31 protein-coding genes are annotated in these 44,161 nt (G+C 59.3%); 16 read left to right on the forward strand and 15 right to left on the reverse strand.

Annotation, left to right across the window (positions count from 1 at the left end; all coding sequences use genetic code 11):
- Positions 1-338: 338 nt before the first annotated feature.
- On the reverse strand, positions 339-1,529 hold the full coding sequence (gene metK / locus KBY08_RS24985) for a methionine adenosyltransferase (protein WP_003372639.1): 1,191 nt from the start codon (positions 1,527-1,529) through the stop codon (positions 339-341).
- 20 nt (positions 1,530-1,549) lie between these two features.
- Complete coding sequence (locus tag KBY08_RS24990) at positions 1,550-2,545, reverse strand: ArsR/SmtB family transcription factor (RefSeq protein ID WP_003316359.1); 996 nt, start codon at positions 2,543-2,545, stop codon at positions 1,550-1,552.
- Positions 2,546-2,803: 258 nt separating this feature from the next.
- On the opposite strand from KBY08_RS24990, the gene tkt reads away from it, so the two are divergent.
- From tkt to fba, 7 genes are all read left to right on the forward strand, one after another.
- Complete coding sequence (gene tkt, locus KBY08_RS24995; protein WP_003405179.1) at positions 2,804-4,801, forward strand: transketolase; 1,998 nt, start codon at positions 2,804-2,806, stop codon at positions 4,799-4,801.
- Between the two features lie 83 nt (positions 4,802-4,884).
- The gene (gene epd / locus KBY08_RS25000) at positions 4,885-5,928 is read left to right on the forward strand and encodes an erythrose-4-phosphate dehydrogenase (protein ID WP_011269230.1); all 1,044 of its coding nucleotides are present in this window, start codon (positions 4,885-4,887) and stop codon (positions 5,926-5,928) included.
- Positions 5,929-5,950: 22 nt separating this feature from the next.
- Positions 5,951-7,114 carry a phosphoglycerate kinase gene (locus KBY08_RS25005; RefSeq protein WP_003405174.1) on the forward strand — a complete coding sequence of 388 codons (1,164 nt, stop codon included), beginning with the start codon at positions 5,951-5,953 and terminating at the stop codon, positions 7,112-7,114.
- Positions 7,115-7,141: 27 nt separating this feature from the next.
- On the forward strand, positions 7,142-7,372 hold the full coding sequence (locus tag KBY08_RS25010) for a lipoprotein (protein ID WP_003316354.1): 231 nt from the start codon (positions 7,142-7,144) through the stop codon (positions 7,370-7,372).
- 84 nt (positions 7,373-7,456) lie between these two features.
- Positions 7,457-7,654 (forward strand): hypothetical protein, encoded by a 198-nt coding sequence (locus tag KBY08_RS25015; RefSeq protein WP_003405172.1) that lies wholly within the window; start codon positions 7,457-7,459, stop codon positions 7,652-7,654.
- A gap of 52 nt (positions 7,655-7,706) precedes the next feature.
- On the forward strand, positions 7,707-8,033 hold the full coding sequence (locus tag KBY08_RS25020; protein WP_003320832.1) for an MliC family protein: 327 nt from the start codon (positions 7,707-7,709) through the stop codon (positions 8,031-8,033).
- Positions 8,034-8,146: 113 nt separating this feature from the next.
- A complete protein-coding gene (gene fba, locus KBY08_RS25025; protein ID WP_003316351.1) occupies positions 8,147-9,211 on the forward strand; it encodes a class II fructose-bisphosphate aldolase in 1,065 nt (354 codons plus the stop codon).
- Positions 9,212-9,530: 319 nt separating this feature from the next.
- Here fba and KBY08_RS25030 read toward each other — a convergent pair whose 3' ends face one another.
- Both KBY08_RS25030 and KBY08_RS25035 read right to left on the reverse strand, forming a co-directional pair.
- Positions 9,531-9,950 carry a DUF3010 family protein gene (locus KBY08_RS25030; protein ID WP_011269228.1) on the reverse strand — a complete coding sequence of 140 codons (420 nt, stop codon included), beginning with the start codon at positions 9,948-9,950 and terminating at the stop codon, positions 9,531-9,533.
- Between the two features lie 55 nt (positions 9,951-10,005).
- Positions 10,006-10,416 (reverse strand): lysozyme inhibitor LprI family protein, encoded by a 411-nt coding sequence (locus KBY08_RS25035; protein ID WP_003405168.1) that lies wholly within the window; start codon positions 10,414-10,416, stop codon positions 10,006-10,008.
- 228 nt (positions 10,417-10,644) lie between these two features.
- Here KBY08_RS25035 and KBY08_RS25040 point away from each other — a divergent pair, with 228 nt between their 5' ends.
- The 6 genes from KBY08_RS25040 (at position 10,645) to KBY08_RS25065 (ending at position 18,391) form a co-directional block, all read left to right on the forward strand.
- Entirely contained in the window at positions 10,645-11,622 is a 978-nt protein-coding gene (locus KBY08_RS25040; RefSeq protein WP_003405167.1) for a dipeptidase, read from the forward strand.
- Between the two features lie 84 nt (positions 11,623-11,706).
- Positions 11,707-12,237 carry a DUF5943 domain-containing protein gene (locus KBY08_RS25045; RefSeq protein WP_003405158.1) on the forward strand — a complete coding sequence of 177 codons (531 nt, stop codon included), beginning with the start codon at positions 11,707-11,709 and terminating at the stop codon, positions 12,235-12,237.
- Between the two features lie 15 nt (positions 12,238-12,252).
- A complete protein-coding gene (gene dgcA / locus KBY08_RS25050) occupies positions 12,253-14,313 on the forward strand; it encodes a dimethylglycine demethylation protein DgcA (RefSeq protein WP_003405157.1) in 2,061 nt (686 codons plus the stop codon).
- 109 nt (positions 14,314-14,422) lie between these two features.
- On the forward strand, positions 14,423-16,384 hold the full coding sequence (gene dgcB, locus KBY08_RS25055; protein WP_058822853.1) for a dimethylglycine demethylation protein DgcB: 1,962 nt from the start codon (positions 14,423-14,425) through the stop codon (positions 16,382-16,384).
- Positions 16,384-17,604, forward strand: coding sequence for an electron transfer flavoprotein subunit alpha/FixB family protein (locus tag KBY08_RS25060; RefSeq protein ID WP_111522647.1), 1,221 nt, complete (start codon positions 16,384-16,386; stop codon positions 17,602-17,604). The genes dgcB and KBY08_RS25060 overlap by 1 nt, the downstream gene beginning before the upstream one ends.
- Complete coding sequence (locus KBY08_RS25065) at positions 17,594-18,391, forward strand: electron transfer flavoprotein subunit beta (RefSeq protein WP_096135708.1); 798 nt, start codon at positions 17,594-17,596, stop codon at positions 18,389-18,391. Before KBY08_RS25060 ends, KBY08_RS25065 begins: the two co-directional genes overlap by 11 nt.
- A 2-nt stretch (positions 18,392-18,393) precedes the next feature.
- On the opposite strand, the gene KBY08_RS25070 is transcribed toward KBY08_RS25065, so the two are convergent.
- The 3 genes from KBY08_RS25070 to gbcA form a co-directional block, all read right to left on the reverse strand.
- Positions 18,394-25,530 carry a PI-PLC domain-containing protein gene (locus tag KBY08_RS25070; protein WP_225651292.1) on the reverse strand — a complete coding sequence of 2,379 codons (7,137 nt, stop codon included), beginning with the start codon at positions 25,528-25,530 and terminating at the stop codon, positions 18,394-18,396.
- 766 nt (positions 25,531-26,296) lie between these two features.
- A complete protein-coding gene (locus KBY08_RS25075) occupies positions 26,297-28,708 on the reverse strand; it encodes a fibronectin type III domain-containing protein (protein WP_024661242.1) in 2,412 nt (803 codons plus the stop codon).
- 181 nt (positions 28,709-28,889) lie between these two features.
- Positions 28,890-30,188 carry a glycine-betaine demethylase subunit GbcA gene (gene gbcA, locus KBY08_RS25080; RefSeq protein WP_011269222.1) on the reverse strand — a complete coding sequence of 433 codons (1,299 nt, stop codon included), beginning with the start codon at positions 30,186-30,188 and terminating at the stop codon, positions 28,890-28,892.
- A gap of 309 nt (positions 30,189-30,497) precedes the next feature.
- On the opposite strand from gbcA, the gene gbcB reads away from it, so the two are divergent.
- Positions 30,498-31,598 carry a glycine-betaine demethylase subunit GbcB gene (gbcB, locus tag KBY08_RS25085; RefSeq protein ID WP_225651293.1) on the forward strand — a complete coding sequence of 367 codons (1,101 nt, stop codon included), beginning with the start codon at positions 30,498-30,500 and terminating at the stop codon, positions 31,596-31,598.
- A 257-nt stretch (positions 31,599-31,855) separates the two neighbouring features.
- On the opposite strand, the gene KBY08_RS25090 is transcribed toward gbcB, so the two are convergent.
- Together KBY08_RS25090 and KBY08_RS25095 are read right to left on the reverse strand one after the other, a co-directional pair.
- Positions 31,856-32,122 (reverse strand): hypothetical protein, encoded by a 267-nt coding sequence (locus KBY08_RS25090; protein WP_011269221.1) that lies wholly within the window; start codon positions 32,120-32,122, stop codon positions 31,856-31,858.
- A 119-nt stretch (positions 32,123-32,241) separates the two neighbouring features.
- Positions 32,242-32,472 carry a DUF6124 family protein gene (locus KBY08_RS25095; protein ID WP_011269220.1) on the reverse strand — a complete coding sequence of 77 codons (231 nt, stop codon included), beginning with the start codon at positions 32,470-32,472 and terminating at the stop codon, positions 32,242-32,244.
- A gap of 379 nt (positions 32,473-32,851) precedes the next feature.
- On the opposite strand from KBY08_RS25095, the gene KBY08_RS25100 reads away from it, so the two are divergent.
- Entirely contained in the window at positions 32,852-33,688 is an 837-nt protein-coding gene (locus KBY08_RS25100) for a 23S rRNA (adenine(2030)-N(6))-methyltransferase RlmJ (protein ID WP_003402281.1), read from the forward strand.
- 258 nt (positions 33,689-33,946) lie between these two features.
- On the opposite strand, the gene msrA is transcribed toward KBY08_RS25100, so the two are convergent.
- From msrA to KBY08_RS25130, 6 genes are all read right to left on the reverse strand, one after another.
- Positions 33,947-34,594: a peptide-methionine (S)-S-oxide reductase MsrA gene (gene msrA / locus KBY08_RS25105; protein ID WP_011269219.1), complete on the reverse strand. Its 648-nt coding sequence runs from the start codon at positions 34,592-34,594 to the stop codon at positions 33,947-33,949.
- A 147-nt stretch (positions 34,595-34,741) separates the two neighbouring features.
- Complete coding sequence (locus KBY08_RS25110) at positions 34,742-37,435, reverse strand: GGDEF and EAL domain-containing protein (RefSeq protein ID WP_003402271.1); 2,694 nt, start codon at positions 37,433-37,435, stop codon at positions 34,742-34,744.
- Positions 37,436-37,685: 250 nt separating this feature from the next.
- Positions 37,686-39,098, reverse strand: a complete 1,413-nt coding sequence (gene mdtD / locus KBY08_RS25115; RefSeq protein WP_011269218.1) for a multidrug transporter subunit MdtD — start codon at positions 39,096-39,098, stop codon at positions 37,686-37,688.
- A gap of 9 nt (positions 39,099-39,107) precedes the next feature.
- Positions 39,108-40,433, reverse strand: a complete 1,326-nt coding sequence (locus tag KBY08_RS25120; protein WP_225651294.1) for a TldD/PmbA family protein — start codon at positions 40,431-40,433, stop codon at positions 39,108-39,110.
- Positions 40,433-41,875, reverse strand: a complete 1,443-nt coding sequence (locus KBY08_RS25125) for a TldD/PmbA family protein (RefSeq protein ID WP_060405816.1) — start codon at positions 41,873-41,875, stop codon at positions 40,433-40,435. Before KBY08_RS25125 ends, KBY08_RS25120 begins: the two co-directional genes overlap by 1 nt.
- Before the next feature lie 123 nt (positions 41,876-41,998).
- Positions 41,999-43,039 (reverse strand): low specificity L-threonine aldolase, encoded by a 1,041-nt coding sequence (locus tag KBY08_RS25130; RefSeq protein ID WP_032655819.1) that lies wholly within the window; start codon positions 43,037-43,039, stop codon positions 41,999-42,001.
- Between the two features lie 99 nt (positions 43,040-43,138).
- Between KBY08_RS25130 and KBY08_RS25135 the strand changes: the two genes are divergently transcribed.
- Positions 43,139-43,885, forward strand: coding sequence for a TraX family protein (locus KBY08_RS25135; RefSeq protein WP_024639830.1), 747 nt, complete (start codon positions 43,139-43,141; stop codon positions 43,883-43,885).
- The last annotated feature ends 276 nt before the right edge of the window (positions 43,886-44,161 follow it).

Here is a 44,161-nt window from a genome sequence, read left to right on the forward strand (position 1 = left end):
CAGTTCTCGACGCTCTGCGTCGTCAAGAGGACGCGGAGCGTCCAGAAAGGCATACGACGCAGAGCGCCGCACGATAGTCGCGCCTGCACCTGCCCCTTCGTGAGCATGCTCACTCCCACAAGATTTGCGTATAACGGTGAGTGCGGAGCATGAGCACGATAGTGTTCTCCCGGCTGGCTCTCGTTCCTCACGCTCCAGCGTGGGAATGCCTTGGGTGACGCTCTGCGTCACAAGTCTGCGGCGCGCCGCATTTTCTTGATCGGACTCGGAGCGTCCATATCTCCAGACGAAAAAAAGCCCCGAAACGACCAGGTCGTCCGGGGCTTTTTTCTGGGTTTTTACAGACCGGCAGCTGCGCGCAGGGCGTCGGCGCGGTCGGTTTTTTCCCAGGTGAAGGCGGTGAAGGTGTCATCGCCAACGGTCATTTCGACCGGGATACGACCGAAGTGACCATAGGCTGCAGTGGCCTGGTACATCGGGTGCAGCAGGTCGAGCATGGTGGTGATTGCGTAAGGACGCAGGTCGAAATTGTCGCGGACCAGCTTGATGATCTTGTCATCGGACAGCTTGCCGGTGCCGAACGTGTTCAGCGAGATCGAAGTCGGTTGAGCGACGCCGATGGCGTAGGACACCTGAATCTCGCAACGCTCGGCCAGGCCGGCAGCGACGATGTTCTTGGCGACGTAGCGACCGGCGTAGGCAGCCGAACGGTCAACCTTCGATGGGTCCTTGCCGGAGAAAGCACCGCCGCCGTGACGGGCCATGCCGCCGTAGGTGTCGACGATGATCTTGCGGCCGGTCAGACCGCAGTCGCCTACCGGGCCACCGATGATGAAGTTGCCGGTCGGGTTGATGTGGAACTGGGTGTCCTTGTGCAGCAGGTGCGCAGGGATGACGTGCTTGACGATCAGCTCCATCACGCCTTCGCGCAGGTCCTTGTACGACACATCCGGGTTGTGCTGGGTCGACAGTACGATAGCGTCGACGCCGACCACCTTGCCGTTTTCGTAACGGCAGGTGACCTGGGATTTGGCATCCGGGCGCAGCCACGGCAGCAGGCCGGATTTACGCGCTTCGGCCTGACGCTGCACCAACTGATGGGAGAAGGTGATCGGCGCTGGCATCAGCACGTCAGTCTCGTTGCTGGCATAGCCGAACATCAGGCCCTGGTCGCCAGCGCCCTGATCTTCTGGCTTGCTGCGGTCAACGCCCTGGGCGATGTCTACCGACTGCTTGCCGATGATGTTCATCACGCCGCAGGTCGCGCCGTCGAAACCGACGTCGGAGCTGTTGTAGCCGATGTCGAGGATGACGTTACGCACGATGTCTTCCAGATCGACCCAGGCCGAAGTCGACACTTCGCCAGCGATGATCGCCACACCGGTCTTGACCAGTGTTTCGCACGCTACACGGGCGTATTTGTCTTCAGCGATGATGGCGTCCAGAACCGCGTCGGAAATCTGGTCGGCGATCTTGTCCGGATGCCCTTCGGACACGGACTCGGAGGTGAAAAGTGAGTATTCGCTCATCTCTACGGGTTTCCTTCATTTTACCGATGGTGAGTGTCGCCAGCCGGTCGCTGAAAATGGCGAACCTGGATCTGGAAACCATTACGTAAGCCTACATAGAGGCTTTCCCCGGGAACTAGCCCCGCAGCGATGGCCCAACGGGCCAGGTCTTCCTGCTCGAAACCTAACCAGAGATCGCCACAGGCCTCCCTGGCCCAACTCTGGTCATGACTACACAATTCTGTTACCAGCAGGCTACCGCCGGGTTTTACATGTTCGGCCAGTTGCCTCAAGGCTTCGGCCGGTACCGCGAAATGATGCAGCACCATGTTGAGGACGACGCAATCGGCACTGACTTTAGCGTCGGTCAGTGCATCGGCCAGTCTGAGCTCAACGTTAGCCAGTGCCTTGCGCTCGCAGACGCCGCGTGCCAGGTCCAGCATGACCGGGCTGTTGTCCATCGCGATCACCTGACCGAAGCGTCGCGCCAGCTCTGGAAGGAAGCCGCCGTCGCCGGGGCCTACTTCCAGAGCGGTCGCTTGCGCGCCGAAGCTCAGTTTGTCGAGCAAGGTCAGCAGGCTTTCGCTGTACTGCGCCAAACCGGCGATCAGGTCCTGCTGGGCGCGAAACTTTTCTGCGGTGCGGGCGAAAAAATCCTGACTGGCCAATGCCCGTTGCCGATGCACCAGGCCGATACGGCTTTGTACGTCGTCCGGCAAGTCCAGCGTATCCACTTCATCGAGCAGCGCCGCATGCAGCCTGCCGCCCGGTAATTCGGTGTGGGGCAGGGCGCGGCGGTAGAAAATCGCGTTGCCTTCACGCCGTGTCGCGACCAGATCAGCCTGCGCCAGCACCTTGAGGTGGTGGCTCATGCCGGACTGGCCGATGGCGAAAATCTGCGCCAGTTCCAGCACGCCGAACGAGTCATTGGTCAGCACACGCAGCACGTTCAGCCGCAAGGGATCTCCGCCGGCCTTGCACAATGCAGAGAGGTCGTCGCATGCATCGTGGCGAATGGCAGGTACACGCAGGTTCATAGCTGCGCAGTCTAGAGAGCGATCCGGAGTGTCGCAAGGCCAATATCAAAAAGTTTTGATATTGCGGGATGGATGGCGTCGGTCAGGCGTTGTGAACTTGTCGTGCAGGCGGGTGATCCAGTCTTTGCGTGGCAAATAATGTCCGCAACCCCGGAAAAAAGCCTATGGTCGTCTATCTGTGATTGCCCCCGGCCTGTCCGTGAGGGAAAATGGCCTTCTTTTTCTCAATCCTATTTCTTAATTCCCAGGAGATCAGCGATGCCAAGCCGTCGTGAGCGTGCCAACGCTATTCGTGCCCTCAGCATGGATGCCGTGCAAAAAGCCAACAGCGGCCATCCGGGTGCCCCCATGGGCATGGCGGATATCGCCGAGGTTCTTTGGCGCGATTATCTGAAGCACAACCCGGCAAACCCTTCGTTTGCCGACCGTGACCGTTTCATCATGTCCAACGGCCACGGCTCGATGCTGGTCTATTCGCTGCTGCACCTGACCGGCTACGACCTGTCCATCGACGACCTGAAAAACTTCCGTCAATTGCACAGCCGTACACCGGGTCACCCGGAATACGGTTACACGCCTGGCATCGAGACCACCACCGGTCCGCTGGGTCAGGGCTTTGCCAACGCTGTCGGTTTCGCTGCTGCCGAGAAGACGCTCGCCGCGCAGTTCAACCGCCCAGGCCACTCCATCGTCGATCACCATACCTACGTGTTCATGGGTGATGGCTGCATGATGGAAGGTATTTCCCACGAAGCGGCCTCGCTGGCCGGTACGTTGCAGCTGAACAAGCTGATCGCGTTCTACGACGACAACGGCATCTCCATCGATGGCGAAGTGGAAGGCTGGTTTACCGACGACACGCCGAAGCGTTTCGAGTCCTACGGCTGGCTGGTGATCCGCAATGTCGACGGTCATGATCCTGAAGAAATCAAGACGGCCATCGAGACCGCTCGCAAGAGCGATCAGCCGACGCTGATCTGCTGCAAGACCACCATCGGTTTCGGTTCGCCGAACAAACAGGGCAAGGAAGAGTCCCACGGTGCGCCGCTGGGTGCTGACGAAATCGCCCTGACCCGTGCTGCACTGAAGTGGAACTACGGTCCTTTCGAAATCCCGGCTGATATCTATGCCGAGTGGAACGGGAAGGAAAAAGGCCTGGCTGCCGAAGCCGAGTGGGACCAGCGCTTTGCTGACTATTCCGCCGCGTTCCCGGAACTGGCCAATGACTTCATTCGTCGCATGAGCGGGCAATTGCCTGCTGATTTCGCCGAAAAATCAGCGGCTTATGTCGCCGAAGTCAACGCAAAGGGCGAAACCATCGCCAGCCGCAAGGCCAGCCAGAACGCGCTGGGTGCACTCGGCCCGTTGCTGCCTGAAATTCTGGGTGGTTCGGCTGACCTTGCCGGGTCCAACCTGACCATCTGGAAAGGCTGCAAGAGCATCACCGGCGAAGACCCTAACGGCAACTACCTGCATTACGGTGTTCGCGAGTTCGGCATGGGCGCCATGATGAACGGCATCGCCTTGCACGGCGGCTTCGTGCCTTACGGCGCCACCTTCCTGATCTTCATGGAATACGCGCGCAACGCGGTGCGTATGGCCTCGTTGATGAAGAAGCGCGTGATCTACGTATTCACCCACGACTCCATCGGTCTGGGCGAAGACGGTCCGACTCACCAGCCGATCGAGCAATTGACCAGTCTGCGTACCACGCCGAACCTGGACACCTGGCGTCCTGCGGATGCGGTGGAATCGGCCGTAGCCTGGAAACACGCGATCGAGCGTGACGATGGCCCGTCGGCACTGATCTTCTCCCGTCAGAATCTGACCCATCAGGCGCGTGACGAGAAGCAACTGTCCTACATCGCGCGTGGCGGCTACGTGCTGCGTGACTGTGCTGCCGAGCCTGAACTGATCCTGATCGCAACCGGTTCGGAAGTCGGTCTGGCTGTGCAGGCGTACGACAAGCTGACCGAGCAGGGTCGCAACGTGCGCGTGGTGTCCATGCCATGCACCAGCATTTTCGAAGCTCAGGATGCTGCTTACAAGCAGGCGGTGCTGCCGTTGCAGGTCAGCGCGCGTATTGCCATCGAAGCGGCTCACGCCGACTACTGGTACAAATACGTTGGCCTGGAAGGGCGCGTGATCGGCATGACTACCTTCGGCGAGTCGGCCCCTGCGCCAGCGCTGTTCGAAGAGTTCGGCTTCACGCTGGAAAACGTCCTGAGCACTGCTGAAGAGCTGCTGGAAGACTGATCAGCTATGTGATGTTGATGTTGTGGGAGCGGACCGGGCGACGCTTCGCTCCCACATGATTGTTATTCCCTGGCGAAAACTTCATGCCCCAGCCCCGCCCTTACAAAGTTGCTCTGAACGGTTACGGCCGTATTGGTCGTTGCGTCGTTCGCGCGCTGTGCGAGCGAGGGGCCAAGGCCGGGTTTGAAGTGGTTGCCATCAATGATCTGGCCGACATGGCCAGTCTCGAATACCTCACGCGCTTTGATTCCACACATGGCCGGTTCCCCGGCGAAGTGCGGGTCGAAGGGCAATACCTGCACATCAATGATCACCGGATCAAGGTGTTGCGCAGTGCGACGCCGGAAGGCATCGACTGGGCCGCTCTGGAAGTCGATCTGGTGCTTGAGTGTTCCGGTGTCTACAACACTCGCGAAGATGGCCAGCGCTTTCTGGATGCCGGCGCGCCGCGGGTGCTGTTTTCCCAGCCGATGGCCAGTGAACGAGATGTCGATGCCACCGTGGTGTTCGGCATCAACCAGCACAAGCTGACCGGCCGCGAGCTGCTGGTCTCCGCCGCGTCGTGCACCACCAACTGCAGTGTGCCGCTGCTGCGCTTGCTGGATCAGGCCATCGGCCTGGAATACATGACCATTACCACCATCCACTCGGCGATGAACGATCAACCGGTGATCGACGCTTATCATCACGAGGATCTGCGCCGTACCCGCTCGGCCTTCCAGTCGATCATCCCGGTGTCCACCGGTCTGGCGCGAGGAATCGAACGGCTGCTTCCGGAACTTGCCGGCCGAATTCAGGCCAAAGCTGTTCGCGTGCCGACCGTGAATGTGTCCTGTCTGGACATTACGTTGCAGATGTCGCGAGACACCGATGCCGTGGAGATCAACCGTATCCTGCGTGAGGCCGCCACCAGCGGTCCGCTCAAGGGACTGCTGGCCTACACTGAATTGCCGCACGCCAGTTGCGATTTCAACCATGACCCGCATTCGGCCATTGTCGATGCGAGTCAGACCCGCGTTTCCGGACCCCGGCTGGTCAATCTGCTGGCCTGGTTCGACAACGAGTGGGGCTTTGCCAATCGAATGCTCGACGTCGCTGATCACTTTCTGCGCGTCGCTGACCAATAACAGTAAAAAAACAGGAATGCTCATGACCGTCTTGAAGATGACCGACCTCGATCTGCAAGGTAAACGTGTACTGATTCGCGAAGACCTCAACGTCCCGGTAAAGGACGGCGTGGTCAGCAGCGATGCACGTATCCTCGCTTCGCTGCCGACCATCAGGCTGGCGCTGGAAAAGGGCGCGGCCGTCATGGTCTGCTCGCACCTTGGCCGCCCGACAGAAGGTGAGTTTTCTGCCGAGAACAGTCTCAAGCCGGTTGCCGACTACCTGAGCAAGGCGCTGGGTCGTGACGTTCCGCTGGTTGCCGATTACCTGGACGGCGTCGACGTGAAGGCCGGTGATGTGGTCCTGTTCGAGAACGTTCGCTTCAACAAGGGCGAGAAAAAGAACGCCGACGAGCTGGCGCAGCAATACGCAGCGCTGTGCGACGTGTTCGTGATGGATGCCTTCGGCACCGCGCACCGTGCCGAGGGTTCTACTCACGGCGTGGCCAAATTCGCCAAGGTGGCGGCGGCGGGTCCTTTGCTGGCGGCCGAGCTCGAAGCACTGGGCAAGGCCCTGGGCGCTCCGGCCCAGCCGATGACCGCCATCGTTGCCGGCTCCAAGGTCTCCACCAAGCTGGATGTGCTCAACAGCCTGAGCGGCATCTGCAATCAGTTGATCGTCGGCGGCGGCATTGCCAACACCTTCCTGGCTGCAGCCGGTCACAAGGTCGGCAAATCGCTGTACGAACCTGATCTGCTCGACACCGCCCGCGCCATCGCCGCCAAGGTCAGCGTGCCACTGCCAACTGACGTGGTGGTTGCCAAGGAGTTCGCCGAGAGCGCTGCCGCTACCGTCAAGCTGATTGCCGATGTCGCCGATGACGACATGATTCTCGATATTGGCCCGCAAACTGCTGCACATTTCGCCGAATTACTGAAATCTTCCGGGACTATCCTGTGGAACGGTCCGGTCGGCGTATTTGAGTTCGATCAGTTCGGTGAAGGCACCAAAACGCTGGCCAAGGCCATTGCTGAAAGCCAGGCGTTCTCCATCGCGGGCGGTGGTGACACACTGGCGGCCATCGACAAGTATGGTGTTGCACAACAGATTTCCTACATTTCGACCGGTGGCGGTGCGTTCCTCGAGTTCGTGGAAGGCAAGGTCCTGCCAGCGGTGGAAGTGCTCGAACAACGCGCCAAGGCTTGAGTGAAAGCCTTGGACAAGGAGTGGTCAATGGTCAGGGCGTTACCGTGGTTTCTCATCGCAGGTTTACTGGCCGGTTGCGCGGGCAAGCCTGCGGCTGAAGAGGTGGAGAGCGACTCCCCGACGCAACCGCTCCAGCTAAGCTGCTATCAGGCGGGCTGGCAGGCCGAAACGGTGCCGGTGGTCTACAAGCGCGGCGGCCCGGAAGTATGGGATCGTTACGAATTCATGCCGCGGACCGGCAATGTAGGTTGTCTGTGAGCCAGGTCTGAAACCCGTTGGCAACATTGACGGGCTTCAGTGGTCTTTAAAGGGTGGATATTTTTCCGCGAAAGGAGTTTCGCCATGAAGATCGCTGCCCTGGCTCTGATGAGCTGCATTGTACTGGCTGGTTGTACCGGTTCTGGCTCGCGTGCCAAGACCTGTCAGATATTCAGCCCGGCCGACGTGAATGTGCCGACGACCGAAAACAGTCAACGGGTCGAGGCGCATGTGACCGGTGAGCCGGCCGATGACCGAAAACAGGAACAGAACTGCCCCTGACAGTTGAAACGGCCGGCACACGCCGCGTTTCGCAGGGCAGCCAGGAGACGTAATGAAAGGCGTGATTGCCCTCGGGGTTTTGGCAGTGCTTGGCGGTTGTTCGAGCATGAGTTCACCGCAGCAGAATGACCCCTGGAATCGCTGGGTATGCGACAGCAATGCTGAGGTCAACTGGCGCTACATCGACTCGGCCAAAAAGGAAGTCGATGTGCGTCTGAATCAGAGCGATCAGGTGTTCAGGCTCAAGGCCGAACCCGGCGCTGCCAGCGGAACGCTGTACAGCAACAATGTGTTGGCATTCGTCAACAAGGGTAGCGAGGGCCTGATCTACTGGGACGCTACCAACGATCTGATCGGTCGCGGCTGCAAGGCCAGATAAGTCGGATCTCGGGCACACACGCACGGCCTCGCGGCTGAGCTTATAACTTGAATGGCAGCCGCCACTACGGCAGGCTTGCTCGACTAACGACCCTACCGGGAGAGAAACAGACAATGGCACTTATCAGCATGCGCCAGATGTTGGACCACGCAGCCGAATTCGGCTACGGCGTTCCAGCCTTCAACGTAAACAACCTGGAACAGATGCGCGCCATTATGGAAGCGGCCGACAAGACCGACTCCCCGGTGATCGTCCAGGCTTCTGCCGGTGCCCGCAAATACGCCGGTGCGCCGTTTCTGCGTCACCTGATCCTCGCCGCGATCGAAGAATTCCCGCACATCCCGGTGGTCATGCATCAGGACCACGGCACCAGCCCTGACATCTGCCAGCGCTCGATCCAGCTGGGTTTCAGCTCGGTCATGATGGACGGCTCGCTGCGTGAAGACGGCAAGTCCCCGGCCGATTACGACTACAACGTCGACGTTACCCGTCGCGTGGTGTCCTTCGCTCACGCCTGCGGCGTTTCCGTGGAAGGCGAGCTGGGCGTGCTGGGTTCGCTGGAAACCGGCATGGCCGGTGAAGAAGACGGCGTTGGTGCGGAAGGCGTTCTGGATCACAGCCAGATGCTGACCGACCCGGAAGAGGCCGCTGACTTCGTCAAGCGCACTCAGGTCGATGCTCTGGCCATCGCCATCGGCACCAGCCACGGCGCTTACAAGTTCACCAAGCCGCCTACCGGCGACATCCTGGCGATCGAGCGTATCAAAGAGATCCACAAGCGCATCCCCAACACTCACCTGGTGATGCACGGTTCTTCGTCCGTTCCACAGGAATGGCTGAAGATCATCAACGAGTTCGGCGGCGACATCAAAGAAACCTACGGTGTGCCGGTCGAAGAAATCGTTGAAGGCATCAAGCACGGCGTGCGCAAGGTCAACATCGACACCGACCTGCGTCTGGCGTCGACCGGTGCCATCCGCGAATTCATGGCCAAAAACCCGAGCGAGTTCGACCCGCGCAAGTACCTGGCCAAGACCGTTTCGGCGATGCGTGATGTATGTATCGCTCGTTACGAAGCATTCGGCACCGCTGGCAACGCCTCGAAGATCAAGCCGATCTCCCTGGACGCCATGTTCGAACGCTACGCGCGTGGCGAACTGGATGCCAAGGTCAACTGAGTTGACTGAGCATTGAAGAAACCCGCAGAAATGCGGGTTTTTTTATGTCCGGTCAAAAGCACCTGCCGGGTGAATGAATGCTCCGCGCTCATGGTTAGACACAAGTACTGAAGAGCCTGAACATCTCGCTTCTGCCCGGCGGGCGTAGGAGCGAACTTGTTCGCGAAAGGGCCGGTACATTCTCCAAAAATGCATTTTCTGAACGACCGTCTTCGCGAACAAGTTCGCTCCCACGGCCTTCGGCCAGAATCAAAAGCGGACTTGTGCGTAACGATGGGTACTCCGCGTGGGCATGCGGTTCCGGACGCTCTTGAAGCGCTTAAACGCTCTTCATCAACCCTGCACAGGCCGCCTTGTACGCTTCGTGCTGGTACTTGTTCAGGGTGTCAGGCAGGGCGAAGGTGTGTTTCTTGTTCTGTGCGTTGATGGTTTGCGGCGAGATCAGCACCACGTCGCAATCGGACATCAGTTGAAAGATGGTTTCGATCTTGAAGGTGGTCGGGCCGCCAGCGAATTCGCCTTTCTTGCTGCGCTTCTTGATGGCGATGTGGCTGACGCCGTTTTCACGCACGAAGCCTGCGATTTGCGTGGCGAAAGCCTTGACGTTGGCAGGCTCTTCATCGTCCTCCAGCGCAATCTTTTTCGTGGCCAGCGGCAGGTGGGCAAGGCCGCTGCTCTGCCGTGTGGCGAGGGCGAAGATGGCTTCGCTGCCTTTGATTTCTACACCGCAAATAATCATGAGAAAACCTGATGAGCTCGTTCATATAAAGAGGCAGGTTATCTCATCGTAGACGTTATTCCTGCGCTATCGACTCCAGATACTCGGAGCGCTCGTCACTCATGCGTGCAATGCAGTCGTTTTCGCTGATGGTGAAGGCCTTGCTGCCTGCTGCAGAAGGAAAGACTTCCACCGCGCAGTCGGCGTCACGCAGCTTCTCCCAGGCTTGCTGGGCGGTTTTGAGTTTGCTGGTAAAGTCGTTGAACTGCGTCTTGTTGGCAACGAACTGGGACTGAACCCGCTTGAGCAGGTTGTCGAAGTTCTCCTTGAGCAACTGTTCGGCAGTGGTACGGCTGTAGGCCGAGCATTCCAGTGTCTGCTTGTCGTCCTCGACACCGTCGCAGGGCGACGCGTCCGGATTCTGAGCAGCATGTACGCCTGTCACAGCCGTCGTCATAAGGGCCAGGGTCAGCAAAAACGTTTTCATCGAGTCGCTCCGATCCATTGATAGGCTCGATTCTGTCTCAAGCGCGAGACATTGAACAGGTTTACGACATCGCACGACCACGCGCCGTACCCCTTTGTCGCATCTTGACGCTTTCGGCAAACCCCCTGTCGTTTTTGCACCCGGTTCCCCTGACCCTCCGGCATATGCTGACCCCATTAGCGCCGACAGCCGATTCGGCGCACCGGAATCAAAAAAGGGGACAGCCTGATGAGCCCAGCCGAATTACACGCCGACAGCATCGTTATTGACGGGCTGATCATCGCCAAGTGGAACCGCGAGCTGTTTGAAGACATGCGCAAGGGCGGCCTGACCATGGCCAACTGCACCGTGTCGGTGTGGGAAGGCTTTCAGGCGACCATCAACAGCATCTGCACCAGCCAGAAACTGATGCGCGAGAACAGCGACCTGGTCATGCCGGTGCACACCACTGCCGATATCCGCAAGGCCAAGGAACTGGGCAAGACCGGCATCCTGTTCGGCTTCCAGAACGCGCATGCCTATGAAGACCAGATCGGCTACGTCGAGATCTTCAAGAAGCTCGGCGTCGGCATCGTGCAGCTGTGCTACAACACCCAGAATCTGGTGGGCACGGGCTGCTACGAGCGCGACGGCGGGCTGTCGGGTTTCGGTCGTGAGATCGTCGCTGAAATGAACCGTGTCGGGGTGATGTGCGACCTGTCCCATGTCGGCTCGAAAACCTCGGAAGAAGTCATTCTCGAATCGAAAAAACCGGTCTGCTATTCCCACTGCCTGCCGTCCGGCCTCAAGGAACACCCGCGCAACAAGTCTGACGCCGAACTGAAGTTCATCGCCGACCATGGCGGGTTTGTCGGTGTGACCATGTTCGCGCCGTTCCTGGCCAAGGGCATCGAGTCGACCATCGACGATTACGCCGAAGCCATCGAATATGTGATGAACATCGTCGGCGAAGACGCCATCGGCATTGGTACTGACTTCACCCAGGGTCACGGCCAGGAATTTTTCGAGTACCTGACCCACGACAAGGGCTACGCCCGCCGCCTGACCAACTTCGGCAAGATCATCAACCCGCTGGGCATCCGCACCGTCGGGGAGTTTCCCAATCTGACTGAAACGTTGCTCAAGCGCGGTCACTCCGAACGCGTGGTGCGCAAGATCATGGGCGAGAACTGGGTCAACGTTCTGGCCGACGTCTGGGGCGAGTAAACCGCCCGCCATACCTTATCGAATTGAACCCCCACGGCCCTTCGAGCGGTGGGTGTAGCCCGAATCATCTGGAGTTTGACCGCCATGGCTAAAATCGCCCCGCAACTGCCCATCGAAGTCGACAGCGAAACCGGCGTCTGGACCTCCGATGCGTTGCCGATGCTGTACGTGCCCCGGCACTTTTTCGTCAACAACCATATGGGCATCGAAGAAGTGCTGGGCGCCGATGCCTACGCCGACATCCTCTACAAGGCGGGTTACAAATCCGCCTGGCACTGGTGCGAAAAGGAAGCCGAATGTCATGGTCTGCAAGGCGTTGCGGTGTTCGAGCATTACATGAAGCGCCTGTCGCAGCGTGGCTGGGGCCTGTTCAAGATCCAGGACATCGACGTCGAGAAAGGCACTGCCAGTGTGAAGCTGGAGCACTCCTGTTTCGTGTACGTCTACGGCAAGGTCGGGCGCAAGGTCGATTACATGTTCACCGGCTGGTTCGCCGGGGCCATGGACCAGATCCTCGCTGCCAGCGGCAGCCCTGTGCGCACGGTTGCCGAGCAGGTTTACGGTGGTTCCGAAGAAGGTCATGACGACGGTCTGTTCGTCGTCAAGCCGCTGTAAATCGAGGATCGGGTTATGGCTTTCGAAGCGATGTTCCAGCCGATCCAGATCGGCAAACTCACCATCCGCAATCGCGTGCTGAGCACCGCGCACGCTGAGGTCTACGCCACCGACGGTGGCATGACCACGGATCGTTACGTGAAGTACTACGAGGAGAAAGCCAAGGGCGGTATCGGTCTGGCCATTTGTGGCGGCTCTTCAAGCGTGGCCATCGACAGCCCGCAAGGCTGGTGGAAATCGGTCAACCTGGCGACCGACAGAATCATCCCGCACTTCCAGAACCTCGCCGACGCCATGCACAAGCACGGCGCCAAGATCATGATCCAGATTACCCACATGGGCCGTCGCTCGCGTTGGGATGGCGATCACTGGCCGACCCTGCTGTCGCCGTCGGGCATTCGTGAGCCGGTACACCGGGCAACCTGTAAAACCATCGAACCGGAAGAAATCTGGCGGGTGATCGGCAACTACGCCAGCGCTGCGGCGCGTGCCAAGGCCGGTGGTCTGGATGGCGTCGAGTTGTCGGCGGTGCATCAGCACATGATCGACCAGTTCTGGAGCCCGCGGGTCAACAAGCGTACCGATGAGTGGGGCGGCAGTTTCGAGAACCGCATGCGCTTCGGCCTCGAAGTGATCAAGGCGGTGCGCAAGGAAGTCGGCCCTGATTTCTGCGTCGGCCTGCGCATCTGTGGCGACGAGTTTCACCCCGACGGCCTCAGCCACGAGGACATGAAACAGATCGCCAGGTATTACGACGACACCGGCATGATCGATTTCATCGGCGTGGTGGGCTCGGGCTGTGACACCCACAACACCCTGGCCAACGTCATTCCGAACATGAGTTATCCACCGGAGCCGTTCCTGCACCTGGCGGCCGGCATCAAGGAAGTGGTCAAGGCCCCGGTGCTGCACGCGCAGAACATCAAGGACCCGAACCAGGCAACGCGAATTCTGGAAGGCGGCTATGTCGACATGGTCGGCATGACCCGCGCGCACATCGCCGACCCGCACCTGATCGCCAAGATCAAGATGGGCCAGATCGATCAGATCAAACAGTGCGTCGGTGCCAACTACTGCATCGATCGTCAGTATCAGGGCCTGGACGTGCTGTGCATCCAGAACGCCGCGACCTCCCGCGAATACATGGGCGTGCCGCACATTATCGAGAAATCCGCCGGGCCGAAGCGCAAGGTCGTGGTGGTCGGTGCCGGTCCTGCCGGGATGGAAGCGGCGCGGGTCTCCGCCGAACGCGGCCATGACGTGACCCTGTTCGAGAAGAAGGACTTCATCGGCGGGCAGATCACCACGGCATCGAAGGCACCGCAGCGCGACCAGATCGCCGGCATCACCCGCTGGTTCCAGCTGGAGCTGGCGCGCCTGAAAGTCGACCTGCGTCTGGGGACCGCAGCGGATGCGGCAACCATTCTCGACCTGCGCCCGGACATCGTGGTGCTGGCGGTCGGCGGTCATCCGTTTCTGGAGCAGAACGAACACTGGGGGGCGGCGGAAGGCCTGGTGGTCAGCAGTTGGGACGTGCTGGACGGCAAGGTGGCGCCAGGCAAGAACGTGCTGGTCTACGACACCATCTGCGAGTTCACCGGCATGTCGGTGGCCGACTTTCTGGCCGACAAGGGCTGCCAGGTCGAAATCGTCACCGATGACATCAAACCGGGCGTAGCGATTGGCGGAACCTCGTTCCCGACCTACTACCGCAGCATGTACCCCAAGGAAGTGATCATGACCGGCGACATGATGCTGGAAAAGGTCTATCGCGAGGGCGACAAGCTGGTAGCGGTGCTGGAAAACGAATACACCGGCGCCAAGGAAGAGCGGGTGGTCGATCAGGTGGTGGTGGAAAACGGTGTGCGTCCGGACGAAGCGATCTACTACGCGCTCAAGGAAGGCTCGCGCAACAAAGGCCAGATCGACATCGACGCGCTGTTCGCCATTCAGCCACAGCCATCGTTGAGCCAGCCGGGTGACGGTTACCTGCTGTTTCGTATAGGCGATTGCGTGGCGCAGCGTAATACCCACGCGGCGATCTATGACGGCTTGCGGCTGTGTAAGGATTTCTGAGAGCAGCTGCAAGTTGTTAGCTTCAAGCGGCAAGTAAGCGCTTCTGTTCCGTGCTTTTTCTTGAAGCTTGCAGCTTGCAGCTTGAGGCTTTTGCCTTGAGAGCGACATGATGCTAGACACTCTTCTTCCCATCCTGCTGTTCAGCGCCCTGGCCCTTGCGGCGCTGGGCGCCTGGCGGCGGGTAACCCTGTGGCGCAACGGTCGGTCCTCGAAAGTCGATTGGCTGGGTGGCCTGCTGGCTATGCCCAAGCGTTATATGGTCGATCTGCATCATGTGGTCGCACGCGACAAATACATCGCCAATACCCACGTGGCCACAGCGGGCGGTGCGGTGGCCTCGATTGTGCTGGCGATTCTGGTGCACGGTTTCGGTCTGCATAATCGCGTGCTTGGCTATGCGCTGCTGCTGATGACGGCGGTGATGTTTGTCGGCGCGGTGTTTGTCTATCGTCGTCGTCTGAACCCTCCTGCGCGTCTGTCGAAAGGCCCATGGATGCGCCTGCCGAAAAGCCTCATGGCGTTTTCCGCGAGCTTCTTTCTGGTCACGCTGCCGGTGGCCGGCATTCTTCCCGAGCACTTCGGTGGCTGGGTGCTGGTGGCCGTCCTTGGGCTGGGCGTGCTGTGGGGCGTGAGCGAACTGTTTTTCGGCATGACCTGGGGCGGGCCGATGAAGCATGCCTTCGCCGGGGCGCTGCACCTGGCCTGGCATCGCCGGGCCGAGCGTTTTGGTGGCGGACGTTCCACGGGCTTGAAACCGCTGGACCTGGCCGATCGCAGCGCGCCGTTGGGTGTGGAAAAGCCTCAGGACTTCACCTGGAATCAACTGCTGGGCTTCGACGCCTGCGTGCAGTGCGGCAAGTGCGAAGCGGCCTGCCCGGCGTTTGCGGCGGGCCAGCCGCTCAACCCCAAAAAGCTGATTCAGGACATGGTGGTCGGCCTTGCCGGTGGCACCGACGCAAAATTTGCGGGCAGTCCGTATCCATCGCTGGACGGTAAAGGCAAACCGCTGGGCGAGCATGGCGGCAATCCGCATCAGCCCATCGTCAACGGGCTGGTGGACGCCGAAACGCTGTGGTCCTGCACCACATGCCGGGCCTGCGTCGAAGAGTGTCCGATGATGATCGAGCACGTCGACGCCATCGTCGACATGCGCCGCCACCTGACTCTCGAAAAGGGCGCTACGCCGAACAAGGGCGCTGAAGTGCTGGACAACCTGATTGCTACCGACAACCCCGGCGGGTTTGCGCCGGGCGGGCGAATGAACTGGGCGGCCGATCTGAACCTGACGCTGCTCAGCGAGAAAAAAACCGTGGATGTGCTGTTCTGGGTCGGTGACGGCGCGTTCGATATGCGTAACCAGCGTACCCTGCGCGCGTTCGTCAAAGTCCTCAAGGCGGCCGGTGTGGATTTTGCCGTGCTGGGCCTCGAAGAACGCGACAGCGGCGACGTGGCGCGACGTTTGGGTGATGAAGCGACCTTCCAGACGCTCGCCCGGCGCAACATTCAGACCCTGTCCCGGTACAGTGTCCAACGCATCGTGACCTGCGACCCGCACAGCTTTCATGTACTGAAAAACGAATATGGCGCTTTTGGCGGTGACTATCAGGTGCAGCATCACAGCACCTTCATGGCCGAGCTGGTGCGCAGCGGCGCCCTGAATCTGAGTCAGCACAAAGGCGCCAGCGTGACCTATCACGACCCGTGTTATCTGGGCCGTTACAACGGCGAATACGAGGCGCCGCGTGAAGTGCTGCGGGCACTGGGGATCGAGATCAGGGAAATGCAGCGCTCGGGCTTCCGTTCCCGCTGCTGCGGTGGCGGCGGTGGCGCGCCGATCACGGATATTCCCGGCAGACAGCGGATTCCCGACATGCGCATGGACGACATTCGTGAAACGGCTGCCGAACTGGTGGCCGTGGGTTGTCCACAGTGCACAGCCATGCTCGAAGGCGTTGTCGAACCGCGACCGCTGATCAAGGACATCGCTGAGCTGGTGGCCGATGCGTTGATTGAGGAAGTTATCCCCAGCACGCCAGCACCGTCCAAATGTGAACCTGCGGAGGTGCACTGATGAGCGACCTTATCCGCCGTGATCCACGCGCCGAGTGGATCGCCCGCAATCGACTGCATCCGTTGCACGCGGCCATGCAGCCCGTACAGAACAGCTGGATGGGGCCGAATGGCCTGATGCGCAAAAACCTGCATGGTCAGGGGTTTATCGGCCCCAACGGCATCAAGCGTATTGACCGCAGCGGCGCGCAGCAGGGCGGCGCGGTCAAGCGTTCGGTTGCTGCCGAAGTGCAGTTGCCGCTGCATACCCTCGTCGAGCCAGCGTTCTATATCACCGTGGTGCCCGATATGGTCGGCGGCCGCCTGAGCAGCCATGACCGTGATTTGCTGGGCCTGGCGCGTCAGCTGGCGGGGGCCGAGGGCGCCGTGCTGGCGGTGGTGTTCGGCGAGCACAAGGAAACTGCCTTCGACACCGCTGGCGCGGATCGGCTGTTGATTATCGACGGTGCCGAGTTCGACGGTTATTCACCTGAACAGCGTGTGCAAGGGCTGCGGGCTGTGGATAACCAGTTCAACCCGCGCCACTGGCTGCTGCCGGACAGCCGCAGCGGCGGTGGCGAGCTGGGAAGACGTTTTGCCGCCAGCATCGGCGAGCGACCCGCAACGCGGGTCTGGCAGGTCAAGGACCAGCTGTGCATAAGCCGCGCAGGTGCAGGCCGCGAAGACCTGGTTCGGCCTCTGGCGCGCCTGATTCTGGCCGCTGTGGAGTGCGCCGAACCGGTCAGCGAAACCCGCCACGAGGCATTGCCGGTCGAGTTGTCCACAGGCGTGGCGCGCAGCCTGCCGCGTATCGAAGACCTGGGGGCGGTAGCCGTCGATCCCGGCGTTATCCCCATGGCTGAAGCCGAATTCATTCTGTCTGGCGGCAATGGCGTCAGGGACTGGGACCTGTTTCATCAAGCCGCTGCGGCACTCGGGGCTACCGAAGGGGCGTCGCGGGTGGCAGTGGACGATGGTTTCATGGGCCGCGAGCGTCAAGTAGGCGCGAGTGGCACCTGGGTGACCGCAAGGGTCTATGTGGCCGTCGGTATTTCCGGGGCCATCCAGCATCTGCAGGGCATCGGCGCCTGTGACAAGGTCATTGCGATCAATCTGGATGCCGGCTGCGACATGGTCAAGCGCGCTGATCTATCGGTCATCGGCGAGAGTGCCGAAGTGCTCACGGCGCTGATCGCCGCAGTGCAAGCCTGGCGTAGCGGAGGTAAGCGCGATGCAGCCTGAAGTGTCTGTGGATAAGCATGCGGTACAGATCATCAGTCTGGTGTCCATCGGGGCACACCCGACATCCGGTCGTGCGCGCCGCGCCGAGCAGGATGCCCGAGCCGTCGAGCTTGGCTTGCAACTGGCTGGGGATAACTTGCAGGTGCTGCATGCCGGCAATGCCGAAGAACCGGCGCTGCGCGCCTACCTGGGCATGGGCCTCAGCGAACTGCATGTGCTGGAGCAACCCGAGGGCGCCGATGCGCTGATTGCGTTGACGGATTACCTCCGGGATTCTGCCGCACAGGTGGTATTGGCCGGCAGTCAGGCTGAAACCGGTGAAGGGTCGGGCATGCTGCCCTTTCTGTTGGCTGAAAGGCTGGGCTGGCCGCTGGTGACCGGTCTGGCTGAAGTCGAGGCGCTGAACAACGGCACCGCGCTGGTCCTGCAGGCTCTGCCTCGCGGCCAGCGTCGCCGGCTGAAGGTTCGCCTGCCGTTTCTGGCCACTGTGGATAACGCGGCTCCCAAACCTCGACAAAGCGCGTTCGGGCCCGCGCAGCGTGGCACGCTGGACACCGAAATCGTTCAGGCAGTTACCGATGAGTTATTGACCGACCAATCGCTGCAGCCCGCCAGACCGCGGCCCAAACGCCTGAAAGTGATCAAGGCCAAGAGCGGCGCTGATCGCATGAAAGCCGCCACCGCCAAGGCCAGTGGTGGCGGGGGGCAGGTGCTCAAGGGGCTGCACCCTGAAGAGGGCGCAGCCGCGATTCTGAAGCTGTTGATCGATGAGGGCGTTGTAAGGTAACCCTAGGGTCCTGTGCTGCCCTCTTTGATAGGCGGTTTGCCTTTCTGTTCGGAGGCCGGCCGGAAGTAGGCATAGGAAATGCTCCCGTCCAGACCACCGCCATTGCTGACCTCGACTTTGACATCCGCGTTTTCGTAACTGCGGTTGAAACTGGAAATCGTGATGGGTAACAAAATGGCCCGTTTGAATGTCACGCCTGTACGGCCTTGACCAAAGCCGCCGTCCGGCCTGCCGGTAACCGAGAACACTGATCCCTTGCCCGCCTTGAGTATTTTGGCTGAGCGTATTTCATCGTTGTCGCAGCCAAAGCTGTTGTTGCCGTTGCCCATTTTGAATTGTCTGTCCACATTGAAGGGCACCGTGCAGACAATATTCTGTGTGGCCCCATTGCCTTCATAAAACACAATGCTTGCATCGCTGATGTCGTTATCGTCTGGCTTGTTAAGCACTTTTATTCGCGACACCTTACCGTCAAGCCCGTTATTATGAGAGGCGAGCGTGCGGTAATAGAACATATCGGTTGAACCCTCGAATGAGTCGATTCGCACCCTTTTGCCCATGGGAATCGATTGCTTGACGTCTATGATCGTGAAGTCGTCCTGCCGGTCACCGTTGGGGTTGTCGTACAGTTCGATACGCGTGCCCGCTCGAACACCTTCAAGTTCCATTGACCTGAGTTCGTCGTTCTCACACCCGCGTGAGGCAAGCTTCAGATCATATTGAACGCCGCTGCTGCCCCCGCTCTGATTGACCGGCAACACGCAGGAGGCGTCGCCTCCACGATCGGCATTGTTGCGTTCGTAGAAATAAAGACCGCCTTGAGAAAGCGTCGCGGCATAGGGCAGTGCGTCACCCACCTGGTTGAAATCAATGCCCAGATAGTTGGGTTTGCGCCAACCGGTCGCTTCACCGCAATGGTTTTCTACCCTGCGCTGCAACCAGGTCAGGTTGTTATCCACGTCCCCTGCATGCAGCGTAGTACTGCCCCAGGAATGGAATTGATTGAGGACAAATAACCGCGGCAGGCCGCCGTCCCGGGTGCGTAACGAAAGGTCCATGTAACCGTAGCGGCTTTTGCACTGCCAGTCATGCACCAGCGACGTTATACCCAGGTTATAGGTGTTCTCGACTTCTGTATCGGGTGCCCAAAGAACCTCGGCCTGCTTGCCGGCCAGCGTGTACCTTTTGGCCACTTCTCCGTTCGATAACATGACGAGGCGTTTGTTACTGTCGATCATTTCCCTAAGCGTTGGCCAGCTGTATCCATTGGACACATGGCTGTAATCTGCCAATTCCGGCACTTGCTCCAGCACCGGACGCAGTTCGTCTGAGCTCAGCGTCGATTCGAACAGCAGGGAAATGACGGCATTTCGGTCTTTCTGCATATAGGCAACAAACTCTCTGAGTACGTCGCTTAACAAGGGCGCGTCCGCCCAGCATGCACCGATCGCCGGCAGATGGCATACCCGAACCCGTTTTTGCCCGTTGTAATCGCCCACATCCATGTGGATATCCAGCATGAACCCTCTGATCCCACGCTCCAGTTGCGGGGTAATGGCGTCCAGATAGGCGTTGTGCGCGGTGACCCATGTGTACTGATCGAATGGCCTGGTAAAATCATTGATGCCCGGCGCTGCATAAGCGTCCTTGCTGACCTTGATCCAGTAGGCGTTTTCTGTTTCGGCGGTCGGGTAGTACCAATAGTGCGTCGCCGCGTTACCGGAAAATTTCGAACGGTAAAAAGTGATGTTATTCAGCGAGTGAATGGCGCCAGGATAAGTAGGCTCGTTCCATTCCTTCGGGTCCTGCCAGGTGCCTGCATGCTTGCCGGCATAGGTCCAGAAACCATTGTCTGCGGCACCAGCAGGGTAATACCAGTTGTGTCTGGCAGGGCTGCCCTCCTGCAAGGCTTTGAAGAACCACGTCTGGCCGTCGTGATCGGAACGATGGATTTCCCCCACACGCGTAAATTCGTTCCACGTTTTGGGATCGGCGTAGTTACCTTCATTTTTGTAGAGGTATGTCCAGTCTGACGTGCTGTATTCCGAGGTCGGAAAGTACCAGCCTTTTTCAGAAGGACGACCCTCTTTTTCTGCGCGGAATAACAACCGTTCGCCCTGGTAGTCGTAGCTGTAGATATCATCCGGGTAGGCGTAGTCGTTCCAGGTATTGGGCACTTGGAGGGTGCCCCGTCCCTTGCTGAAGAACTCCCACCATGTAGAACTCTTGGGGGCAACGGGGTCATCTTTTGCGGGCTGCCCCTTGGGGTAGTCGTTCTTCCCTGTGAACTTCGACCTGAACAGCATGCGCTGATAGTCGATGGTGGTCTGGTGGACGAGCCCGTTCTGCGTCCAGTCAGCTACGCTTTTGGGCTGTTCGCGTGTTCCGTTGAGGTGCGTGACCTGAAGAAACTTCCAGGCCGGTGACTTTTCGACCAGAGCCGGAGGCTTCTTTTCTTCGTCCGCATCCAGTGGCGCGTTCGGAGGCAGCGTCCACTTGTCCTGTTCTGGAATGCCCTCCTTGTCGGAGTTCACGCTAAACAATAAACGCATCCCGCTGACGTTGTGCACATGCACGGCGCCGCGCCAGCTGACTTCGTCCCACTCCTTGGGGGCATCGAGGGTGCCTGCGTTTCTGGAGATGCCATAGAAAACCCAGTTTTCGGTGTCTCGCATGTCGAAGGGGAACGGCCAGTCATTCAATGAAGGAACGCCGCTGTTTTTTGCGATGAAATAAAGATCAATGCCCTCATGGGGTGTTTTTACATAATCGCCCGGTACGACGGGCTCCTTCTCATCCTTGGGATCGCTGAGCGTGCCGGCGTGTCTTTCGGTCGCTACGTAGATGAAATGCTCATTGTTCGTCGCGTCCGTGGGGTAGGTCCAGTTCTGCTGCTCGGGTATGCCAGCGCTTCTGGCTTTGAAATAGAACCGTATGCCGTCTTTTTCTACGCGATGAATCGCTCCCCTCCACGTAACTTCGTCAGGTATATGAGGGTCGGCAAAAGTGCCTGCATGGGATGTTGTACCGTAATAGGCCCACTGCTCGGTGCTGCTTTCATCGGTCGGGTAGTACCAGTTGTTGGCTGAGGGTGTCCCTGTCATCTGTGCATGAAAATAGAGTGTTTTGCCGTCATGCTCATAGCGATGCAGACGTCCGGGCCAGGTGTATTCATCCCATTCCTTGGGATCGTTCTGGGTGCCGAAGTGCTTGCTGATACCCAGGAAGTGCCAGGATTCGTTATCCGTCGGCGTCATTGGCCGCTCGCCTACATCTATACCCATTTCGCCGGATTTTCTGGCTTCAAACAGAAACTGCGTTCCCCGGTCCAGATGGATGGCGCCCACCCAGGTGGGCTGATCGAAAAGCTTGGGACTGTTCAGCGTGCCCTGGTAAATCGAAAAGCCCACACGATCAAAGTTGTTTTCGTTCGCGTAACCCTCTTCATCATCCGCTACATGCCCCCAGATTTTTGATCTGTAGAACCATCGGGTGAAACTTTCGCCGATGCCGGTGGGGATCTTCACCACGTGCAGCGCGCCTGGCCAGGTCGCATCGGATTGAGGTTTCGGATCGAGCCAACTGCCCGCGTGAATGCCCATGTCCAGGTAAGACCACTGCTCGTTACTGTCAGGCGGTGCCGGATAGTGCCATCCTTCCTGGCCGGGAGCGCCATCGATGAGGGCCCTTGCGAAGTAAGCCTTTCCATCAACTTCAAAGCGGTGAATCGCACCGGGCCAGGTGATTTCGTAAGCGTCCTTGGGCGATTGCAAGGTGCCTGCAAAGGCACTTTTACCCACATAAAACCAGTTGTCATTGCTTTGCTGTGAGTCAGGCAGCGGATGCCCGGTATTGAAAACACCGGCAAAGCGAGCCTGGTAATACTCGTCCGCAGTATGGATAACCTTGACAGTGTCTCCGGGCCTGATCATCTCCCCCGTCTGCACTGGATCAGTCAGTGTGCCTTGGTGAGAGGACTGCCCCGCGAACTCCCACCAGGCGTTGTCGGTTGCCTCCAGCGGCAGCGGGTGATCGATGCCGATGACCGCGAGATTGCCCGTAATCTTCGAGCGGTAATAACGCCTGGTGTTGTCGACCTGGCGCATATGAATCGCCCCGGTCCAGGTCACTTCCTGCTGATCCTTGGGGTCGATGATCTCGCCCGAATGCCGGGATTCCCCGACCACTGTCCAGTAATCATTTTCTCCGACCAGCGGAATCGGCCAGTCGTGCTCGGCAAGCAGTCCATCGACCTTGGAAAGCAGATACAGAGTACGGTCTCTGGCTTGCATCGCGTGAATGCTGCCCGGCGTGGTAAAGCCGGAGTCGCCTTTCGGATCGGCCCAGGTGCCCACGGGAAGGTTTGTGCCCAGATACTCCCAGTGCTCGTTGTGGGTTCCGGGCGCGGGGTAACTCCAGTCATTGGCTTGAGGAACGCCTCGTGCGAGGGCGCGATAATAGACGCGCTGCCCTTCAACGATAGTGGCGTGAATCAGCCCCTGGCTGGTCATTTCATCGAAGTCTTTCGGATCGGCAAACGTGCCTTTGTGCCGGACCAGGCCCAGCACTTTCCAATACTGTGTGTCGCCCGAAGTCGGGAGAGGCCAATTGTCGGCGATCGGGTTTCCCGACTGCTGAGCGATGTAAAGCTGACGCCTGCCTGATGAGCTGTACTCGTGAACAGCGCCAATCCAGGTCTGGCCGCTCATTGATTTGGGGTCGGCGTAAGTGCCTGCCTGATCTGAGGTAAACATGAACTCCCAGAAGTCTGTACTTGTGGGGTCTTGCGGGTAAGGCGTTTGCGAAGTGGGCTTTCCGGTCATCTTCGATTTGAGGAACGCCCGTTGGCCATTGATGGTGGCCACGTGTATCGCATCCGGCCAGGTAGGATCGGTGAAGGGTTTTGGGTCCGAGAAGGTGCCGGCATGTTCTCCGGCGTACTCATAGAACGTGTTGGATTCTTCACCTGAGGGATAGACGGCACCCACATCCTGGGCAAATCCGGCAAATCTGGAGCGAAAAAGTTTTTGACGGGTCAGGCCAAGCTGGTCGGCAAAGATTGCGCCGGGGGTGTTGATGTCGTTACGTTCGCGTGGCGTTTCGGCAGTGCCGCCGTTGAGTGAGGTCACGTAGCTCCACTGCTCATCGCTTGTTTCACCCACCGGATAAACCCATCCCCCTGCAACCGGTTGAGCCTGCTGCCGGGCCGCGAAAATGATGTGCTGATCGTCATCCAGGTGCAGTGCGCCTGGCCATGTGGCGTCATCACGACCTTTGAGGTCGTCTGCCGTACCGGCATGTTTGAACACTGTGACGAATTCCCAGTGGGTGTTACTGGCAAGATCACTTGGGTAAGGCGTCGCGGCAGAGGGCATGCCGTCGAACAGTGAGCGCAGCACTACACGCTGCCCCTTGATCGAGGCTTCATGCAGTGCGCCGATCCGGGTGATGTCATCGAAGGGCTTGAAGTCGCTCCATGTGCCTGCGTGTCCGCCTGCATAGACCCAGTAAGGATCGACGATGCCCACCGTCGAGAAGCTGTCGAGATCGTTGGCGGGATAGCCTTCGTAGCTGGAAACATAGAACGTGCGCGCGCCTGGAACGGTGCCATCCACGTACACCGAACCTGCCTGGCTGTAGTCATCGAATCGTCTCGGGGCTTCGAAGGTACCCAGCGGTGGTATCTCTGGAATATACGACCAGTGCTCGTTGCTTTCTGGTGTGGCTGGTAGCGGCCAGTCATGCTTGGAGGGAAAGCCTTCCGCCAGCGAGACGAAATACACCGGGTTGTCGTCGATCAGCGTTTCGTGCACTGCGCCGGGCCAGGTAAATTCCTGTTGGGTTTTGGGGTCGGCCACTGTTCCTGCATGGAGGGAGGTCCCCAATAACTCAAACTCGTCGGTCTGGCTGTAATCCCAGCCGGTTGGCGGCGCGGTCCAGGATTTCAGCGCACGGTACAGCGCTTTTCCCTGGCCCTGCTGTACCGAATGGATAGCGCCGACCCACGTCTCGGTGTCCAGGTCAGTCCTGGGGTCCTGCCAGGTTCCGGCATTCTGGGTGATGTGGCGCACTCCCCAATAAGTGGTGTTGGTGGGCGAGGTCGGGTAAGGCTGTTCAACTGCCCCTGAGAAGTGCGCCGCAAACGAAACCCACTTGCCCTGCAGTTTGGCGCGATGCAGTTTTTCGAGCGCGGTGTTTTCTCCGAAGGCTTTCTGGTCGGTGTATGAGCCTTCATGGACGCCGCGATAATCCCAGTACTGATTGCTCTGCGCGCCGCTCGGGAATTGTGCATTCAGAAGGGGCGCGAATCCGATAAAGGTGGAGGCGTAGTAGTCACTGCGTAGCGGCGTCAGCGGGTTGCGATAATAAGAGCCTTTCGACGTGCTCAGGTCGGTCCAGGGTTTGGGGAGGGAGGTCTGAATGCCTGACAGCGTCCCCGCAAACGTCCAGTACCCGGCGCCGCGCTCTGTGCCGGGTGCAGGCCATGCATCGACGCTTGGGCGTCCGGTGTGCTGCGCCAGATAAACGGCCTTGGTCTGCTCGAAATAGACGAAGACGCCAGGCCAGACCAGATCCTGATCGGTTTTCATCGCTTCAGGTGTTCCGGGTTTGTCAAAAAAGCCGATGAAGTCCCAGAAGTCATTGCTTTGCGCTGTGGTTGGATAGGGCGTTTGCGGACCGGGCATGCCGGTGATTTTCGAGCTCAGCAAGGCGTTTTTGCCTTCGATCATCGCCAGGTGCAGCGCCCCCTCGCGGGTTGGCTCGTCGAATGGCTTAAGGTCAGGTCCCAGGCCTGAATGCTGGCCTGCGTAGGTCCAGAAGTCCGTCGAATGGGGTGCGTCGGGAGGGGCCGGATCGAGCTGTTCAGGCTGGCTGTCGAAGGCTGCGATAAAGAATGCAATGAACTGGCCCGTATGGACGAAGAACACGGCGCCCTCGAAGGCGGGTTCTCCGGCCTGTCGTGGTTGTTCGAACGTGCCCGCATTCACTTCCCTGCTGACGGTCGACACTTGCGCAATCGACACCGCTGGCGCTGGCAGAGAAGAAGGTCCCTGGTCTGGGGCCGCACTGACGAGCCAGGCCAATAGCAGGCCTGTGATGAACGCCACTGACAATACAGTCCTTTGGTATTTTTTCATGGCACCGGTGCGTCCATTCACAGTGGCTCGGAATTGCCTCTTTGATTAATCAAGGAGCGCTGAAAAGAGCCTATGCGCGTGCCACGCGTCGAGATACTCGCAAAACTGATAGGTGGACGTGGCAGCCGTGATGGACTTACACACAATCCCTGTGCGCGTGCCTGTGGATAAAGTGTTCGTTAATCGCTGAAGCTCTTGCTGGACGTGGCGTGTGACGTAGCGATCAAAAATTGATCAATCTAAGTGGTTATTTCCATTGGGCTTTTTGTGGATAAGCATTCAGGCGCTACCTGTCAGTCACTCACTTTGCCCACAATCTCTGTTGGTGTGACTGTGGACAACTTGTTTGTGGTTGTCTGCAGGCCATATATTTAAAGGGTCTTGAGCTGTTGTTCAAAAAATGATCAGGATGGTAGGTTGCGCGCGAAATCATCCTGACGGCGAGGTTTTTTTGGCCATTTCAGACGTTGTCCACAGCGGATGGGTTATCTGGACCAAGTTGTACCCAAAGTCTGTTGGCGCTTCTGTGGATAAGGTGTTCGTGCTCGTCTGTAGCCCAATGAAATTAAGCTCTGCAGAGAGTTGGTTAAAAAACATACAGGCTTTGTGATTGAGGTGTTCCACGGTAACTCGTTGTTGCCCGAGCTATTTCCGAGCCTACGAAAAAACGACTTATCCATAAACGCTTTTTGGGCGCTGTGGATAAGTCGTTCAGTCATTACACCGTCACCGTCTGTTTATGAGCCAGGGCAGGTACTCGCGAGGTTCACTGCCATTCTTTCGGCCAGTCGCGGAAACCTCTGCCGCCTGCTTGCTCGGTCCAGGGTGCCCATAGCGTCGGCGCACCGCCTGGGTACCAGTCTGTTTGTGAATGGTGAGGATTGAGGCAGATGTAAGAGGCACCGGCATACATCACCTTATCCCCCTTCACGTAGTCAGTATTTGTTTTCCATTCAAGCAATGCGGCGCTGGTCGAGGCCTGCACAACGTTGCTGGGCCCGGACAGTTCTGAATCTTTATCGCGTGCGCCGACCAGATACTGATAGGTCTTGCTTGGGGTCAGGCCTCTGACGGTATAAGTCAGTACGGTTGAGTCGACGGTCACAGTAGGCGCGTCGAAACTGTAGACATGGTAGACGTCAACGGCAGTACCCCCGGTAGGTGCATCCCATGCCAGTGAAACGCTGGTGGGGGTCGCACCTGTCTGACGCAAGTTGCCGGGTGGCGCAGGTCGATCATTGGACGCCTCGGATTCTGTAGTGGCCAGAAGTTCTTCAGAGAGTCCTGAGCTGTTGCCCAGACTGTCGGTCGCGATGATGTGATAACCATAAAGGCGGCTTTGCAGAAGGCCTTCGTCGGTGAAGGGAGGAACCTTGCCCTTGCCTATCGAAACTCCCTCGCGGAACAGCTCATAGTCAAACGGACCGCTGGCATCCGTCGAAACACTCCAGTCCAGCGTTATCGATGTGGTGGTCCGCCCGGTTGACCTGAAGTCGACAGGCACTGAAGGTCTATAGGGTTCCAGATGGGTTGGGACTTCCAGCTCGTTGCTGATCTCCGACCACTTACCCTGTATATCTTTTGCAATAACGAAGTAGGTATACGTTCTGCCCGCTGTGAGGTTCTCATCGGTATAGACGCGTGGTTGGTCAGCAGGGACCTTCACAAAAGGCCAGCCATCCCGGGCAATTTGATACTCGAGGAGTCCAGCTTCGCTGCTGGACTGTGTCCATTCCAGCGATACACTTCTATCGGTGACGCCTGCCAGGCTCAAGACCGGTGGTGTCGGGTTCGCCGCACCGCCGCCTCCTGCCTGGGTACTCACGCTGATCGCTGGAGAGAATGCCGAGGTGTTGCCCATGACATCAATGGCACGTACCTGGTAACTGTAAGTGATACCGGACTGAAGGCCGGTGTCTTCATACGAAGGGCTGTCCGCAAATAACGACACGCTGTTGTCGCGGCGCAGTTCATAGCGCAGTACCGGGTTCTGGCCTGCCGACAGCGACCAGACGAGTTTCACCGACGTTGGGGTTTGTTCGGTTGACCTGAGGCCAGTGGGTACTGAAGGCTTGTCAGGTACGGGCGTTTCGCCGCCGGTGAGATAACCGTAGCGTTTGGCAAACTCCCATTTATAGGCTTCGCCAACCTTGGGCGTGCCATTGTCCCAGTTGACCGACCAGGTCATCAGACCGCGAATCGGGTTGCCGTCGGCCTGCAGGGTGTCCAGGGCGTATTTCACGTCGTCCGGGTTGATCACATAACCTGTCGCGGCGGCGTCATTATTGGTGGGCAAGCCGATCGCAAGCCGGTTCGCCGGGATTTTGGTAAAGCCGCGCGTGCCGTGGATCAGGCTGTCGGTCAGGTAATAGAGAAATTCCTTCTTGTGGGCATCATTGTTTTGCGTCACCCACAGGTTGAGCTCGTCGACCCATATGCCGTCGCCACCCTGGTTGTAGTATTGGGGGGCGATAAAGTCATAGAGGTCCTCAAGCGCCTCGATATAAGCGAGGTACGCGCCGCCACTTCTGAAGGACGTGAGGAAGGCGACGGCTTCTTTCAGAAACGGAAAGTAGGTGGTGATTTCTTTCAGCAGTGGCGTATCGCGGGCAGCCGATCGCAGATAAGGAAACTCCGGAGCCATGCTGATAATGAAATGCTTGCCTTCGGTCTCGTAATGCTCGCGCACCATTCTCAGTGCGGCGGGTAATACGGTGCGGTTATCGGCAAAGGTAATGGCGGCCTGTTCGAGATCGATATCCAGGCCGTCAAAGCCATAGACTTCGACCAGCCGGATAATCTCGTAGGCCAGCGCTTCTTCCTGGCCGGCATGCAGCTCGATATGCGCATCAGCCCCGCCAAGCGAGATCAGCACCGCCCGGCCCTGGGCATTCAGTTCCGCTACCTGAGCGCGAAACGCCTCATCACTCAGGTTATAAGGCTTGAAGGTCGGTATGCCGGCGCCTTTCATGAAAGCCACTGCAATGACGTTGTAGGCCTTATCTATGCCTGTCAGCGGCATTTCGGCAAACATTCCCTGCTGGTAGCCCTGACCTGATTCCGAGGGCCAGTTATGCCAGAAGCCCATGAGGATATTTTTCCCTGATATATCCGTCATGGTCGATGCGGCGTCGACCTTCTTGTTTTTGTATTGAGTGATGATTTTTGGGTTGAGCATGATTCGTGTCTCCGTCCGTTGGATTGACTGCAACGGGAGTTGATCACGAAAGGTTTTTTCACGTAACTGTCAGAAATGACGGTATCGGCGGGAAGGCTTTTGTGTCGGCGATACTTCAGGGCTGACTCGCTTCGTGCGTGAAGTGAGTCAGCCCTGACGTATCGCGTTGGCGGGGTAAACGCTACTCGTGATTGACCGCCACGCCCTTCAAATACGGTGCAGGCTCCGCGCCGAGGTTTTCCAGCATGCGCGAGCTGTACCAGTCGACGAAGTTGACCACGCCGAACTCATAGGTTTTCGAGTAAGGGCCGGGTTGATAGGCGCTGGAGTTGATGCCTCGCTGGTTTTCCTCGGCCAGACGACGGTCCTGATCATTGGTAGCGTCCCAGACCTGGCGCATACGCTCGACGTCGTAATCGACGCCTTCGACCGCATCCTTGTGGACAATCCACTTGGTGGTGACCATGGTTTCCTGCGCGCTGATCGGCCACACCGTGAAGACGATGATGTGATCGCCCATGCAGTGGTTCCAGGAGTGCGGCAAATGCAGAATGCGCATCGAGCCCAGGTCAGGGTTCTGGATACGGCCCATCAGTTTCTTGCAGCCGACCTTGCCGTCCATGGTCATCGACACTGTGCCTTTAAGCAGTGGCATGCGCACGATACGGTTGCGCAGGCCGAAGCTGGCGTGGGCGTAGGGAATTTTCTCTGCGTCCCAGGCAGCGGCGGACGCGGCGACATGATCCTTGAAGGTCTGATCGGCGCGGGGATCGGTGACGTCGTCCCATTCCAGCAGCGTCTTGAGCAATTCCGGGTGCGAGCCACTGCAGTGGTAGCACTCGCGGTTGTTTTCCAGCACCAGCTTCCAGTTGGCCTTCTCCATCAAGGTGGTTTGCACCGCCACCTTGGTGTTCTCCATATCGTAGGGTTCCATGTAGTGGCGCAGCGTCGAGAGGAACTCGTCGATGGCCGGCGGGTTTTCTGCCAGGCTGATGAAAATGTAGCCGCCCGCAGTCTTGACGTGGACCGGTTTGAGGCCGAACTGCTTCATGTCGAAGTCGTCGCCCATCTCGGTACCGGCATACAGCAGGCGACCGTCCAGCTCATACGTCCACTGGTGATAGTGGCAAACCAGTTTGGCGACCTTGCCTTTTTCGGCTGTGCACAGGCGCGAGCCGCGATGGCGGCACACATTGTGGAACGCGTTGACGGCACCGTCCGGGCCGCGCACGACCAGGATCGGGTTCTTGCCGATCTGCAGCGTCAGGTAATTGCCCTTGGTCGGGATTTCGCACGTCATCCCGGCAATCAGCCACTCCTTGTGAAAGATTTCCTGCATGTCGATTTCAAACAGTCGCTCATCACTGTAGAAAGGCTGCGGCAGCGAGTACGTGCGCTCGCGATTCTGCAGCATCTCGGCAGTGGCCTTGCGTGCAGGTTCCAGCGGATCGCCCAGGCTCAAGGTTGCGGTGACGTCCATCGATTGAATCCCTCATGACCGCGGCATGGGCGGCCTGCGAATGTGGCTGATACGGGTGTGATCGCGTTTCAAGCATGACGATAGATCAGTCGATCATGCTTATGACCCTTGGTGGCGAGTGTGGAGCCGGGCGCGCAGTGAACCTTATCCATGGGCGACATGGCCGCATCCGTTCCCGACGCGACAGGCCTTGTTGGACGGGGCTGGCCGCGGTAAGTACGTGAATGTCGTTGATAGGTAAATGGCCGCCTCGCGCGTTACGCAGAATCCGCAGCATGAGAGGCCGACAGTCGGCCGTGGAGATCGAGTATGTCCCAAAGTTTCCTGAGCCCGGTCACGACCCAGACATGGGCCAACGGGCGTCACCTGGTACGTGTCGTCAAAGTCATCCAGGAAACCTGGGACGTGCGCACGTTCTGCTTCATGGCCGACCAGCCGATCATGTTCTTCTTCAAGCCGGGCCAGTTCGTGACCCTGGAGCTGGAGATCGACGGCCTGCCGATCATGCGTTCCTACACCATCTCCAGCTCGCCATCGGTGCCGTACAGTTTTTCGATCACCGTCAAGCGCGTGCCGGGCGGCAGGGTTTCCAACTACCTGCATGACACCCTGATTGAAGGGCAGGAGCTGGCGGTACACGGGCCGGTCGGGCTGTTCAATGCCATCGACTTCCCGAACCCGAAGATTCTCTACCTCAGCGGCGGTGTCGGTATCACGCCGGTGATGTCCATGGCGCGCTGGTTCTACGACACCAACGCCAATGTCGACATGGTCTTCGTGCACAGCGCCCGCTCGCCCAAGGACATCATCTACCACCGCGAGCTGGAGCACATGGCGTCGCGGATCGACAACTTCAACCTGCATCTGGTCTGTGAAAAACACGGGCTGGGCGAGCCGTGGGCGGGTTATCGCGGTTACCTGAACCAGAAAATGCTTGAACTGATGGCCCCGGACTTCATGGACCGCGAGGTGTTCTGCTGCGGGCCGACGCCGTACATGACCGCGGTCAAGCGTCTGTTGCAGGAAAACGGCTTCAACATGGCGCAGTACCATGAAGAGTCGTTTGGTGCGACACCGCCAGAAGCCAGGGCCGATGCGGTCGAGCAGGCCGAAATCGCTGCCGACGCGCCCGACGTCGACATCGCCGACCTGCATCAGGTGGAGTTCACCGACACCGGCAAGAGCATCCGTGTGGGACCGGGCGAAACCGTGCACGCCGCCGCCGCCAAACTCGGCCTGATGATCCCCAAGGCCTGCGGGATGGGCATCTGCGGGACCTGCAAGGTCATGAAGCTGAGCGGTGAAGTCGAGATGGAACACAACGGCGGCATCACCGACGATGATGTTGCAGAGGGATACATCCTGTCCTGCTGCAGCGTGCCGAAGGGCGATGTGCGGATTGAGTATTGAGCACGCCTGACGCTATGTGACGCGCTACACGCTCAAGGCAGGACGCAGAGCCTCCGGAACGGCATACCCACGCGGAGCATGGGCACGATAGTCAGAGCCTTATCGTTCCTCACGCTCCAGCGTGGGAATGCATTGCGTGACGCTCTGCGTCACAAATCTACGCCGCGCTACAGGCTCAAGGCAGGACGCGGAGCGTCCGGAAAGGCATACCCACGCGGAGCATGGGTACGATAGACGTTCTTGAGGGCGCCTACCGGCTAAGATCCACTGTGACTCTGCTTGTAAGCCGCCAGCGCGGGCAGCAGTTGCCGGTCGATGGCCTGGCGGACGGCGGGGAGGAGGGTGGCGCTGCCGGTGAGGAGTTGTTCTACCAGGCGCCGCAAGGCGGTCGCGCGTTCGGCGTTGAGGCCGCAGACGGCGTTTGCGCAGGCTTGTTCAGCGGTTGCGCCGCCGGGTGCTTCGAAGCCCAGGGCTCTGAGCTGGCCGAGCAGGTCTTCCTGGTCAATCAAATCCGCGTGCATCATGACGTCTGTTCCTTTGATCGGGCTTTTTCCGATTCTGGAAGGACAACCGCCTGCGGGCAACCCCTGCCTGTCGTGAGTGGCAGGATTGGCTACAAGTGCGTCGTTTTCAGTTCATGGGGTCATTCGGCTTGCAGGTTGTCTATGGTTCTGTCGACCATGACCTTGGCCATTTCCACCAGGTGCATGATCGACAGCGTCATGTCGCGCTGGGTGCCGGTCATGCTGTCGCTGAATTCACAGGCGCTGGTGGCGGCGCAGCGCAGCAGGTCGCTGGCATGCATCAGGGCGTCTTCATGGCTGACGTTGGGGTTGGCGGTGAAGAGGGGCGGATCGGGGACGATTTTTAGCATGTGAGACTCCTAATCAATAACTGGAAGGTCGTCACTTCGGCTACTAATCGAAGGTGGCGGCCGCACGCAGGTAGTAGCCCGGTGATTAGGAACCGGTGCATCCGAAGACGCCCCACGCACGGCCACCATAAAGATGCAGGCCGAAAACAAGCGCCTTGCACAAGGTGGCGCATTGCGCCTAATCACATCGAGGGCTACTAATCCTCACCGCTGAATATGCAGCGGCGGGCGCAGAGTAGAGATCGAAACAGGCAGGCACAAGGGGCCGGGAGTTTCTCGGAAATTTCCTTCAAGTGAAAGAGACGAGTCCCGCAAATTCGTTACAAATTCTTGTTCATTGCTCAGGTTTGCTAAACTGCGCAGCTTGCCAGGAGCTGCCATGAATTACCGTCACGCCTACCATGCCGGCAACCACGCCGACGTCTTCAAACACCTGACCCTGACTCGCCTGATCGCCCTCATGGCGCGCAAGGAGCAGCCGTTCGCCTATCTCGACACCCACGCCGGGCTCGGCCTGTACGACCTCAAAGGCGATCAGGCCACGCGCACCGGAGAATGGCTGGAAGGTATCGGCCGTCTGTGGAACGCCACCGACCTGCCTGCGCTGGCGTCCGACTATCTGCAAGTGCTGCACGACATGAACCCGGATGGCGAGCTGCGCTACTACCCCGGTTCGCCGGAATTGGCTCGCCGCCTGACCCGCGAGCGCGAGCGGGTGCTGCTCAACGAGAAGCACCCCGAAGACGGGCGTCTGCTAAAGGAGAACATGAAGGGCGACCGCCGCGTAGCGGTGCATCTTGGGGAAGGCTGGCATGTCCCGCGTGCCTTGCTGCCAGTGGCGGAAAAGCGCGCTGTCATGCTCATCGACCCGCCATTCGAGCAGCTCGATGAAATGAAGCGTTGCGCGGTCGCGCTCCAGGAAGCCATCGGCCGCATGCGTCAGACAGTGGCGGCGATCTGGTATCCGATCAAGGATACCCGCCTGCTGCGCCGCTTCTATCAGGACCTGGCAGAAACCGGCGCGCCCAAGCTGCTGCGCGTCGAACTGTTCGTCCACCCGCTGGACACCCCGGCCAGCCTCAACGGTTCAGGCCTGGCCATCGCCAACCCGCCTTGGGGTCTGGAAGAAGAACTGCGCGAGCTGATGCCGTACCTCGCCCAGAAACTGGGCCAGACCCAGGGCGGCTGGAAGATGGACTGGTTGATTGCCGAGTAGGCGTGTTCATAGCCAGGCCGAGTGCGCTGCCTAGCGGACGCAGAGCGTCCAGAGCTGCATTCCCACGCGGAGCTCAGCGTTATACATAAGCCCGCTTTTGATTCTGACCGTAGGTCGTAGGAGCGAACTTGTTCGCGAAAGGGCCAGTATATTCGGCGAAAATGCGTCACCTGAACTACTATCTTCGCGAACAAGTTCGCTCCTACGCCCTGCGGGCAGAAGCCTGAAAAACGCTGTTTTCGGGCCGCCAGGCGCGAATCAGGCCGGCATGCACACGCCCGTGCCGCCCAGCCCGCAGTAGCCCTGTGGGTTCTTGGCCAGGTATTGCTGGTGGTAGGCCTCGGCAAAGTAAACCGTCGGTGCCTGCTCGATTTCGGTGGTGATGGTGCCCTTGCCGGCCTTGTTCAATTGCGCCTGGAACGTTTCGGCACTGGCTTTGGCAGCGTCGAGCTGTTCGGGCGTCGTGCAGTAGATCACCGAGCGATACTGAGTGCCGATGTCGTTGCCCTGGCGCATGCCCTGAGTCGGGTTGTGCACTTCCCAGAACACCTTGAGCAGTTCTTCGTAGCTGATTTTTGCTGGCTCGTAGACCACCAGCACCACCTCGGTGTGACCGGTCAGCCCGGAGCAGACTTCTTCGTAGGTCGGGTTCGGGGTAAATCCGCCTGCGTAGCCGGCGACAGTGCTCACCACACCTTCCTGTTGCCACAGACGGCGTTCTGCGCCCCAGAAGCACCCCATGCCGAAGATGGCGAATTCGACGTTGCTCGAAAACGGCCCCAGCAGCGGATTGCCGTTGACGAAATGAAATTCCGGAAGCGCCATAGGTGTTTCACGACCCGGCAATGCTTGTTCGGCGGTAGGCAGTACATTTTTGTTCACTAGAATTTCCGAGCGCAAAGTCATGAACCATATCCTCTCGTTTAGAGACAGGCAGCAGGGGCCAGGACGGATGAATGCAATTACATAGGTCCCGTTACACGTAGAAACAAGTGCTGCCGTGTAATAACAGACTGACAGTGTGCCCGAGAGAGCGGGGTGCAGGGAAGGTTGTCAGGCGGATGGGCGACGAGGGTAGCGCTTCAGTTTCTCGATCAGCTCTTGGCCTGGGATAGGCCTGTCGAACAGATAGCCCTGGCCGACATCGCAGCGGTGGCGTCGCAGGAAAGCCAGCTGAGCCGCAGTTTCAATGCCTTCGGCGACCACTTTGAGCTTGAGGTTGTGAGCCATGGCGATGACCGCGGAGGTGATTTCCATGTCGTCTTCATCATCCGGAATATCGCGGATGAAGCTGCGATCGATCTTGATCACATCGATGGGGAATTTCTTCAGGTAACTGAACGACGAGTAACCGGTGCCGAAGTCGTCCATGGCCAGCGACAGGCCGAGTTTTTTCAACGAGTCGAGTTGTTGGCGGGTATCTTCTGTCGCTTCCAGTAGCAGGCCTTCGGTCAGCTCCAGTTCCAGCAACGAGGGGTCAAGCTCTTCCTCTTTGAGGATGGCGGCAATCGATGACACCAGTTCCGGGTCGGAAAACTGCTTGGGCGATACATTGATGGCCACTTGCAGGTTGCCGAACCCGGCGGCGGTCAGGTCCTTGCTCATGCGACAGGACTGACGCGCGACCCATTTACCGATGGGGATGATCAGGCCGGTCTCTTCGGCCACGCTGATGAACTGGTCCGGTCGGATCATGCCTTTTTCAGGATGATTCCAGCGCAACAGCGCCTCCATGCCCAGCAGGCGGCCCGTCAGCAGGCACAGCTTGGGCTGATAGAACACCTCCAGCTCGTTCTGGGTCAGGGCGCGGCGCAGGTTGTTTTCCACGAACAGCTTGTAGCTGGCCTCGGCATTCAATGCTTCGGTAAACACCTGAACCTGATGTTTGCCATTGGCTTTGGCCTTGTGCAGGGCCAGACCGGCGTTTTTCATCAGGGTCTGCGGATCACGACCGTGCAGCGGCGCGCAGGCGAGGCCCACCGAGCCGGTGACGCTGATCAGCTGATTGTCGACGAACATCGGCTTGTCCAGCGTGGCCAGCACCTGGGTGGCGGTGGCGTGCCCGGCTTCCTGATCGGTGTTGTCGATCAGCACGGCAAATTCGTTACTGGCAAAGCGCGCCAGTATGTCAGACGGGCTCAAGGTATTGCGCAGGCGCCGCGCCAGGCTGATCAACAGTTTGTCACCGGTCTGGTGGCCAAGGCTGTCGTTGATGCGCTTGAAGTTATCGATGTCGACCAGCAACAGGCTCATCGGCGTATCGGTGTCGCGGGCAAAGCGTTCGTCCAGATTGCGGATAAAGGCCGGACGGTTGCCCAGGTTGGTCAGGTTGTCGGTGTACGCCAGGCGCTCGATGCGCTGCTGGGCCAGCTTGCTCTGGGTGATGTCTTCGTAGATGCCGATATAGTGCGTCAGCTCACGATTATCGCCATACACCTTGGAAATCGACAGCTGGCCCCAGTAGGGTTCGAGGTTCTTGCGCCGGCTTTTGAACTCGCCCTGCCAGCTGTTGCTGTTGGTCAGGCTGGAGTTGGCTTCCAGCAGCAACTGGTTGAGGTTTTCCAGCGCGGGCAATTCCGACAACTTGTGCCCGGAGACTTCCTCCGAGCTGTACTGGGTGATCGCCGTGAAACTCGGGTTTACGTATTCGACCACGCCGTTGCAGTTGACCAGCAGAAAGGCGTTGGCGCTTTGTTCGACCGCGCGCTGGAACAGGTGCAGTGCGTTGGTCGCAGCCCGACGGTTATGGTTGTTGATGACCTGGGCAAACTGGTCAGCCAGCTCGCCGGCGAAGGCGATCTCGTCGGACTGCCATTCGCGCGTCGAGCCGGACTCTTCCAGGCACAGCACGCCGATCACCTGCCCATCGATACGAATACTGGCATCGAGCACCGCCCTGGTTTCTCCAGGATTCAGGCTTTTGGCCATTTCGCAGGTGCGCGGGTCAGTCTGGATATTGCTGGCGTCGATCGCCCTGCTGGTATTCAGCGCTTGCAGATAGGTAGGGTAGGGGCTGATATCCACCGGCGTGCGTGACTGATAGTCGCCGGTTTCACGGCTGTAGTCGGTGATCGGCTCCAGGCGCTTGTCGTTGAGGTTCCAGATGCTGACATGATCGACATCGTAGATATCACAGGCGCTTTTGGTGATCAGCTCTGCCGCTTCGAGCAGGGTATTGGCCGTGGTGTAGCGATGTCGGGTCAGGCGCAGGATCAGATCCTGCTGGGCGCGCACGCGCTCCAGATGGGCAAACTGATCGCGCTGGGCGCGCTGGTTGAGTTCCAGGGCAATCTGCAATCGCAGGTTGCGGGTTTCCAGATCGGAGTCCGTGACCGGTTCGCCAGTCGTGACAAGGCCTTCGACGATCAGAAAATAACCACGTAACAGATGGCGGTTGTGCTGTTTGTAGGCTTCGCCGATTTCCAGCAGGCCAAGCGGGCCTTTGGGGCTGTGAAGGGTGTAACGAATCAGGTAATTCGGGGAAGAGGCCAGTTGCAGCTGGATGTCATCGTGCAGTTGATAACGAGCTTCCGGCTCCATGAGGCTGGCATAAGGGGATCCAATCAAGGCGCAAAGGTCAACGGCTGCCAGTCCGAACTGCCTTTCGCAATTTGGATCGAGAAACAATAGCGCCCAATTGGCTTCATTCAGCCGCTCGAAACGCAGCATGCCCAGGCGCGAGGGCACTGGCAATTGCGTCACTACCTCGGCTGCGGATCTACCGGCAGCATCGGTTTGGCTTTTCATGAACAAACTCGCTTCCGGAATACTAGTCGCGACAGGGGTAAACCCCACTTTCGCGTATGGCAAGGTTGCATCATGCGGCCCGTGCTTACAAGAGACCACAGTGGCTTAGTGCTATAAAAGTGTCGGCCGGTTGTCCAGGTTCTTCAGTGTATCTGGTCGGATACTCAAATTCGTTGATTTTTCGGGCGAAACCCCCGTTTTCCAGGGGAATTCGCTTTGCAGATGTGCTCCAGTCACGAGCCGTTGTCAATCAGGCTTTGGCCATCCTGGGCTCCTTCGCGGGCAATTGCAGGAAAATACCTGCTGCAAACATGGCCAGCACCCCGACACTCAGGAAGGTCATCTGGAACGCCCCCAGCATGCTGCTGACCTCGCCGGTGGCAACTTCTTCGCTGAAACCACCCAGCAAGGCTGCTGCGCTTGCCACGCCAAGACTCAGGGACAGCTGTGCCACCACCGAGAGCAGGCTGTTGCCACTCGCTGCACTGGCATCGTCCAGATCGATCAGAGTGACCGTATTCATCGCCGTGAACTGCAAGGAGTTGACCGCGCCGAGCAGCCCCAGATGCACCAGCAACACCCAGTATGGGGTTTGCACATCGACCAGCGCCAGGCTGGCCAGCAGGATGCCCAGCAGCAGTGTGTTGCCGGTCAGAATCACGCGATAGCCCAGCCGCTCGATCAGCCAGCGGGCGACAGTCTTGGCGAACATGCCAGCGGCGGCCAGCGGCAACATGCTCATACCCGCCTGAGACGGCGAATACCCCAGGGCCACTTGCAGCAGCAATGGCACCAGGAAGGGCAGCGCGCCGCTGCCCAGGCGGGCGAACAGGTTGCCCATGATACCGACCGCAAACGTCCGGGTACGGAACAATGAAGGGGCAAACAACGGCGATTCGATGTGCCCGGCACGCAGCCAATACGCTGCCAGACAGCCCATTCCGGCAAACAGCAGCAGCACCACGCGCATGTGCGGCAGGTGCAGCTCGCCCAGGCCCTCCAGGGCAATGGTGATCAGTATCATCGCCGCGCCAAACAGGATGAAGCCGACGCCGTCAAACCGGGTTCGACCGCCTCCCGGAAGATCAGGAATGAAGTGTTTGACGGCATAGCAACCGAGGATGCCGACCGGAATGTTGATCAGGAAAATCCAGTGCCAGCTCAGGTACTCCACCATCCAGCCGCCAAGCGTCGGGCCGAGCAATGGGCCCAAAAGGCCCGGCACGGTGATAAAACCCATGATTCGCACCAGCTCCGAGCGCGGATAGGCGCGCAATACGATCAGGCGCCCGATGGGCAGCATCAGCGCGCCCCCAAGCCCCTGAATCACCCGAGCGGCCACCAGCACGTTCAGTGACCAGGACAGCGCGCACAGCAATGATCCGAAGCTGAACAGCAGGATGGCGCTGAAGAAGATGCGCTTGATCCCGAACCGGTCGGCGATCCAGCCCGAAGCCGGGATCAGCAGCGCAATGGTCAGCATGTAGGCGATGACCACCGACTGCATGCGCAACGGGTCTTCTGCCAGTGAGCGGGCCATGGACGGCAAGGCGGTGTTGAGAATCGTGCCGTCCAGGCTTTGCATGAAGAATGCGATGGCGATGACCCAGGGCATCCAGCGCAGGGTCTTTTCGTCCATGATCGGCGCTGCTGAGTTCTGCATAGGCTCCTGCTATAGCGTGAGGGTGAGTCGGCTGATCAATGCGCCAGGCAACTGTATTGAACCGGTCTGGCGCTGACTGTAGGTGCTCGATTGGAGAATCAGTTCCCTCTCTTTGGTCAGGTCCTCCAGTGCGCTGCCCAGCAGGCTGTAGGCGCTGTCATCGAAACGCATGGTGCTCACCGGCGCGACGATCTTGCCCTCTTCGACCCAGAACGTTGCGAAACGTGTCATTCCGGTGAGGCGCGCAGCGGCGCGGTCGGAGAAGTTCAGATACCAGAGGTTACTGATGTAAAGCCCGGTGCCGAGCCTGGCGAGGATCTGATCCAGCTCCAGTGAACCGCCGGCAATGCTCAACGCGCTTGGGCCTTCGCCATAATCCGCGCCGTTGGCAGGCAGGTCGTATTCGGCAGCGCTGCTCGAATCCACCAGTCGGTCGCGGGCTTGCCCGTCGACGATCAGTTTCAGGTCCTTGCGCGGGTACCCTTCGCGTGAAAACGCCGGCGAGAGTGAACCGCTGACTTTTTCGTCGAAGTTGACCAACGGGCTGAAAGGCGTCTCGCCGTCATACAGCCTTTGCAACGGGCTGCGTTTACTGGCCAGTGACTGCGCGGAAAATCCGCCCCAGGTGAGCATGCCGATGACTTCGTCCAGAGCCGCTGGCGCCAGGTACGCGCGGTATTGTCCGGGCTTGAGCGCATGCAGAGGGCGGCCGAGAAACTCCAGCTGTTCGCGGGCCTGTTGAAAACGCTGCGCGAACGCTTCGTCGCTCCAGTGGTGACCGGCGTAGTTGGCTTTCACGGCCTGGCCGTTTTCGTGAAACAGGCTCCAGTCGAAATTGAAGCTGTTGGCCTGATGCCAGCCCAGCGCGCCCCAGGAACTGGCGAAGCCGCGGTAAAGCGGGCCTGCGGCATAAAAGCCTATCAGGTCCAGATCGCCTGCCAGTTCGCTGATCTGCTCGACAACCCGGGCGCTGTCCGGCAGCGGCAAGTCTTGAACGTTGCTGCTTTGCCAGGCAGTCGTGTTCGGCAACAGATAGGGATCCCTGGCCAGCGACGGCAGTGTTTCGCGCAATTTTTGCAGGGCGTCGACAAGGCGCTGCTGGTCGGTCTCGGCGTCGCCGGACAAGGTCAGTTCCAGATTGGCATGCCGGCCGTCATCGATCAGTTTGAACGTGGCGATGACCTGCTGGACGCTCCCGGCCTGTCGAACCTGGCCGTGGTTGAACCGGATGAAGTCAGACGCCTCGGCGTCGTAGGCCAGAGTGAAGTGTTCCGTCGGGCTGATGGCAGCCTTGAGCACGGCGACCAGCGCCTCGAACTGCTGTTGGTGCGACATCAGGCATCTCCTCCAAACACATCGACATTGGCAAACACACACGCCGGAGAGGCATGACCTACACGGATCACCTGGTTGGGTTCGCCCTTGCCGCAGTTCGGCGTGCCCAGCACTTTGAACGTGCTGGCATCACCTACGGCGCTGAGGTTTTTCCAGAATTGCGCGGAGATCGCACGGTAGTTAGGGTTCTTCACCACGCCCTTGAGCTCGCCGTTCTCGATCAGTTGGCCCCATTCGCAGCCGAACTGGAATTTGTTGCGTGCGTCATCGATGGACCAGGAGCGATTGCTCGACATCAGAATGCCGTGCTCGATGTTGCCGATCAGACTGTCCAGCGACTGGTCACCCGGTTCGATGTTCAGGTTGGCCATGCGATCGATGGGTGCACGGTTCCAGCTGGAGGCGCGGCTGTTGGCGACGCCTGCCAGGCCGCTGCGGTATTGCGACAGGGCACCACCGAGCGGGCGCTGCAGCAGGCCGTCACGAATCAGGAACTGCTTGCTGGCTGACGTGCCGTCGTCATCGTGCGCGTAGCTGGCCAGTTGCTCGGGAATCTCCGGGTCGAAGGTTACATTCAGCAGGCTGGAGCCGTATTGCAGGGTGCCGAAGTCAGTCGTTTTGACGAAACTGGTGCCTGCGTAATTGCGCTCGTCACCGAGAATCCGGTCCAGCTCCAGGGGGTGGCCGATGGACTCGTGAATCTGCAGGACCATCTGATCCGGCATCAGCAGCAGGTCGCGTGGGCCTGATGGTGTGTTGGGGGCGAGGATCAGCTGCAAGGCCTCGTCGGCAACAGTGGCGGCAGACCCGATCAGGCCGCAACTGCTCAGCACTTCGATGCCACCTTGCTGGCCGAAGTTATGCCCGCCCAGGGTGCGCGTCTGGCTGTCGCGACCGTCGTAGGCCGTCACGCTCATGCCGGGAAACACGAAGCGCTGTGCCTGACGCAATTCTGCGCCCGCGCTGTTGAGGTAGATTTGCTCGACGGTTTCCAGGTCCAGTATGGCCTGCCAGTTGACCAGGCGTTCGTCTGCCGGGACCGCGCTGGATTCGGCCATCAACAGGCCGATGCAGTCGCTCAGCGGCGGGAAGGCTCGATCCATGTTTGGCGACAGGTAGTCAGCCTTGGCGCTCGAGACAGCTTGATCGCTCAGGTCCAGCAGCGCATGCGGTGCCAGACGGCGGGCCAGCGTTTCGGCCTGCTGCAAGGCCGCCTGCAAACCCTTCAGGGAGATGTCGTTGGTGGCGGCGTAGGCTTCAACGCCGTTCAGGCGTACGGTCAGCATGGCACCCTCGTCGCTGATCAGTGACGGCGGCTCGGCCACATTCTTGCGCACGCACAGGCGCTGGCCGGTGCGGTGCACGTAACGTACGGAAAAGAATTGCGCTTCACTCTGCAGGGCAGCGAAATGCTGCTTGAGCCGGGCGGAGAAATCGAACATGCAGACAAGCTCCTTCTTGAGGGCGGTCGGTAAAGTCCGGACGGCCTTGTGGGCCGTTTGCCGTCAAGAAGGAGATTAACCCGTCGCTCGTCAGGCTGCACCTGCAAGCTTGATTTAGACGCTTCAGCCCTGCATCACCAGCCTGATATCGGCGGCCAGTTCACGCACGCGGTCTTCTTCGGTGTCCCACGAGCACATGAAACGGGCGCCGCCGTTGCCGATGAAGGTGTAGAAGCGCCAGCCGCGGGCGGTCAATGCAGCAATGGCCGGCTCCGACAGCTGCAGGAACACGCCATTGGCCTGCACCGGGAACATCAGCTCCACGCCAGGAATGTCCTTGACCAGTTCGGCGAGCAGTTGTGCACAGCGGTTGGCGTGACGGGCGTGTTTGAGCCAGGCGTCGTTTTCCAGCAGGCCGACCCACGGTGCAGACAGGAAGCGCATCTTCGACGCCAGTTGCCCGGCCTGCTTGCAGCGATAGTCGAAGTCTTCAGCCAAATCATGGTCGAAAAACAGAATCGCTTCGCCCACCGCCATACCGTTTTTGGTGCCGCCGAAGCACAACACGTCAACGCCGGACTTCCAGGTCAGTTCAGCCGGGGAAGCCTTCAGAAAGGCGCATGCATTGGAGAAGCGGGCACCGTCCATGTGCAGATGCAGGCCCAGTTCCTTGCAGGTCGCGCTGATCGCCTTGAGTTCTTCCGGCTGATAGACGCCGCCCACCTCGGTGGCCTGGGTGAGGGTCACGACGCGCGGCTTGGGGTAATGAATGTCCTGACGCTTGAGCGCCACTTCACGAATCGATTCCGGGGTCAGTTTGCCGCCCGCGCTGCGTGCCGTCAGCAGTTTGGAACCGTTGGAGAAAAACTCCGGCGCACCGCATTCATCGGTTTCGACGTGAGCCGTTTCCGAACAGATGACACTGTGGTAACTCTGGCACAGCGATGACAGTGCCAGCGAGTTGGCCGCCGTGCCGTTGAAGGCGAAAAACACTTCGCAGTCGGTTTCGAACAGTCGGCGGAAATCATCCGAAGCGCGGGCAGTCCATTGATCGTCACCATAAGCGCGTTGATGGCCCTTGTTCGCCTGCTCCATGGCTGCCCAGGCTTCAGGGCAGATACCGGAATAGTTGTCGCTGGCGAACTGTTGGCTTTGGTCTGTCATGGCCGATTCCTTATGGGCGATTATGGTGCGCACTGTAGCGACAATATAAGGTTCGGTCATGTGTTGGCTGCATGACGCAATTCCCCGTTCAGGAGCACTATGGATCTTTCCAACCCGCCTTTTCTGCCCGGACGCAACAAGGCGCTGGACCTGCTCAAGTGGCTGGCGATGTTGAGTATGGTGCTTGACCACCTTCGCTATGTGGGCTGGTCAGTCGATTTTCTTTACGTGCCGGGGCGTTTTGCCTTTCCCTGGTTCTGCCTGGCCATCGCCGTGAATCTTTCCCGGCGCAGCGCAGCGATTGTGGCCCCACGGGTGCAATGGCGTTATCTGGGCTGGCTGCTGGCATTTGCCGGGCTGGCGGAGATTCCGTATCGGCTGTTCATGGCTGACGCGACGGTGCTGAATGTGATGCCGACCCTGCTGCTGGGGCTGGTGATTGCTCAGGGCTGGCAGCAGCGCAATCCGACGACGCGAGTGATGGCCCTTGTCGCACTGCTGCTGACGGCGATCTTCCAGAAATACCTGATGTTTGGCTTTGCCGGCGTGCTGCTGCCGCTGGTCTTTGTGCTGGTGCTGGAAAAGCGGCTCTGGTATGCGGTGTTCCCGGCGGTCTTTTGTCTGGCGGGTAATGCGTGGTCGCAGATGTTTGCCGGTGCGAGCTGGGGCGATCCGATTTCCATCGGTTCGATAGTCGCCTGCGTGTTGGCGCCTGTGCTGGGCATCGCGCTGCTGCGGGCGAAGCCCGGGTTCGCAGTGATTCCCATGCGGCGCTGGGCCTACGCGATCTACCCGCTGCACTTTCTGCTGTTGCTGGGGTTGCGGATGGTGTTGGGCAGGGGTTGATCGGGAGTGTGCAGTGCGTCCTCACACACTTCTCGTTCCTCACGCTCCGCGTGGGAATGCAGTTCGTGACGCTCTGCGTCACACAGGGGTTCTGCGATGTCAGGTGGATGGGGGGCGGCTCAGGTCACCTTTTCGCCTCTCGGCGACTCACTTTGAGGGACCAAAGTGAGCAAAGTCCTCGCTCCGGTTTCCGGCCCGACTTCGTCGGGTTCCTTCGCCCTGACACTGATCCGGGGGTCGCCGCAACGGGCCATCCATGGCCCAGACTGTGTAAAA

It is taken from the genome of Pseudomonas sp. P135, from assembly GCF_020312125.1.
GTDB classification, from domain to species: Bacteria; Pseudomonadota; Gammaproteobacteria; order Pseudomonadales; family Pseudomonadaceae; genus Aquipseudomonas; species Aquipseudomonas fragariae.

Excerpts from the sequence above, each read along its gene's own strand:
- tkt (WP_003405179.1), top strand. The coding sequence starts at position 2,804 with ATGCCAAGCCGTCGTGAGCGTGCCAACGCTATTCGTGCCCTCAGCATG.
- gbcA (WP_011269222.1), bottom strand. The coding sequence starts at position 30,188 with ATGGACGTCACCGCAACCTTGAGCCTGGGCGATCCGCTGGAACCTGCA.
- KBY08_RS25045 (WP_003405158.1), top strand. The coding sequence starts at position 11,707 with ATGGCTAAAATCGCCCCGCAACTGCCCATCGAAGTCGACAGCGAAACC.
- metK (WP_003372639.1), bottom strand. The coding sequence starts at position 1,529 with ATGAGCGAATACTCACTTTTCACCTCCGAGTCCGTGTCCGAAGGGCAT.
- mdtD (WP_011269218.1), bottom strand. The coding sequence starts at position 39,098 with ATGCAGAACTCAGCAGCGCCGATCATGGACGAAAAGACCCTGCGCTGG.
- KBY08_RS25090 (WP_011269221.1), bottom strand. The coding sequence starts at position 32,122 with ATGATGCACGCGGATTTGATTGACCAGGAAGACCTGCTCGGCCAGCTC.
- KBY08_RS25040 (WP_003405167.1), top strand. The coding sequence starts at position 10,645 with ATGAGCCCAGCCGAATTACACGCCGACAGCATCGTTATTGACGGGCTG.
- KBY08_RS25135 (WP_024639830.1), top strand. The coding sequence starts at position 43,139 with ATGGATCTTTCCAACCCGCCTTTTCTGCCCGGACGCAACAAGGCGCTG.
- KBY08_RS25075 (WP_024661242.1), bottom strand. The coding sequence starts at position 28,708 with ATGCTCAACCCAAAAATCATCACTCAATACAAAAACAAGAAGGTCGAC.
- gbcB (WP_225651293.1), top strand. The coding sequence starts at position 30,498 with ATGTCCCAAAGTTTCCTGAGCCCGGTCACGACCCAGACATGGGCCAAC.
- KBY08_RS25060 (WP_111522647.1), top strand. The coding sequence starts at position 16,384 with ATGAGCGACCTTATCCGCCGTGATCCACGCGCCGAGTGGATCGCCCGC.
- KBY08_RS25110 (WP_003402271.1), bottom strand. The coding sequence starts at position 37,435 with ATGAAAAGCCAAACCGATGCTGCCGGTAGATCCGCAGCCGAGGTAGTG.
- KBY08_RS25130 (WP_032655819.1), bottom strand. The coding sequence starts at position 43,039 with ATGACAGACCAAAGCCAACAGTTCGCCAGCGACAACTATTCCGGTATC.
- fba (WP_003316351.1), top strand. The coding sequence starts at position 8,147 with ATGGCACTTATCAGCATGCGCCAGATGTTGGACCACGCAGCCGAATTC.
- msrA (WP_011269219.1), bottom strand. The coding sequence starts at position 34,594 with ATGACTTTGCGCTCGGAAATTCTAGTGAACAAAAATGTACTGCCTACC.
- KBY08_RS24990 (WP_003316359.1), bottom strand. The coding sequence starts at position 2,545 with ATGAACCTGCGTGTACCTGCCATTCGCCACGATGCATGCGACGACCTC.
- KBY08_RS25095 (WP_011269220.1), bottom strand. The coding sequence starts at position 32,472 with ATGCTAAAAATCGTCCCCGATCCGCCCCTCTTCACCGCCAACCCCAAC.
- KBY08_RS25120 (WP_225651294.1), bottom strand. The coding sequence starts at position 40,433 with ATGTCGCACCAACAGCAGTTCGAGGCGCTGGTCGCCGTGCTCAAGGCT.
- KBY08_RS25035 (WP_003405168.1), bottom strand. The coding sequence starts at position 10,416 with ATGAAAACGTTTTTGCTGACCCTGGCCCTTATGACGACGGCTGTGACA.
- KBY08_RS25030 (WP_011269228.1), bottom strand. The coding sequence starts at position 9,950 with ATGATTATTTGCGGTGTAGAAATCAAAGGCAGCGAAGCCATCTTCGCC.
- dgcA (WP_003405157.1), top strand. The coding sequence starts at position 12,253 with ATGGCTTTCGAAGCGATGTTCCAGCCGATCCAGATCGGCAAACTCACC.
- epd (WP_011269230.1), top strand. The coding sequence starts at position 4,885 with ATGCCCCAGCCCCGCCCTTACAAAGTTGCTCTGAACGGTTACGGCCGT.
- KBY08_RS25125 (WP_060405816.1), bottom strand. The coding sequence starts at position 41,875 with ATGTTCGATTTCTCCGCCCGGCTCAAGCAGCATTTCGCTGCCCTGCAG.
- dgcB (WP_058822853.1), top strand. The coding sequence starts at position 14,423 with ATGCTAGACACTCTTCTTCCCATCCTGCTGTTCAGCGCCCTGGCCCTT.
- KBY08_RS25015 (WP_003405172.1), top strand. The coding sequence starts at position 7,457 with ATGAAGATCGCTGCCCTGGCTCTGATGAGCTGCATTGTACTGGCTGGT.
- KBY08_RS25100 (WP_003402281.1), top strand. The coding sequence starts at position 32,852 with ATGAATTACCGTCACGCCTACCATGCCGGCAACCACGCCGACGTCTTC.
- KBY08_RS25020 (WP_003320832.1), top strand. The coding sequence starts at position 7,707 with ATGAAAGGCGTGATTGCCCTCGGGGTTTTGGCAGTGCTTGGCGGTTGT.
- KBY08_RS25010 (WP_003316354.1), top strand. The coding sequence starts at position 7,142 with ATGGTCAGGGCGTTACCGTGGTTTCTCATCGCAGGTTTACTGGCCGGT.
- KBY08_RS25005 (WP_003405174.1), top strand. The coding sequence starts at position 5,951 with ATGACCGTCTTGAAGATGACCGACCTCGATCTGCAAGGTAAACGTGTA.
- KBY08_RS25070 (WP_225651292.1), bottom strand. The coding sequence starts at position 25,530 with ATGAAAAAATACCAAAGGACTGTATTGTCAGTGGCGTTCATCACAGGC.
- KBY08_RS25065 (WP_096135708.1), top strand. The coding sequence starts at position 17,594 with ATGCAGCCTGAAGTGTCTGTGGATAAGCATGCGGTACAGATCATCAGT.